30 protein-coding genes (1 of these 30 running past the window's edge) are annotated in these 49,968 nt (G+C 39.6%); 12 read left to right on the top strand and 18 right to left on the bottom strand.

The genetic code is table 11. The annotated features are described in order from the left end of the window. Together BM179_RS11885 and BM179_RS11880 are read left to right on the top strand one after the other, a co-directional pair. Nucleotides 1–795, top strand: a 795-nt coding sequence (locus BM179_RS11885) for a DUF11 domain-containing protein (protein ID WP_143095214.1), incomplete at its 5' end; no start/stop codon positions are given. 496 nt (nucleotides 796–1,291) lie between these two features. Beyond that, nucleotides 1,292–1,621 carry a hypothetical protein gene (locus BM179_RS11880; protein WP_092017033.1) on the top strand — a complete coding sequence of 110 codons (330 nt, stop codon included), beginning with the start codon at nucleotides 1,292–1,294 and terminating at the stop codon, nucleotides 1,619–1,621. Nucleotides 1,622–1,695: 74 nt separating this feature from the next. Here BM179_RS11880 and BM179_RS11875 read toward each other — a convergent pair whose 3' ends face one another. Then, nucleotides 1,696–4,575 carry an outer membrane beta-barrel protein gene (locus BM179_RS11875; protein WP_092017031.1) on the bottom strand — a complete coding sequence of 960 codons (2,880 nt, stop codon included), beginning with the start codon at nucleotides 4,573–4,575 and terminating at the stop codon, nucleotides 1,696–1,698. Between the two features lie 423 nt (nucleotides 4,576–4,998). Between BM179_RS11875 and BM179_RS11870 the strand changes: the two genes are divergently transcribed. From BM179_RS11870 to BM179_RS11850, 5 genes are all read left to right on the top strand, one after another. After that, nucleotides 4,999–7,587: a phosphocholine-specific phospholipase C gene (locus BM179_RS11870; RefSeq protein ID WP_092017030.1), complete on the top strand. Its 2,589-nt coding sequence runs from the start codon at nucleotides 4,999–5,001 to the stop codon at nucleotides 7,585–7,587. A gap of 65 nt (nucleotides 7,588–7,652) precedes the next feature. Further along, entirely contained in the window at nucleotides 7,653–9,308 is a 1,656-nt protein-coding gene (locus BM179_RS11865) for a tetratricopeptide repeat protein (RefSeq protein ID WP_092017028.1), read from the top strand. Between the two features lie 257 nt (nucleotides 9,309–9,565). Next, a complete protein-coding gene (locus tag BM179_RS11860; protein ID WP_092017026.1) occupies nucleotides 9,566–12,322 on the top strand; it encodes a TonB-dependent receptor in 2,757 nt (918 codons plus the stop codon). Nucleotides 12,323–12,349: 27 nt separating this feature from the next. After that, nucleotides 12,350–13,612, top strand: a complete 1,263-nt coding sequence (locus tag BM179_RS11855) for a right-handed parallel beta-helix repeat-containing protein (RefSeq protein ID WP_092017024.1) — start codon at nucleotides 12,350–12,352, stop codon at nucleotides 13,610–13,612. Nucleotides 13,613–13,691: 79 nt separating this feature from the next. Then, nucleotides 13,692–14,780, top strand: a complete 1,089-nt coding sequence (locus tag BM179_RS11850; RefSeq protein WP_092017022.1) for a phytase — start codon at nucleotides 13,692–13,694, stop codon at nucleotides 14,778–14,780. A 20-nt stretch (nucleotides 14,781–14,800) separates the two neighbouring features. Here the strand turns inward: BM179_RS11850 and BM179_RS11845 are convergent, their stop codons facing one another. Continuing rightward, complete coding sequence (locus BM179_RS11845; RefSeq protein WP_092017020.1) at nucleotides 14,801–16,396, bottom strand: ArnT family glycosyltransferase; 1,596 nt, start codon at nucleotides 16,394–16,396, stop codon at nucleotides 14,801–14,803. Between the two features lie 756 nt (nucleotides 16,397–17,152). Between BM179_RS11845 and BM179_RS11840 the strand changes: the two genes are divergently transcribed. Further along, complete coding sequence (locus BM179_RS11840) at nucleotides 17,153–20,200, top strand: SusC/RagA family TonB-linked outer membrane protein (RefSeq protein ID WP_092017018.1); 3,048 nt, start codon at nucleotides 17,153–17,155, stop codon at nucleotides 20,198–20,200. A gap of 17 nt (nucleotides 20,201–20,217) precedes the next feature. After that, complete coding sequence (locus tag BM179_RS11835) at nucleotides 20,218–21,873, top strand: RagB/SusD family nutrient uptake outer membrane protein (RefSeq protein ID WP_092017016.1); 1,656 nt, start codon at nucleotides 20,218–20,220, stop codon at nucleotides 21,871–21,873. Between the two features lie 81 nt (nucleotides 21,874–21,954). Here the strand turns inward: BM179_RS11835 and BM179_RS11830 are convergent, their stop codons facing one another. From BM179_RS11830 to BM179_RS11765, 14 genes are all read right to left on the bottom strand, one after another. Further along, nucleotides 21,955–23,232 carry a M20/M25/M40 family metallo-hydrolase gene (locus BM179_RS11830; protein ID WP_092017014.1) on the bottom strand — a complete coding sequence of 426 codons (1,278 nt, stop codon included), beginning with the start codon at nucleotides 23,230–23,232 and terminating at the stop codon, nucleotides 21,955–21,957. A gap of 249 nt (nucleotides 23,233–23,481) precedes the next feature. Next, entirely contained in the window at nucleotides 23,482–24,852 is a 1,371-nt protein-coding gene (locus BM179_RS11825; protein WP_092017012.1) for an alkaline phosphatase family protein, read from the bottom strand. 42 nt (nucleotides 24,853–24,894) lie between these two features. Continuing rightward, nucleotides 24,895–26,100, bottom strand: a complete 1,206-nt coding sequence (eboE, locus tag BM179_RS11820) for a metabolite traffic protein EboE (RefSeq protein WP_092017010.1) — start codon at nucleotides 26,098–26,100, stop codon at nucleotides 24,895–24,897. 34 nt (nucleotides 26,101–26,134) lie between these two features. After that, nucleotides 26,135–27,277, bottom strand: a complete 1,143-nt coding sequence (locus tag BM179_RS11815) for a 3-dehydroquinate synthase (protein WP_092017008.1) — start codon at nucleotides 27,275–27,277, stop codon at nucleotides 26,135–26,137. A 134-nt stretch (nucleotides 27,278–27,411) separates the two neighbouring features. Further along, on the bottom strand, nucleotides 27,412–28,293 hold the full coding sequence (gene eboC / locus BM179_RS11810; protein ID WP_229632939.1) for a UbiA-like protein EboC: 882 nt from the start codon (nucleotides 28,291–28,293) through the stop codon (nucleotides 27,412–27,414). A gap of 3 nt (nucleotides 28,294–28,296) precedes the next feature. Continuing rightward, nucleotides 28,297–29,316 (bottom strand): TatD family hydrolase, encoded by a 1,020-nt coding sequence (locus tag BM179_RS11805; RefSeq protein WP_092017004.1) that lies wholly within the window; start codon nucleotides 29,314–29,316, stop codon nucleotides 28,297–28,299. An 86-nt stretch (nucleotides 29,317–29,402) separates the two neighbouring features. Next, nucleotides 29,403–30,239 (bottom strand): EboA domain-containing protein, encoded by an 837-nt coding sequence (locus tag BM179_RS11800; protein WP_092017002.1) that lies wholly within the window; start codon nucleotides 30,237–30,239, stop codon nucleotides 29,403–29,405. Nucleotides 30,240–31,279: 1,040 nt separating this feature from the next. After that, nucleotides 31,280–32,761: an arylsulfatase gene (locus BM179_RS11795; protein ID WP_092017000.1), complete on the bottom strand. Its 1,482-nt coding sequence runs from the start codon at nucleotides 32,759–32,761 to the stop codon at nucleotides 31,280–31,282. Nucleotides 32,762–32,979: 218 nt separating this feature from the next. Further along, nucleotides 32,980–34,449 carry a sulfatase family protein gene (locus BM179_RS11790; RefSeq protein WP_092016998.1) on the bottom strand — a complete coding sequence of 490 codons (1,470 nt, stop codon included), beginning with the start codon at nucleotides 34,447–34,449 and terminating at the stop codon, nucleotides 32,980–32,982. A gap of 232 nt (nucleotides 34,450–34,681) precedes the next feature. Further along, nucleotides 34,682–37,207 carry a hypothetical protein gene (locus BM179_RS11785; protein ID WP_092016996.1) on the bottom strand — a complete coding sequence of 842 codons (2,526 nt, stop codon included), beginning with the start codon at nucleotides 37,205–37,207 and terminating at the stop codon, nucleotides 34,682–34,684. A 142-nt stretch (nucleotides 37,208–37,349) separates the two neighbouring features. Continuing rightward, nucleotides 37,350–39,083, bottom strand: a complete 1,734-nt coding sequence (locus BM179_RS11780; RefSeq protein ID WP_092016994.1) for a RagB/SusD family nutrient uptake outer membrane protein — start codon at nucleotides 39,081–39,083, stop codon at nucleotides 37,350–37,352. A gap of 25 nt (nucleotides 39,084–39,108) precedes the next feature. After that, nucleotides 39,109–42,567: a TonB-dependent receptor gene (locus BM179_RS11775; RefSeq protein ID WP_177219372.1), complete on the bottom strand. Its 3,459-nt coding sequence runs from the start codon at nucleotides 42,565–42,567 to the stop codon at nucleotides 39,109–39,111. A gap of 373 nt (nucleotides 42,568–42,940) precedes the next feature. Beyond that, complete coding sequence (locus BM179_RS11770; protein ID WP_092016990.1) at nucleotides 42,941–44,032, bottom strand: FecR family protein; 1,092 nt, start codon at nucleotides 44,030–44,032, stop codon at nucleotides 42,941–42,943. A 75-nt stretch (nucleotides 44,033–44,107) separates the two neighbouring features. Beyond that, on the bottom strand, nucleotides 44,108–44,725 hold the full coding sequence (locus tag BM179_RS11765; RefSeq protein WP_092016988.1) for an RNA polymerase sigma factor: 618 nt from the start codon (nucleotides 44,723–44,725) through the stop codon (nucleotides 44,108–44,110). 573 nt (nucleotides 44,726–45,298) lie between these two features. On the opposite strand from BM179_RS11765, the gene BM179_RS11760 reads away from it, so the two are divergent. Both BM179_RS11760 and BM179_RS11755 read left to right on the top strand, forming a co-directional pair. Continuing rightward, nucleotides 45,299–46,537 carry an alkaline phosphatase family protein gene (locus BM179_RS11760; protein WP_092017065.1) on the top strand — a complete coding sequence of 413 codons (1,239 nt, stop codon included), beginning with the start codon at nucleotides 45,299–45,301 and terminating at the stop codon, nucleotides 46,535–46,537. 52 nt (nucleotides 46,538–46,589) lie between these two features. Further along, entirely contained in the window at nucleotides 46,590–47,426 is an 837-nt protein-coding gene (locus BM179_RS11755) for a metallophosphoesterase family protein (RefSeq protein ID WP_092016986.1), read from the top strand. A gap of 82 nt (nucleotides 47,427–47,508) precedes the next feature. On the opposite strand, the gene BM179_RS11750 is transcribed toward BM179_RS11755, so the two are convergent. Then, the gene (locus BM179_RS11750) at nucleotides 47,509–48,942 is read right to left on the bottom strand and encodes a glycoside hydrolase family 125 protein (RefSeq protein WP_092017063.1); all 1,434 of its coding nucleotides are present in this window, start codon (nucleotides 48,940–48,942) and stop codon (nucleotides 47,509–47,511) included. A gap of 240 nt (nucleotides 48,943–49,182) precedes the next feature. Between BM179_RS11750 and cysC the strand changes: the two genes are divergently transcribed. Beyond that, entirely contained in the window at nucleotides 49,183–49,701 is a 519-nt protein-coding gene (cysC, locus tag BM179_RS11745) for an adenylyl-sulfate kinase (protein ID WP_092016983.1), read from the top strand. Here cysC and BM179_RS11740 read toward each other — a convergent pair. Next, nucleotides 49,691–49,968, bottom strand: the 3' end of a protein-coding gene (locus BM179_RS11740) for a sulfotransferase domain-containing protein (RefSeq protein WP_092016980.1). The gene runs 700 nt beyond the window's last position; only the last 278 of its 978 coding nucleotides appear in the window; its start codon lies off the right edge, out of view; the stop codon is at nucleotides 49,691–49,693. The genes cysC and BM179_RS11740 overlap by 11 nt on opposite strands.

Here is a 49,968-nt window from a genome sequence, read left to right as displayed (position 1 = left end):
AATCTGGATGATATTGACTCAACACCAGATAGCAATCCGAACAATGACGGAACGCCAAAAGATGATGTGATCAACGAAGACCACAAGAATAATCCGACGCAGGATGAGGATGACAGTGATATTGAGGTCATTAACGTTGGTAGCAATACCGTAGATTTGGCTCTTAAAAAGGAGATTAATAAGAAAATTGCCCGCTTGGGTGAAACCGTCACCTATACCCTGAAGGTTTGGAATGAATCGGCTGTATCGGCCACTGGTGTTGTTGCAAGAGACAGTTTACCAGCCGGTGTGGAATATCTGAACAGCAGTGCTTCACGTGGCAGTTATGATCCAAGTTCTGGTCTATGGACTATCGGAAATGTTGGGGCTAATGGTGATACTGTTACCGTGACTATTCAAGTCAAAGTAGTGGCCGAAGGGATATGGTTCAACACAGCCGAAATTTTCAAGTCGGATCAGACAGATAAAGACTCAACCCCTGGTAACGGTGTTGAAGGGGAAGATGATATGGGTCGTCAGTGTTTTACGGTGCCAATCAAACTGTGTCCTCAGGGTAATGTACAAATTATTGTACCAGCAGAAAATAATGTGCAATGGTTTAAGGATGGCGGTAGTACACCTGTTGCCAGTGGCAATACAGTGAGGTTAAATGAGCCAGGCATCTATACCTTCCATAGCTCAGCGGGGAATTGTCCTGCCGAAGGTTGTTGCCCGGTTATAATCGAAGCTGACAACAATTGTTGTAAAGATGAAATCTGTGTACCGTTCACCATTCAAAAAAGGAAGAAAAATTAATAATTGGAATAAATGGTATTCGTTGTCGGGAATTTCTGACAGAATAAGATAATAAATAAGTAAGAGTGGGTTCTGGAAAGGGATTTTTCATGAGCGAAGCTAACCCTAACCTGAAATATGTAAGCCCTCAGTCTTTGATTGAGGGCTTTTTTGTGTAAAATCTACGTTCTTTCGGATTTCTAATCTGAAAGAACTAATGCTCATGCAGTAGGAGTGCTTAATATTTCTATGTGCCTATGCTCCTATGTGGTTGCAATGATTCATACAAGTATTTTACCGGTTGGTTATATTTAAATGACAGATCGTTTGTTTTAGGATTAATCATAGATGCTATTCAGCATTTATGTAAATTTTATTTGATAATTTTATAATAATAGCTAACATTAAATATTGTTTTTCAAATAAAAAATATTGCTTTTGGTGTTTTTTGGTAAGATTTTAAATTGAAATTTATAGCGGTTTTATCTGCGTTAATTAGCTTTGAAATGGTAGAATTATGAGAAAGGGCAGGAGGGCATTTGATATGAATCTGATAGAATTAGGTGCTGAAGTCGAAACAAGAGATGGCAGGATTGCTAAATTTGTGAATAATCTGAATGCAAATAAATCATGGCCAGCTTATCCATATCCTTATGAGTTTGAAATAGAAGGTAAGATTTATACTTTTAACAAACAGGGATCTTTTTCAAAGTGGAAAGATTCTCCCCATGATCTTTTTATAATTACCCGTATAAATAACACCAAAGCCTGGTTGTGGAGGATTGTTTTCGGAATAACACTGCTTCTGATGTTCATACTGATTTTCCTGATAATTCATTGGTTTTAAATATGTCAGATTTCGTTTTCAGTCCCGGAATCTATGAAACATTGGGTACTGAAAACGAAACCCGTTAAAATCCTTTAAAAATTCCCCATTCTTCCCGGGCCCTGGCGGTCAAAACGTCTTTCTCCGCCACCATCCATTGGCGGATTATTTCTGTTTCTTTCGCTATTTCCACCCAATCCGAAAGCCCTCAGGCTGTAGGTGAATGTAAGCATGAAATATCTTCTTAAAACCAGAGATCGTACATCCTCCAGATAGGTTTCTGTCAGATTACGGGTGATACTGCTGTTTTGATTCAGTAAATCAAATACTGATATTTTCAATTCTCCTGCCTGCTTTTTCAGGAACTTTTTGCCAAAAGCGGCATTCCATAACGTAAATTTCTGATTGAATGAGTCAGCCAGTCCGGTATAAGTCTGCTGGTTAAGATCCGTTTGGAAAACAAATCCTTTTCCAAAAATCCAGTTAAATTTAGCACTCGCAGTCTGGTAGTAATAATTGTTGTTCAGCTTAGATTGAATAGTATTCTCAACTTTGTTGTAATTGAAATTATAAGATAAAGTAAAATCCACTTTTTCACTGACATTACTCGCCAGCACAATCCCCTGAGAGAAGGTATAATTATTGGAAAAATTGACCTGATCGTTAATTAAGCCCGGTGAACGACTGTAATTCACACTTGAATTGAGGTTTAAATTGGTCTTTATAAAACTAAGAGGTGTGCCATAAGTGACAAATCCTCTGGCAGTTACTGAATTATCAAAGTTGACCGGACGAATCAATTGCCCTCCCTGACCCAAAACTACGCCGCCGGGCAAGGTAATGGGCTTATCAGCAATGAGTGTTGAATTGCCGATTGGGCTAAGGGTGTAATTGGCACTCAGCAAAGCCACAAAACTTTGCGCTTTGGCAGGAGTTGTAATTGAATACCTCGCAGAAAGGGAATGACTGTATTCCTGCTGCAAATTCGGATTTCCGGTAGTCAGCACCAATGGATTGGAGTTATTGATAACATTCTGTAACTGACTGATAGATGGAGCATTGGTAGAGGCACGGTAAATCAGATGGAATTTTTTGTCATCAGAGATTTTATAATCGAAAATCAACATAGGAATGATATTATTGAAAGTCCTGTTGGTTTCATTATTGATCGGGAAAAGCTGCTGACCCGATAAATCAGCTTTCTGAAAAGAAAGGTTGGTTACCAGACGCAGCTTCTGACCACCCATAATATTGTAACCCACACCGAATCGTTGCGTAACATAATCATTGTCGAATTTATTACTGAGCAGGGAATCTAACTGATCATATTCCTGACTCGCCGAATTGATTTTGTTTACCAGTCTTGACGACTGGTTATTGGAATAGCCTATGTTATAGCTTAACTGCAACATGGATTTGTCTGTAACCGGCTCTGTATAAGTAAGGTTTCCGGTCAATTGATAGCTGTCGGTTTTTCCCGTAGTCCGCTGATTGATAAGCTGTACTGATTGAGTTTTGCCAAAAAACTCGTTTTTCGACATCAGATCGCTTTGGGAATCCTTGTTGTTTATATCTGTACCAAAATTGAAGGCAAGAGTTCTGCCTTTTTTGTCAAATTTATGTCTTAAAAGCAGGTTTTGGCTAAAGCTGTAACCGCTGTTGTTAGATTGCGTCTGGTTATTTGAAGTATTTTGCAAAACCGTTCCGAGCAGGGTCCGGCTTTGGGTTGAGCTGTTTGAATTATTCGTTTGAAAGCTCAATCTTGGGGTAAATAAAATAGAGTTTTTAGGGTCAATGGTGTATTCAAATCTGAAATTAAACCTGTGATTGGTATTCATGCTGGTACTCAAAGTAGAATCCCGGTAAAACTGATTCGTTCCGGTAGAAAGAAAATATTCTCTCTGAGAGGATTTTTCAGTAGTATTAGAGCTGTTATTGAAAAAATAACTTCCTCTGACTGTTAACTTTTTGCCCCAGTTATCCGAATAATTTATCCCGTAAGAATTAGTTTTATTAATCCCACTCTGCTGTCCAACCAGAAAGTTATTGCTGGCATTTCCACCGCCACCCGGTCCACCACCTCCACGACCACCTCCTCCGCCACCACCTCCGGAACTTGAAATACCCAGTAAATCCTGAGATGAAAAGTTTTGCTGGTTAATATTATTGCTCATCCCGACAATTGAAATCCTGCGGTCTTTGTTAAAAAGATTGATATTTCCACCTGCAGAATAGGTATCATTGGTTCCGTATCCACCATAAATTTTCCCGAACTTTCCATTTCTTTTGTCCGCACGGGTAATAATATTAATCGTTTTACTGGTATTTCCATCGTTAAATCCTGTAAACTGAGATTGATCGCTTTGCTTATCGAAAACCTCAATTTTATCAATTACCTCTGCCGGAAGGTTCTTCATAGCAATCGTAGGATCGTCTCCGAAAAAAGGCTTACCGTCAACCAGAATTTCCTTCACGGTTTCGCCATGTGCAGTTACACTTCCGTTGTCAACTGTAATTCCGGGCATCTTTTTTAACAGATCCTCTGCCTGTGCATCTTTATTTACCTTAAAAGCATCAGCATTGTATTGCAGTGTATCACCCTTTTGAATCGCAGCAGCTACCTTGGCTTTTACCTGAACTTCCTGTAAAACATTACTTTTTTCAAACATTTGAATTACTCCCAGATTCTGATCTTCCAGCGTAATTGAGATATCCTGAGTTAAATCATCAAAGCCTACATAAGTTGCCTTAAGTGTATATTTTTCAGGATTGAGTTTGGCGAATTTAAAATTTCCGCTGGTATCTGTTACCGCAAAATGCTTAATTTTGGCATCAGCAACGCTTGTCAGGATAATATTGACTCCGATCAAAGCTTCATTTTTTCCATCAGTAATTTTGCCTGAAAGCTGGTTGCTTTGTGCAAATACTGAGCTGGAAATAAACAGAAACATTAGCAAAAACTGGAGATTTTTCATGAATTTGAGGATTATATTTGGTACTTGAATTACCGCTTAGACATGACCGTTTTAACAGGGTTTAGCAGAGAAATAACCAATTAAGCCAAAAGAAGATGAAACCTTGTAAAGACTATACGAAAACTGATTTTGAGTAGATAAATTCTGAAAAAAGAATCAGTTTTGAAAGAGTAAAATCCCCCCGTTGACAAAATACTGAAATGATTCGGGAGAAGTTTTAAGTTTTACAATAATTTAAAATGCAACACGCCTGAAATTAAGAAGCAATGGGTTCTTTTGCATGTTTGAACCTGAAACAGAAAAAGACATACTTTTCATTATACTATACTCAGAAAAATAAGGAGAATAATAAACCCCTACAGAGATTATCAAAAAGAGATGGAAATTTAGGGTTCAAAATAACTGATTCTTCCTTTTAAATTTATGGAAACAAGAAGAGAATTTATTCAAAAAGCGGCAGTTTTAGCCAGTGGGGCAGGTCTGGCAGGGATGTTACCCGCCTCCATTCAAAAAGCAATGGCTATTAATCCCAAAGAGGGAAGTACCTACATGGATGCAGAACATGTGGTGATACTGATGCAGGAAAACCGGTCTTTTGATCATTGCTTCGGTACCTTGCAGGGGGTAAGAGGGTTTAATGATCCCCGTGCAATAACCCTCCCAAATCGTAATAAAGTCTGGCTTCAGTCTAATAAAGAAGGAGAAACATTTGCACCTTTCCGACTCAATTTAAAAGATTCAAATGCAACATGGATGAGCTCTTTGCCGCATTCATGGGAGAATCAGGTAGATGCCAGAAACAACGGGAAATTTGACAAATGGCTGGATGTAAAAAAATCCGGGAATCGTGAGTACAAAAAAATGCCATTGACCCTCGGCTATTATAACCGGGAAGATATTCCTTTCTATTATGCACTGGCTGATGCTTTTACCGTTTGTGATCAGAATTTTTGTTCTTCTTTAACCGGAACTACTCCTAACCGTCTTTATTTATGGTCAGGTACAATTCGTGAAAAACCGGAAGAAGGCTCCATGGCAAATGTTAAGAACGAAGATGTTGACTATGAAAAATGGGCAAAATGGAAAACATTTCCGGAAAGACTGGAAGAAAATAACGTTTCATGGAAAATATACCAGAATGAAATCAGCCTTCCGACAGGGCTTTCCGGTGATGAGGATGCCTGGCTTAGTAATTTTACAGATAATCCGATTGAATGGTTTGAGAAATATAATGTAAAATTCTCTCCTGAATATCATGCCTACCTGAAAGCTCAGCTGATTGCTTTACCGGAAGAAATTAAGGAATTAAACCTGAAACTGAAAACGCTTCCGGCTGATTCTCCTGAACTGGAGAAGACTAAAAAACTCATTGCAAGAAAAGAACATTACCTGGTAATTGCCAAAGAAGATGTGGTGAAATGGGCTCCGGAAAAGTTTGAAAAACTTTCTGAGTTTGAAAAGAATATTCACCGGAAAGCATTTACAACAAATAAAAAAGACGTTGATTATCACAGCCTTACTTCTTTGTCTTACGATGATAACGGAACAAAAAGAGAAGTGTCTGTTCCGAAAGGGGATGTGCTTTATCAGTTTAGGGAAGATGTCAGTAAAGGTAATCTGCCTACCGTTTCATGGCTGGTTGCTCCTGAAAACTTCTCGGATCACCCGGGAGCGCCATGGTATGGAGCCTGGTATTTGTCAGAAACACTGGATATTCTGACCAAAAACCCTGAAGTATGGAAAAAGACCATCTTCATATTGGCTTATGATGAAAATGACGGTTATTTTGACCATGTGCCTCCGTTTGTCGCACCGCACCCGAATGACAGATATGCCGGAAAAGTTTCCAAAGGAATTGATGCGGCAGCAGAACAGGTTAGTTTGGCACAGGAATTGAAAAGACCTCATGACAATCCTGAAAAAGATGCCAGAAGTGGTCCTATCGGATTAGGATTCCGTGTTCCATTATTGATTGCTTCACCATGGAGCAGGGGAGGAAATGTTTGTTCTGAAGTATTTGATCATACTTCTGTGATTCAGTTTCTGGAAAAGTTTACCAGTAAGAAATCAGGTAAAAAGATTAAGGAAACCAATATTACGGAATGGAGAAGAACGATTTGCGGAGATTTGTCTTCAGTTTTCAAACCATACAACGGTGAGAAGATCAATTTACCGGAATTTGTTCAGAAAAACCCGTTTATTGAATCTGTACACAAAGCAAAATTCAAAGAACTTCCGTCGAATTACAAAAAGCTCAGCGCAGAGGAAATAACATCCGTAAATAAAGATGCTGAATATTCTCCGTTGCTGCCAAAACAAGAGGCAGGAGTAAGACCGGCCTGTGCTTTGCCGTATCAATTGTACGCAGAAGGGAATTTGTTTGAAGATAAAAGTGCTTTCGAAATTTCTTTTACTGCTTCAAATGAGGTATTCGGAACAAAAGCTGAAGGTTCACCTTTCATTGTGTACGCTCCTGAAAAATTTGCTTCAAGAGATAAAGAGGGTAATGTAACCGGTTTTGAAGACGTGAATGTCAGAAACTATGCCGTATCTAAAGGGGATTCACTGAAAGATTCATGGGCATTGAAAGATTTCGGACAGCAGGATTATCATCTTCGGGTATATGGACCGAATGGTTTTTTCAGGGAATTTACCGGAAATGCAGACGAGCCGAACATTGAAGTAAAATGCGAATACCAGCGCTCGGATGTAAATGCAAAGAAACTGACCGGAAATGTCAGCCTGAAGATTACCAATTCCGAAGTCAATCCTGTCACTGTTGAAATCATTGACAATTCGTATAAAACCGGATCACAGGTAAAAGAATTAGGTGGTGCAGGTTCTATGCAGGCCTCAATTGAAGTGAATCTTAATTTGTCGAAAAGCTATAACTGGTATGACCTTAGCGTAAAAGTGAAGGGAAACAGCTCATTTGAAAAACGATATGCCGGACATGTTGAAACCGGGAAACAAGGATTTACAGATCCTTTGATGGGTAGAATTAATCTTTAACATTTCCAGACCACAGGTTTATCCGGTAAAGCTTAAGCCTGTGGTTTTATTTACCCTGCTTTAAAATGCTAAAAATCCCCTTTCTCTTCTTTACGCTCTTTTTCCTGACTTGTTTTTCCGGCCACATTAATTATGTCCTGGCGCAAAGTTCATCAAAAGGATACCTCGAAAATGAGGATTTTCGGGAAATCGGGACTATTAATTATCCGGATTCTGCATTTCTGGCATTGAAATCTTCCTATGCCAAAGCTATTGAACAGAAAGATAATCTGAATGCTGCGGATTGTCTGCAGAAAATGGGGCAGATCTGTTTCCATTTCGGGCATTTCCCGCAGGCGATCGAATTTCATCTGCAAGCCCATAAGCTTTTCTTAAACCTGAATAACAAAGCGAAAATTGCGGAAAATCTGAATGATTTAGGGATATTATATTTCTACAACCGACAACAGCATCTTGCCTGGAAGAATTATAATGAGGCACTGAACATCTTCAAAAACCTGAAAAATGAGGAAGGTGTAGCTGTAACATTAGGCAAAATCGGCCATTTATATGAGAAAGAACAAAAATATGACAGTGCTTTTTATTTTCAGAAATTAGCGCTTAAACAATATAAACAGATTCAGAATCAGCAGGGAATCGCAAAAATTTATGAAAATCTGGGCAGTATTTACGAAGACCTTGAAAAGTATGATTCTGCTTATTATTATTTCAGTAATTCGCTGAAAGTAAATCAGTTGAACAGAAATGTGTTGGCCCAGATTGAAGTTTATAACAATCTCGGGGATGTTCTCCGTAAAACCGGAAAATATGCCGAAGGGTTGAAATATTCCCGCCTGGCACTGAGTTTATCAACAATTCATAACGAACGCTACCAGCAAAGCGGTGCGTATCGTGACCTGGCGAAAACCTATAACCTGATGAACAGAAATGACAGTGCCTATTACTACCTGGAACTGAGCAGGAAAATGGCATTGGAGATTTACTCTGAAAAAAGCAGTAAACAGGTAGCACTTTTACAGGTGATGTATGATATTGCCCGAAAAAATAATCAGATCGAAAGTCTGAACCATGAGAGAAAAATCAATCAGATTATTGGAATCGGTGCTGCGATAGCGGTGATTCTTCTGGGGCTCTCAGGCATGCTTGTAATAAGCAGACAGCGCATGAAAATTGCCAGTGAAAGAACTTTAAGTGAACAGAATAAACACATATTTCAGGCACAGAATGATTTGATTCAGGCCGAATTACTGAATAAAAAATTGCTGGAAGAAAAACTGACTCATGAGCTGGATGTTAAAAGCAGAGAGCTTAGCACACATACACTTCATGTAATCCAGAAAAATCAGTTGCTTGAAAAACTCTATAAAAAGATAGAGGAAATGGTTAAAGATGACAAGCGTGACCAAAAGAAGCAATTGAGACAGATTATGCAGGAGATTAATGAAAGTTTTAACCACGATCAGCATTGGGAAGAGTTCAGAAGTATTTTTGAACAGGTACACCAAACATTCTTCGACAAGCTGAAAAGCCATTCCGAAAATTTGTCTTCAAATGATATGCGGCTGGTTGCTTTATTGAAAATGAACCTTAGCTCAAACGACATTGCTTCCCTGTTAGGCATCTCTTCTGACAGCCTGAGGGTGGCCAGACACCGCCTGAGGAAGAAGCTTAATCTTGAACAAGGTGAGAGTCTGACAACCTTTATTCAGACACTTTCCTGAAGGTAACAATTCGGTAATGTAACGGTAATGATTTGATAATGTATCAAAATTGAATTTGTAATTATTTGAATATGAGTATCTTGTAAAATAAATATTTACTTTGTTGCCTTTCTGTTAACGCCACTTGTAACGGTGTTTCTTTTTTGTAACCCCTCTTAATTTGGACATCAGCGCAAGGTTTCTGCAACTTTGCATCGTCAATGAAATCAGAATCGCCGGAATATTTTTCTCTTCCGCGACTAATTCTCCCAAACGAAATGTGCCAAAGAATTTTACTATTTGTGATTTTAAGTTTCTTCAGTCTCCAGGTTCTTGGGGGTACGCTAAAAGGAACAGTTCTCGATAAACAAACAGGTGAACCTATAACAGGAGCTTCTGTCAGATTATCCAAAAAAGGTTTTTATGATGTGTCAGGTCTGGACGGTACATTTTCCATAAAGAATGTTCCGGCCGGGGTTTATCAGATTCATGTAAGTTTTGTGTCATTTCAGACTTACACCAAAGAAATTGTTGTAGGAAACAAAGACCTTGTCCTGAATATCGCATTGGAAGAAGATGCCAGACAATTGCTTAATGAAGTAGTCGTTTCTGCAAATGTTGATAAATCTACAGAAAATGCAGCCAGACAAACTGAAAGAAAAGCCAATCAGTTAATGAATATTGTTTCCGGAAAAGCGATAGAACTTTCACCGGATCTGACAGTAGCCAATCTTGTACAGCGGGTTTCCGGAATTTCAATCGAAAGAAACAGTAACGGCGACGGGCAGTATGCCATCCTTCGGGGAATGGACAAAAGATATAATTATACTTTAGTGAATGGTATTAAAATTCCGAGTCCTGACAACAAATACAGATACGTTCCCCTGGATATTTTCCCTTCGGAATTATTGGGAAGACTTGAGGTTTTTAAAACCTTAACGCCTGATATGGAAGGAGATGCCGTTGGTGGGGTTATCAATATGGTTATGAAAGATGCTCCGGAAAGACTTGAAGTCAGTGCCAATCTTGCCACCGGTTACAACCAGCTTTTTATGGACAGGGATTTTGTTAATTTTAATACCAAAGACCTTAATTACAAATCTCCTTATGAACAATACGGGAATAATTACAATGCTACTTTAAAGGATTTCCCAAAAGGCGCAGTGCAATATACCTCCAAACGACCAATGCTGAATCTTGTAGGAGGTTTTTCAGTAGGAAACAGATTTTATCACAATAAATTCGGTGTAATTCTGGCCGGAAGTTTCCAGAATACTTACCGGGGAAGCAATAGTTTATTTTATTCTTCGACGGTTTATGATACCGAAAAATCTTCCAGAATTACCAGTTTGGCTGAAAGACAGTATTCAGAACAACAAAGCCGCCTGGGACTGCATGCTAAAATGGATTTCCGTCTGAACGAAAATCATAAGCTTCAATGGTACAATGCATATATGAATCTTGCCAATGAGCAGTTGAGGGATACCAAAACAACTGATTTCTCTTCAGGAGGTTATGATCCGGTTTCAGGTAATGCAGGTCTTACTTATTCCACACGTTCAAGGTTAACCGTTCAGAAGATTTTTAACAGTACTTTACAGGGAACACATAAGCTGACTGATAAATTCAAGATGCAGTGGTCTGCGGTTTATTCATCTGCCACCAATGAAAACCCATATAATACTTCTGTTAGTTTATTGGGAAAAAGAGTCAATTTTAAAGAAACAAAAACCTATCCTCAGGAAAGTACAAGAAGATGGGAACATAATTCCGACCGTGATTTAGCCGGATATGTAAACGGAACATACCTGACCACTTTAAAAAACAATTTGCTTGAAATTTCTTTCGGAGGAATGTACCGTGACAAAAGCAGAGATAACTTTTATAACAATTACGTCCTGAAACCAACTAATCCTTTCGCAGAATACGGAAAAGACTTTACAGATTACGGAGATATTTCGTGGAGTGTGGAGAATCCACGGGGTGCTGTAGCCTCTGCGCTGAATTATACAGCTTCTGAAAAGATCGGAGCAGGATACGGAATGGCAAAATGGCAGAAATCTAATCTGCAGATCATCGGAGGTTTAAGAGTTGAGCATACCGATCAGGGATATTCGATGTTATTTCCACTCGGAGAATTAAGGCCGACCGGAAACCAGGAATATACAGACCTGCTGCCAAGTGCCAATGCGAAATATGCACTGATGCCTAACCAGAATTTACGTGCTTCATACTTTCGCTCTATCAACAGACCAGGTTTCTTTGAGCTGGTTCCGGGAAAAGTTGTCAATGAAGAATACCAGGAAAGAGGTAATCCGGATCTGAAAAGAGCTATTGCCGACAATTTTGATATCCGCTATGAATACTTCCCGACAGCTTCGGATCAGTTTATGGCAGGGGTATTCTATAAAAAGATTCAGAATCCCATTGAATACACGCTGCAATTGGATGAGACCAGAGGACAGGATGTTTTCTATACACCCGGAAACTTTGGAGATGCCACAAACTACGGTTTAGAACTTGATGCGATAAAGTATTTTCAGAAATTCGGAATCAAGGCTAATTATACTTACACCAATTCAGAAATCACCACTAAAAAAATGATTCGTGTCCGGAATCAGAGCGGTAACCTGGAAGCGCAGAATGTAAACCAGACAAGACCAATGTACGGACAGTCGGCACATGTTGGAAATGTGTCTTTATTCTACAAAAATCAGAAAACGGGCTGGGATGCACAAATCGCTGCTTCGTATACAGGAGAGCGTATTAATACCGTTTCACAGTTTTTAGATAATGACCTGTGGCAGGAAGCCTTCATACAGATGGACGCATCTGTTGAACGCAAATTTGGTAAAAACTGGGTCATTTTTGCCAAAGCCAACAACCTGTTAAACACCCCGATGAGAGTGTTTATCAAGAATACCAACCCTGTAAATGCCAATATCCCTCAGGAAAATGCCAGCGGTAACAAAACACTCATTCGTGAGGACTATTACCAGAGAAGTTATCTGATCGGAATTCGCTATAAACTTTAAAAAATATTCAATTAATTCTTAAAAATCATGAAAACGAAAAATCTGTTCGTAAGTGCATTATTATTTGCTTCATTGTTGACTGGCTGCAGTAAAGACGATGGCACTAAAGTTACTCCTGAAGTTAAGCCGGACGAGTTGTCTATTTCCGGAGAAGTTTCGGGAACATGGAAAAAAGGAAGCATTGTTACTGTAAAAGGCGACTTGTTTGTTCCGGCCGGAAAAACATTGAGTATTGAAGAAGGTGTAACTGTATTGATGGATACAACTGTAAAACCTGAATTTATTGTACAGGGCAATCTGTATGTAGTCGGAACCAGCACCAGCCCTGTAAAAATTACAGTACCTGAAAGTGCAAGAATTGCTAAAAACAAATTCGGAAAATTATGGGGAGGAATTTTAGCAGCAAAAACCTGCTCTGAATTGTTACTTGATAACGTAATTCTTGAATACGGTGGTGCAACAGCGACAGAAGCATCATCTTCGGTGAAATTAGGCCTTTATAAGGCACTTAGCGGAGAAAATGTACCGGCTTTGTGGTTCTCAAATGTTGCAGGTAAACTGGTGGTAAGAAATACAACTTTCCGTAATTTTAACGAGGATTGTACATATCTGGAAGGTGGTAATATTATTTTCACAAATAATACTTTCTATACTACCGGAGTAAGCGGTGGAGAAGCACTTAACTTCAAATCGGGTTGTGTGGCTGACGTTTCTTATAACCTGATTTACAGTACAAATACTAACGGATTGAAACTTTCAAATGCAGGTGACCGTACGCCGCAGGCACATATTATTGCCTATAACAATACTTTGCTGAATAACGGATGGAGAAGACCAACTATCAAAGGTGGTTCGGTTTGGGTAGAACAGAGTGTGTATGCAGAATTGTATAACAACCTTTTAGCAAACTGTCGTTTCGGAATTAAGCGTGATACCAAGAAACCTGAAGATCCTCGTTCTGTGTTCCAGAATACACTTTTTTACAGCTATACTCAGCTTGGAGCAGATCAGTTTCAGCCAAATGCTGAAGTGATCGGTGGTAAAAATGACATTATCAGCAAAACTGCCGGAGATAATGATCCGAAATTCGTTAACTATCCTGTTACAACTGCTACTGATAATGCTGATTTCTCTGCCAGCTGGGATTTTCATTTGCAAGCTGGTTCTCCGGCACTTAGCAAAGGAACGACTACTTTTACCAGAAACCACAAAGCCGGAATCGTATTAAACGGTAAGACTTACTCTTCACCTGAACCTGCTAACTATATCGGGGCTTTCGGAACGAAGTAATCAATCCATTCTCTTTTAAAATGCTGTTTCCTGCAAATCTTCAGGAAACAGCATACTCAATCAAATCTTTTGTTTTCCGATGACTTTTAAATTTATATCATTAGGAATACTGGCTGCTTCTTTATTTTCCTGCCAGGATGTTCCTCAGAAAAGCAGTGCCGTTTCCTCAGATTCAATGTTGATTCCTGCTGTTACTACTGAATTTGTAAAACATGATTCTGACGATCCTGCTGTTTGGATTAACCCTGAAAATCCTGCACAAAGTTTAATTTTGGGAACAGACAAAGATCAGGACGGAGCGTTGTTTGTGTATAATCTTGAAGGGAAAATTATTCCTGAAAAAGTAGTGTCAGGTTTGAAGAGACCCAACAACGTTGATGTGGAATACGGTTTGATGCTGGGAAATAAAAAAACGGATTTCGCAGTCGTTACAGAAAGACTGACCCATAAACTTCGCTTTTTTTCATTGCCGGATCTTAAACCGATCGATAATGGCGGAATTGAGGTATATGAAGGTGAAACTGCCCCGGATTTCAGAGATTTAATGGGTGTTTCGGTTTATAAAAACAAAGAAGGGAAAATTTATGTAATTGCCGGAAGAAAGTCGGGCCCTACGAATGGCGGATATCTGTGGCAATACCTTGTGGAGGATGATGGAACAGGCCATGTTAAAGCAACATTGGTTCGGAAATTCGGTAATTACAGTGGTAAAAAAGAAATAGAATCTATTGCAGTAGATGATGAGCTGGGATATATCTACTATTCAGATGAAGGGGTAGGTGTGCGCAAATATTATGCAGAGCCTTCAAAAGGTAATGAAGAACTGGCACTTTTTGCTACCAAAGGATTTACAGAAGACCATGAAGGAATCTCAATTTATCAACTGACTCCATCAACAGGATATATTCTGGTTTCGGATCAGGGAGCTAACCAGTTTCACATTTTTAGTCGTGAAGGAACAGCCCGGAATCCTCATGAACATAGCTTACTGAAAGTTGTTAAAGTAAAAGCTAATCACAGTGATGGTTCTGAAACAGTCTCTGTGCCATTGAACAGCACTTTTCAGAAAGGTTTGTTTATTGCGATGAGTGATAACCGCACTTTTCAGTTTTACAAATGGGAAGATATTGCCGGAAAAGACCTTAAAGTTATTTCTCCGTTAAAATAAAAGACTGAATTACCGGAAATCTATGGGTTTCCGGTAATTACTCTGCTGACTATTATGCTGTCAACCGGATGTTTGCACAAATTCCAGGGTCCTTTATTTGGAGTGGAGTAGTACATGCTTGCTGAATGATTTCCGGAAAAAAATGTCGAAAATCCAGGTTTTAGCCATAATCTTTTAACCTCCTTCAAAACAACCTGTTTGTGCAGCAGCTGCCTTGTTGCAATAGCAGGTTGAATAATATAATCTCCCTTTTGTACCATCGAAGAATCAGTACTGTATTGCTGAATGTTACCATCTGCAATATTCTTTGCATACCATTGCCATCCCCAGTGCCCGGCAACCCATATATTACTTCCTTTTGGTAATGAGATCTGTTTTGAAATCTGCCGGTAAAAATCTGCGTATTCCCAGTCAGAAATACTTAATAATATGCCTAAAACTCCGGAAGAGACCAGAGAAAGGATTTTAATTTTTTGAGATATTTTGTCAATTAAACCTCTGCAAATCAGCAGAATGGAAGGGATTAAAAGCAGAATATGCCTTGTACTGATAAAAGGAGCATATTTTACAATAAAGGCAGTCAGAAAGATAAATGTTGTAATCAGCACAAAATCTCCTTTGTCCGGAAATTTCCAGGTATTGTTTTCTCTGAATTTCGTAATGACTTCTATCCCCAGAATAATCAGTAATGCTGTTCCGTTGATGAAAAAACTGAGGTTGAGTACAGCAGAGGAAATATTTTCCGGAATTACTTCAAAATAGGTCAGTAAGCAGAATAAAACGAATATGATTAAAGTAATAATGCTGGCCTTTTCAATGATTTTATAAGGAAATTTGCCATTATAAATCGCGATGGAAAAAGGAGAAACCGCTCCGATACAAGCTATAAAACTAATGATTTGTTTCGCAAAATCTACCAGGGAAAAGTGATTAATGGGTCTGTTCAGAATATGTATTTTCTGAAATTCGAAAAGATTTGTAACAGACCACAAACCCAGCATTATGACCGGGATGAGCCCCAGAAATAAATATTTGTATTTTCTTTCGTATAAAGCTGTAGCTATGAGTACCCCTAAAAGCGGTAAAATCGAGTATTTAATCAATAAAGCAGTACCTAATGCGAGTGCAGCGAGGGTATAATTGATAACCTTTCTCCGATAATTGATTTTGATCAGAAAGAACAGAAAAGCTAACTCAAGCGACAATAACGGAATGTCCGTCATCAGGTTCTGATTGATCATCAGTGCCGGACAGAATGCAAAAAAGAACAGAGAAATACCAACTTTGGAAGGACTTATGATGGTACAGATTTTATAAAAGAAATAAAGTGCCAGAAAGGTAAAAAGAGACTGAAAAATATGCAGGGATACTTCTGAATACCCAAAAATTTCACCCACCAGTGCAATCCAGTAAAAATATAAAGGAGGTTGATTGAAAGTAGAAATAGAAGCCGGATTATCATACCAGTTGACAATTCCTGACATCGGTTTCCATGGATTTGCAGCAATCCATTTTGCTACTTCCAAATGAAAAGTATCATCAATATGGAATGCCTTATTAAGATTAAAAGCGGTGAGAATGAACCATAAAATCAATAAAAGCCACTTATTATTCATTTGGTCAGATTGTTAAATATTCAATTGAGTGTGCAGTGGTGATGAAATGTTTTAAGATGGAGTAAGATTGAATTTCTCTGCCACCTTTTAGCAAATATAGACTTTTTTGTAATCTTTCATGATGCCGCTATCTGAAAACTCCGGTAATCGGAGGCATATCTTAAGTATTTTCTGTTAACTCTCCGGAGCTGATTTCAAAAAGGCAATTCTCTGAGAGAAAATGCTCAGACCTGAATATTACGGGTTAAAATTCACTTTCTTAAAATTATTGGCTTACAACAGAGTATTTTTTTAGATTCGGTTCTTTTAAAACTTTTTATATACCCGAAAACTGAAGTTTGCACAATCGTTTGTGCAAGCAAGTACAAACGATTGTGCAAACTTTCATGCACTTTTTCTCAGCCAGAGACCTTTGTTTTGTATAAAATCCAATCTAATTTTCCTCAAATTTAACTATTTCAACAAATTATTAGACACATCTTATGCAAGGAAAACTACTTAGGCTGACTACGTTTTTATTACCAGTATGCACAAACATCTCATCTGTGCAAGTTCCTGCAATGCGGACAAATAATGTCCGGTTCAGTCAGGATATTATGTTTATCTGAATCAACGTACAAATTTTCTGACTCAATTCAGTAAAGGCTTTTACAGAAAGCAATCTCAATTACATACCACGAATCTGCTATTTATTACATCCTGCTTAAGCAGGATGCAGGGTTACTTTTTATTCAAACTAAACAACAAACTATTCTTATGAAAAATACCATAATCAAAAAGCCGGAAAGCAAGCGGGTATCGCTGTGCCTGGGAGTTATCCCCTGGGTGGCAACTTTGCTCGTCGCAGCAATCTCTCCGATTGATGCCGCTCCGATCGGATCAGCAGGCAATCTTTCTGAAAGGCTTGCTCCTGCTGAAAAAGTTATATCTGGACGTGTACTTGCCGAAGATACTAAAGAGGGACTTCCCGGAGCCACCGTTTCATTAAAAGGCGTTCCGGGTGTAGGTACCATGACAGATGTACAGGGAAATTTTAAGCTTACGATTCCCGGAAATAAAGGAACGCTTATATTTAGTTTCGTAGGTTACCGTTCAAAAGAAATCAGTATTGGTGATAAAAGTGCAGTAGAAGTAACCCTTGAAACGGATGTTTACTCGCTTTCAGAGGTTGTTGTAACAGGTTATGGAAGTCAGAAAAGAGAGAATCTTACCGGATCCGTCGCTACAATCAGTTCCAAAAAATTAATGGATGTTACCACTCCTAATGTGGCTAACATGATTCAGGGTAAAATTCCCGGAGTGGAGGTTACCTCCAATACCGGACAACCGGGCGGTTTACCGACTATCAGAATCAGAGGACGTGCTTCTATCGTTTCTTCAACAGATCCGATCTGGGTTGTTGACGGGGTAATCTGGCATGGTGTACCTAACCTGAATCCGGGTGATATTGAATCAATGACAGTATTGAAGGATGCGGCTGCCGGAGCGTTATATGGTTCAAGAGGAGCAAACGGCGTTTTGGTTGTAACAACAAAAGGAGGAAAATTCGGCAAAAAAAACCAGTATTGGTTCAAAGCTGAAACCGGTATTTCTCAATTTAATAACGGAAACTTTAAGCTGATGGACTTTCAGCAGTTATATGATTACTGGGGAGGATTTTATGCCGCAGACGGGAAAAACAAGGCCAATCTTCCTGAATATTACAAACCTGCCTTGCTTCAGACAAATACTGACTGGCTGAAACTAGGTACACAGAATGGTAAAATTCAGCAATATACCCTTGCTTTTCAGGGAGGTGGAGAAAAGTCGACCATTTATGCTTCAGGGAACTATTATAAAGAGGAGGGTAGCGTAAAAGGCTATAATTATGAGAGATTTTCAACCCGTGTCAACATGGATTATGAACTCTCTCCAAGGGTAATTTTCAAACCAAAAGTAGCTGCGACTTATACCCAGACGGAAGATCGCCAGCATAGTTTGTACAATATGTATCTTAATTTGCCATGGGATAAACCATACGATGCAAACGGGATTCCACGCAATGCGCAGATCGCCAGTCCTTGGTATGGAAGAGATCAGTCGAATTACCTGTATGATCTGCAATGGAATTATGGCACAAGCAAGACTTTCAATGTGATTGCCAATATGGATTTGCAATGGAATATTACTGATAAACTGGTGTTCCGTTCTACCAACAATACAACCTATTATAATTCTGACGGCTTTTCATATACAGACCCCCGTTCAAACGCTGGATTGGATGCCAATGGTCAGCTGAGTGAAAGTATGGCAAAACGTACTACACGTTTCACCAACCAGATGCTGAACTATACCAATACTTTCGGGAAACATTTTATTGATGCCTTGGCTGCCTATGAATATAACGATTACACTTACAATGACCTGACTGCAACCGGTAAGGGGATTTCCCCGGGTTCTACCGTATTGAATACTGTTGCAACTCCGGTTTCGACAAAAGGTATTACCAATGATTATTCTTTCCAGTCGGTTCTCTTTAATGCTAATTATTCTTACAATGACCGTTTTAATGCACAGATTTCATTCCGTCGTGACGGTTCATCAAGATTTGGTAAGAATAACCGCTATGGAAATTTCTATTCAGTAAGTGCAGGCTGGAATATTCATAAAGAAGCATTCTTCCGCAGCAGAATTATTGATTATTTAAGGGTTAAAGCCGCTCATGGCGGTGTAGGTAATACTCCGGTAGCCTTGTATCCGCAATATGGTGTGTATGCCATTGATCAGCAGTACAACGGTTCTCCGGCGGCAATTATCTCTACACTGGGCAACGATAACCTGACCTGGGAAAAGAGTTTTGATACCAATTTAGGTGTACAGATTGGTTTGTGGAAACACGTGAATTTCGGGGTTGAAATTTATAATAAAAATACTTCAGGATTGCTTCACTATGTACCATTCCCGACCGTTTCGGGTTATACAGGCCGCTACGAAAACATTGGTGCAGTACGAAACCAGGGTATAGAAATGGCATTAGGTGTTGATATTATCAAACACAAGGATTTCACCTGGCATGCTGATCTTACTTTTAGCAGAAACCTGAACAAAATCATAGAATTGTATCAGAACCAAAGACAGATTAATGGTCAGAAAGTAATAGAAGTCGGGGAAAATATCGACACATGGTATTTGCGTAAATGGATGGGAGTTGATCCTGCTAACGGTAAGCCTCTCTGGGAACGTGTAGATCCGTCCACCGGAGCCCGTACTACAACTTCTACGTATTCTCAGGCAACACTTCAGGAAACGGGTGTTTCTACCCCGGATTTCTATGGCGGGTTACAGTCTGAAGTAGCCTATAAAGGTCTTTCATTAAGCGTCAATTTCGGTTACTCAAAAGGTGCAATGGCCTATAATGCTACCCGTCAGCTTTTTGATAGTGACGGAGCTTATCCGACTTATAATCAAATGGTTCTGGCTGATGGCTGGTCACGCTGGACGCCTGAAAATCCTAATAATGCCACACATCCGCAGGCTATTTATGGAGGAAACTCTCAGTCGAACAGACCTTCTTCTCGTTACCTTGAAGATGCAAGCTATATTCGTCTGCGCAATATTACTTTGGCCTACAGATTGCCGAAAAACCTGTGTAATTATTTGAGAATGAGTGGTGTTGGGCTGAATGTTTCGGTTGATAACCTGGCTACCTGGACAAAATATTCAGGTGTGGATCCTGAAGCCGCAATTTATGGAGTGAATGGTGACCTTACCAGTGTTTATCCGGTTTCACGTCGTGTGATGTTCGGACTTAACGTAACGTTTTAATCATTAAAATAACAATTATGAAACCGATATATAAGTATTTAATGGGAACTGCTCTAAGCCTTTCATTCTGGGCTTGTGATATTGAGCGGACTCCATACGACGGGCTTACGCCTGATAAAGTAATCAGTACACCAGACGGAATCAATCTGGCTGTAGCCGGAAATTATTCGTTGCTGAAAGCATGGTCAGAAAACTGGCACCGTATTTTTGAATATCCGGGAGATAATGTGGCACTTAGCGGAACGACAACTGATAACCTGTTCTTTATTTACAATTACCGCCGGATTCCTAACAATTCAAGAGTTGACGCTTTCTGGAGAAGTTCTTATCGTATCATTGTCGGGGTAAATCAGGTTCTTGGAGCGACGAAAGAAGGTACTTCAGCGGATATGGATCAGCAATTGGGGGAATCATATTACCTGCGGGGTTTAATGCACTTTCAAATGGTATGTGCATTTGGTAAACCATATGCTCAGGGGCGTGATAATCCGGGTGTTCCTTTGAAACTTGATGCAGATGCATTGAATTACCCGACCCGCTCCAAAGTAGGGGAAGTATATGATCAGGTAGAAAAAGATTTGCTGAAAGCAGAAAGCCTGATGAAAGTGGAGAAAACTAATGTATATGTTTCAAAAGGGGCCATCTGGGCCTTACTTTCACGCTTATACCTTTATAAAGAAGATAATGCCAAAGCGCTGGAATATGCCAATAAGGTTATTAATTCAGGGAAATATTCCTTATTGAACACAGAGCAATTGCCTGATTATCCAAAATTTGCTCCTGAAAATAATTCAGAGACCATTTTTGCCATCAAATATGTGCTGAATACCGATTATGCCAATTCTGATAATGGTTATTCTACTGTAGGGTCGATGTATGCCACGATCAATGGTTCAGGATGGGGAGAATTATATGCCTCTCGTCCTTACCTTGAACTGATCCGTAAGTTTCCGGAAGACGTAAGAAATAAATTCATATCTCCATTGGCTGACAGCGATTTCCCGGATGTTACCTGGGCTGTTTACACGGTCTTGTCTAAAGGTAGTTATCAGTATAAAGAGACGGAAGTGACTAAGCAGGGAGACGATTATGTGTACCAGGATAACGGGACAAAAATGCTTGAGAAAGTTTCGAACGGAAGAGGAGGCTTTGACTATTTCATTAATACGACTGATGGAAGAAAGACGGTTTTGATTGATAAGAAAATGGCAGTAAGAGGCGGATATCCTAAATATTTCATTCTGAAATGCTCAGGTCAGGAAGGACAGGCTCAGTTATGGTCTCCGGTAATATCGAGACTGGCAGAGATGTATCTTAACCGTGCGGAAGCGAATGCTAAATTGGGTAAGAATACTGATGCTTTGGCAGATGTAAATCTGATCAGAAAAAGAGCAGGTATTCCGGCTTCGGGATGGTTTACTGAAGCAACTTTGCCGGCAGGAATGTCTGTTTTGGATGTTGTTTTACAGGAACGTCGCTTGGAATTGGCTTACGAAGGACATCGTAAAATGGATGTTTTTCGTAATAAATTGCCAATGGATCGTCGTTATCCCGGTACACATCAAACGGGAACGGCTGATGATGTAATAGATTGGAAATCCAATGTAATTGTCGAGTTTTTACCGGAAAGCCAGACTTTGGTACAACCAGGTTTAGTGCAGAATCCCAATTAATTCTTAACAATAACAAACAAAAAGCATTCAAAGGAAATGGTGAGTCTGGCTCCTTTGAATGCTTTTTGTTCAGAACCTCATTTAAGGCCTTGTAAGTCTGTAAATCAGTAAAGCCGTTCTTTGAACCAGTTTGGGAAATTCCTTAATATTCATGGTTTCTCCCGGAGCATGTGCACCTTTTCCTGAAGCGCCTAATCCGTCCAGACAAGCTACGTATTTGGCAATGTATGAAATATCTCCGGCACCTCTCGAACCCGGATCTCCGGCTTTAACTTCTCCAAAACCAAGGTCTAAACTGACTTTGTTGAGTACTTCCAGTAATTTTCCGTTTTCAGGAGTTGGTTCCATCGCAGGAATACCATCCTGAAATGTGATTTCGGCCTTGGTTTTGTTTAAGCTGGCCGAAACGATTTCTTTCATTCTGGCCCTCGCTGATTCTTTTTGTGCTTCTGAAAGAAAACGAAGGTCTCCTGAAACGGTAACGCGCGGAGAGATAATATTATCCTTGCCAATGGCTTCATTATTATTAATCTCAGAACCACCCATAATTAAACCCGGATTGAAAGTAAGGTACTTTTCTCCGCTTAGTTTTTCTCTGAATTCATTCAGAATTCTGGCAGCTTCAAATATCGCACCATATCCTGCCTGCTGGCTGAAAATAGTAGAAGAATGCCCCATTATGCCTTTTACATTCAATCTCCATCCGCTTGCACCTCTCCGGGCTGTTGCCACAGTATTCATGCCCACGGCTGTTTCGAATGCCAGAGCTATCTCACAGGCTTTGGCTCTTTCGATGAAATCTTTACGGCTGACGGAGGCAGGCTTTCCTGAACTTTCCTCATCTCCGGTAAAGTAAACGGTCAGAGAAGTATTATCAAGTAAACCATTGGCTTTGAGGGATTTTAAAGCGGAAATTAATACGACATCGCCACCTTTCATGTCATTTACCCCCTGACCTGTTACGGTAGAATCATTGAGATAGGTATAAGGTGTGAAAGACATGGCTTTTTCAAAAACCGTATCCAGATGCCCGATCAGGAATAACTTTTTACCTGATTTTCCTTTTCTTTCAGCTACAAGGTGTCCGGCACGGTTTAATGAATCAGGTAGAGAAATCCATTCCGTTTGAAAGCCTAAATCGTCAAATTCTTTCCTGAAAACAGCTCCCACTTCTCTGACACCCTCATGATTGAGTGTTCCACTATTGATATTGACAACTTTTTTCAGTAATTCCTCAGATTGAGGCATTTGGGCATTGATATATTGTACAATTTTCTGTTCCGTCGGACTAAGGTTTTGTCCGGCGCTTTTGAAATGAAGAAGGGCAAAAATGCTTAAAGGTAGTATGTATTTTTTCATTAATAGTTAGTTTGTTTCTCTATTTTACAGATTTTCTATCTAAAAATGAAATTTAGGGTTTGATTTTATACAGTGATTCCTGACTTTTCTTCTACCGGGGTTTTGCAGAGGTTTGTGTGTTCACGGACTGCCTTTAAGAATGGGGTAAATTTGTGACTTTGAAATTTATGCTCTGTGGAACAGAGAGCATGGGTTGGTTTTGGTCGTGGGCTGTGTCTCACAGCCCACTCACTTTTCACAGGCAGTTAATTATTTCCCGAAAACCGATTGCCATATAACGTCATAAACCTCCGTGGCCAGAATTTCTTCTTTGCCTGTTGGGGTATCAGAAATAAGTACGGGGTAATAGGATTTGCTGATATTAATACCTCCGTGGGAGCCTTTTACCAGACTTGCATCCAAAGGAATAACGTCCATCAGATACCTGAATCCCAGTAATTTACGGGCTAATTTGTATCCTGCTCTTAGCTTGATAAACGGATTTTTAGGATCCATGAACATTTCTACAGGATCATAACCCGGTTTGCGGTGAATATCTACCAGCCTGGCATAATCAGGGGCTTTGGCATCGTTCAGCCAGTAATAATAGGTAAACCAGCTGTCTGCATCCGCCACTGCTACCAGATCTCCGGCCCGGTCATGATTAATATAGTGCTCTTTTTTCCCCTCTTCGTCTAACACCATGGCAATACCTGTGGTATTTTCAAGTAGCTTTTTCACCTGACTTTTTACAGAAGGATCATTCAGATAAATATGGGCTATCTGATGGTCGGCCGTAGCAAAAGCTTTGGACGCCCCTGCATCCAATAGTTCATAAGTACGTTCAACCCTTACCGAAATCAGTCCGTTTTCCCGTAAAATTCTGTTGATATGTACCGGACGGTTTACATCATTGATACCATATTCAGATAGTAAAATGATATTGGTATCCTTACTGCGGTAATGATTAATCAGATTTTCAACAAGCTGGTCTATTTCCAGTAATTCTTTGCTGATTTTGCTAAAATCCACGCCAAACTTTTGCAGACAATAATCCAGATGTGGTAAGTAAATCAGTGTTAAAGTAGGATCATGTTTTTTATCTACCCATACTGAAGCATCTGCAATCCATTTGGAAGATTTGATATTGGCATTCGGTCCCCAGAAACTGAATAAGGGAAATTGTCCGAGTTCTTCCTGCAACTGGTCTCTCAGCTCTGAAGGATAGGCATAACAGTCAGGTGCTTTTACACCATCTGCATGGTACTGAGGCCGGGGCGTAACTGAAAAATCTGCGGTAGAATACATATTGTACCACCAGAACATTTTAGAACAGGTAAAATCCGGATTAACCTTTCTGGCAGCTTCCCAGATTTTTTCTCCTTTTACAATTTTATTGGATTGTTTCCAGAATTTAACTTCGCTATCCTCCCTGTCATACCATCCGTTACCTACCACACCATGAGAATCAGGGAATTTTCCGGTAAGATAACAGCTTTGTGAGGTGGTGGTTACGGCAGGCAATACCGGTTTGATATGTGTCAGATGATGTTCTGACAGGTATTTTTTCAGGAAAGGAGTATATTCTCCTATTACACTGGTGCTCAGACCAACTATATCAATGACAACTGTTTTTTTCATGAAGAAACAAATTTTGGATAAAGCTACCGTAAATCGCAGAGATTATCCTTTAAGATTATGTTGAACCCATTCAATTTCTCTGGCAATTGACTCATTCAATGGAATCTGTACTTCCGGAGGCAGAACTCCCCAGGTATAAGTTTCAATTTCCAGATGGTTTGAGAAGGGCTGTTCTTTCTGAATTTTCAGGGTTTTTACTATTTCTGACTGTGTTGAAGTCAGCAAGCCATAAGTGTCAATGAATAAAGGGACATGGAAATGTACTCTCCATTCCCGGTGTTTGTTTTCTTCAAAATCCATGATTGCTTCAGTAAGATCCGGATATTCTCTGAAAGTACCATCATTCATCAATGCTACCACCTGATGCAGATAAGATGCCTCATTATATTGAGCAATTGCTTTGATTTTCTCCAATGGATTTTTTGAAAAATCTACCTTAATGGCTGAGCTGATCTGAATTTTACCAACTTTTATGCCAAGTTCATGCAATTGTGCCAGCACTGGTTTAGGTTCCTCAAATGCTACAGCGATATGACAAACGTCGTAACACATTTGGATATGGGTACGAATCGCTTCAAGGGCTTCTTCCTCAGAAATATGATGTTTTTCCTGTAAATAAGCTTTACCAATCGGAATCAGTACATGCTGATACCAGCTGATGAAGTCTGCAGCATTACCCAGAATACCATCCGGTTCCGGTTCAATATCCAAATGAAGGATTTTTCCGGTTTTTTCACGGATATCTATCAGTTTATCAACTACCGACAGCATATTTAATGTAGCCTTCTGGGTAGCTTTTTCCAGAGCCTGAGCCTCATTCCACCAGAAACGATAGGAAAGTGGAGACGTTGAAATACCACCTTCATTCAGGTCTTCCGGAAGAATTTCAGCCAGAATATGGAATAATCTGATGGTATAATCTACTCTTTCCTGATGCGTCCAGTCGGGCGCATGAACCTGATCTTTTACCACTACATTATGAAAACCACCATAAGGAAAGCCATTCATGGTAAAAACATAACAATCAGATTCCTGGAGCCATTTTTTTAAAGCAAGTAAATTGCTTGGATCAGACAAATCTATACTGGCCTGATTAGCAAGCCTTAGTCCGATACCCATTGGGTTCTGGGGACTTACCGATTTTTTTATGGCAGGGATACTTTCCTGAAGTATTCCGAAATGATGCTGCCAGTCTTCTCCGGTATGGATATTACTGCAATATGTTAAATGACCGTAAGGGGTTATCATGTCAGCTTTGTAATTTTGTCAGGCAAGGTTACTATTAAATTTTACTAAGGATATCTACGGATTTTTTCACCAGATCAAAGTCGATTTCATGAACTTCAACACCTTTCCCAAGCTTTTTTAACAGGGTAATAGTTAACTGACCGCCTAAGTGTTCACGGAATTCATTTAATCCTTTCCAAAGGTTAATTTTGTCGTTTTCAGAAAGAGCAGGGTGATAAATTTTAAAACCCAGATTTTGCAGCAACATTAAAATTCGTTCAATATCTGATTCGGAAAGATCTCCTTTGAGGAATGAATACACAGAATCCAATGCTATCCCGATAGCAACAGCTTCTCCGTGACGGATTTCAAAATTGGTAAGATATTCCAGTTTATGAGCTGCCCAATGTCCGAAATCCAGAGGTCTGGCTGACCCGCTTTCGAAAGGATCTCCACTGGCGATATGCTGAACATGTAATTCTGCACATCTGAAAATATGCTCATTCATTACTTTCTCATCTCTGGCTTTTAAGGCCGGGGCATTTTTTTCAAGCCATTCGAAAAAAGCCAGATCTTTGATCAATGCAACCTTTACAGCTTCTGAAACACCTGATCTCCAGTCTCTTTCATGAAGTGTTTTCAGAAATTCAGAATCATTGAACACAGCAACCGGAGGAGCGAAGGTACCCAGGAAATTCTTTTTTCCGACAAAATTAATACCATTTTTCACCCCGACTCCTGAGTCATTCTGAGAAAGTACTGTAGTGGGAATACGGATATGTTTTACACCCCTGTGTGCTACTGCGGAGGCATAACCTACCATATCCAGAAACGCACCGCCGCCAATTGCAGCTACAAATGAGTGACGATCAATGCCGTATGTATCAATTGCTTGAAGCGTTTTTTCAAAATATTCAGGTTGATTTTTAACAATTTCTCCTCCCGGTAAAACCAGAATTTCCGGAGCAAGATCTATGATGTCAATTTGTTTGAAATATGCTTTTATTGAATCCTGAAGATTCGGATGAGTTCCGGCAACCCCTTCGTCAACAATAAACAGTATTTTTTTACGGAAATCCGGATTGCCAAAGTTCTTTAAGAAATCTGCAAAAAGTTGATTTTCAATAGCGAATAAATTTTTCGTAAATAAAATATTATACGAAAATTGTACTTGAAATGATTGCTTTATCGATGACATAAACTGGTCTGAATGAAATTATAAAAACTGCCTTTTTCAAGACAGTTGTGAAATCCTTCCGGGAGATTTTGCAACCAAAGTGGGCAGAATCTCCTGATAATACTTTATGAATACAAGTGCTGAAATCCACGAAATCAGGTAACTGCAAAGATTTTAGCCAGCCACATGGAAAGTGGCAGTAAAGCTAATACAAGCAAAGCGAGAATCCAGTTCCCGGAAGTGCTTACCCAAACAGCATCCATCACAATCAAAGAAAGGACACCTGCTTTTACCGCTTTGCCAATATTCGGGCCTATCGGGTTTTCGATAGCTTTAGCTAATGGTTTAAATATCAATGCAAAGTGTAAAATTACAAAGAAAAGTACATAAGGCGGAGAAACATGCTGTTGTGCGTAAGTCAACTGTGAAAGACTTACCAGAATGTATAAAAAACCTGCAAAATAAAGTATGGTTTTACTTCCTCCGTGTACCTCTCCGCGGCTGATCATTGTGATGGCTGCAATATAAATTACCGGAACAATACCCAGTAACCAATATTGAGAAACGGCAGAAGCAACAATACTCATGCCTAATATCAGGTTTCCACCTCTGCACAATCCCATATTAACCGGACCAAAAAAAGGATGATGTTTCCCGAAGCGGTTATATACCAAAGCCAGAATAGCGACAATCAGGGCTATTACACCACTCTGAGTGCTAAAAAGCCAGGCACTCAGTATTCCGGTTAACAGTAAAATTGTCCCTAAAATAGTTGCTCCTTTAAGGCTTGCTCTTCCGCTTGGAATGGGTCTTTCGGGTCTTTCCACAGCGTCCAGGTTTGCATCAAAAACATCATTGAAAACAATCCCGCCGCCATAAAGACCTTTCGTGGCAATAATCAGTAAAAGAATGGGTTTCCAGGAAGATTCATCCCAGGAAAAGCTGAACCCTGCAATGGAAATCCCGGCCAGAATATCAGCCACTGCCGTAACAATATTGGCAGGCCGCATGAGTTGTAAGTATGCTTTAATATTCAAGGCTTATCTGATTACAATGGCATTTTTATCAATTCTGGGCTGTTGACCGCCTCTTAAAATAGTATTGCCGTTAAAAGTCTGACTTTGGTCTATTTCCTGTGGGTTTTCGAAATCTTCCACTTTAATCTGGCCGCTTTGGGCAAAGGCATCAATGGCATTTTTATAAGTTACCATATGAATATCTTCAGAAGAAATACCCTTAATTTTCATCAAAGCAGCCGTTTTTGGCACAGCAAGCGGATCACTGATGCCCCAATCTGCGGCAGAATTGATCATAATCTGTTTTGAGCCATATTGTTTTACAATTTCTACCATTCTTTCATTTCCCATTTTGGTAAACGGATAAATAGTGAAGGCAGCCCAGAAACCCTGATCAAGCACACTTTTTACAGTTTCTTCGTTATTATGATCTATAATTACCATTCCCGGATCAATACCATGTTCCAGCGCAATGGCCATACTTCTTTCAGTACCCTTTTTCTTATCACGGTGAGGTGTATGGATTTGCACAGGAAGTCCGGCTTCTTTTGCCAGTTCAAGCTGTAAACGGTAATATTTTTCTTCAGCAGCCGTCTGGTCATCGAAACCTATTTCACCTACACCTACTACGCCTTCCTTGTAAAGGTAGAGCGGCAGAATTTCCATCACCTGCTCTGCCAATGCCTCATTATTAGCTTCACGGGAGTTAAGTCCTATCGTACAATAATGTTTGATGCCAAACTGAGAGGAACGGAAACGTTCCCAGCCGATCAGGCTGCTATAATAATCTTTGAACGTTGCGAGTCCTGTACGGGGCTGACCAAGCCAGAAAGCCGGCTCTATGATTGCCACAACTCCTGCATCTGCCAGAGCCTGATAATCATCGGTTGTACGGGAAGTCATGTGAATATGAGGATCAAAAAACTTCAGGTCTTTGATATAATCCATGAAATTTTCCTGAACATTGGTAGCAAGTGCTAATTCTTGCGGACTTCCTTCAAAATGAGAAGGATTCTGCTGTATGTTATCGTGATTAAGACACATTTTATTTAGTAGGGAAAATTGATTTTACTTTTACGCCCGGGTCATGCCTATTCTTCCTGCATCTGTCTGAAACAAAATGAGGAATTTTACAGAATTTCCAGTTCCGTCCAGCTGAACACTTTATTTTGTACACCCTGCTTTAATTCAGGAAACTTATTTAATAACGAATGAGCTGGTTCAAAATTGGTTTCTGAACATACTAATGCCGCAGCCATCCGGTCATATTTATCGTTCGATTCAAAAAGGTGAATAAGATCCTTTAAAATAGTCTCATTGACAAATTTACTGACCAGTCTCCAAACCTGTGCCGGTACTTTTCTGCCCGCAGCCCATCGCTCGTGGGCAAAGTCAGAAAGAGTTTCAGCCAGTTTTAAATTAGCCCTTTCTTCCAGTCCTAAAATTAAATGAACCGGTTTATCATTAAAAATGCATTTTAGCACTAATTGATTCCATGCCGGATTGGAAAAATACCTGGCAGGGTAGGGATTCCCGAATGCGATGGCATCAAATACAAAACCAATGTTAGAACGCACCGCCTCAGTTGCTCTGAAAACCCAGTCTTCTGTAAAGTCAAGAACAGACAATGCCGAGTACAAAGAAACCAGTTCATTGATTTCTCCGGTTTCAAATAATGTTTCTATGTTTTTGAAATAAGAAGTTTTGTCTTCAGACGACAAATGCAGCAATAGATATATCCTGACCAGTCGGTCAAGAGACCAGCCTTTTACAGACCAGCCGGGAACCGGTTCAGCAAGGGAATTATCAGAAGTTTCAATGATTGTTTTCCTGATAAATCTCGGAGTTGCCACAAAAGCGGTTAAGATTGTTTTTGAATCGCTTTTTACTTTATCGTTTAGCCACAGAATTTCCTTTTCAGTGGCATTTTGTTTAATAATTTCGCAGATGAGTGGTTTCGCTGACATTTTGAGCTGTGACAAAACGGGTATTTCTTAATTTTTTGTTAAAGATAAAGACAACTGAGCAGTATGGTATCTTGGTTTTTAGGGAAATTGAGTTAAATATTACCGTTTTCAGGGATGAGACAGTGGTATTTGGTGGCTAATTGATTGAACTACTGATAGTTGTGTGGTGTTTTTAGCTTTTGGTATAAATGATGATTTTTGTCATTAGTTAAGTGAAAATAATTTTGTTACAACTATATCCGGGAATCATAGCATTTTGAAAGAAAAAAGCGAAGGGGAATGGTCTTTTGAAAAGAATAGGTTTTGCCGGGACAGAGAAATTTAAAAATGAATGTCAGGAAGGTTGAAAGGAAAAGAAAATACCTCAATTAATAAGCTGATATGTTTTCAGTAAAACAATCAAGCTTACCAATTGAGGTATTTTAAAAGTATATATATTAACCGTTAAATTTTACGGAGATATTGCTTTTAGTAGGTTTACCCGAATTGCCAGGTAGATTCTTGTTCAGAAAATTAAAAACACTATTATAGCAGCAGGCGAGACTCAGGCAAAAGATAAATACAATTACCAACTCGTACTTAGAAAGTATTTTGTTTAAGCTCATATTTTTAAAGTTTAGCAATGGAAAAAAGTCAGATGTCGTTTTAAGGATTAATAGGTAATACTTTATCCGGTTAATGAAATTATTTCTTGGAAAAGTTTAACTTAATGCAAAATTAATACTTTTACTGAAATGTATGTTATAGACAATTAGGTATTTAACCGTTAAATAGGTTATTTTACACTGGCGAGGAATTATTACTTTTTTTGCGTATAATTTGGCGGTGAATACGCAGAAAAGCTTGAGATGAATGCCAAAAAGAGAGGAAAATCCTTAAAAATTGAGTGATAAAAGATGGGTTTATACTCAGAGGCTTCAGTCGGTTTAGTAGAAAATCGGCAAAGTGCTGAAAATATGTAGTAATATTTCAAGAAAACAGAAGCCTGAAATCCGGAAAACGGGATCAGACTTCCGTTTTAATAAAAGATCGGTGTTCTTTTAAAATTTCGGACTCACAAATTCCCAGTCTTTTATATGACTCGGAGTATGTTCCCTTTTCAGAATCATAGAAAGCTGAGTAATGATTTCAGGATGCTGTTCTGCAATATTGTGGCTTTCTGTAACGTCCTTGTTCAGGTCATAAAGTTCCCATTTAGCCTGTCGGTTTTTAATCATATCTCTTTTAACACCTTTCCAGTTTCCGATCCGGATAGCAACCTGACCGCCGTTTTCCGGATATTCCCAATAGATAAACTCATGTTGTTTCTGTTGCTTTTCCTTATTGAGCAGGGTGGGCAAAAAGGAAGTGCCGTCTGTCTGGATTCCTTTGATTCCAAGTAATTCGTTGATAGTCGCCATGAGATCATATTGTACGGAAGCATGATTGGTTACTTTTCCGGCAGGAATCTTAGCAGGCCATCTTGCAATAAACGGTATCCGGATTCCTCCTTCATATACTTCCATTTTCGCACCTTTTAAATCTCCGAGGCTTTTGAAAAACTCCGTATCAACTCCACCCACTGTGGAAGCTCCGTTGTCACTTGAAAACATGATAATGGTATTGTCATCCAGCCCCAGGTTTTTAACAAGTTCAATCACTTCCCCGATTCTCTTATCCATGGTAGTAATCATGGCAGCATAAGTAGATTTCGGGTAACGGACAGGGCAATACCCTTTTTCTCCTAAATAAGGTTTTTCATCAAACCGGCCAATGTATTCCTGAACGGCTTCTTTAGGTGCCTGTAACGATAAATGCGGAGAGGGGAATGGCAGATAAAGGAAAAAAGGGCCTTTTCTATTGTTTCTAACAAAATTCAGAGCTTTTTCGGCGATTTTATTTACTGCGTATTCTTTGCCGATGTAATAGTCGAAGGTGGCATCGGTAATATTATTCTTATCAACTTTACGATGAACTTCTATCGGCGGATTGTTTAGAGTATCCCATTTTCCATTCTCCCATAAATGAGTAGGATAATGATTATGAGCCTGTTTCTGGTCTAAAAAACCATAAAAATAGTCAAATCCCTGTTTGTTGGGATCTCCGGTAGTATTGCTCATTCCCATACCCCATTTTCCGATACAGGCGGTTTTATAGCCTTCTTTCTGGAGAATCTTCCCGATTGTCAGGGCATTTGGATACAGTGGCATCTGCCCCCCTTCGGTTGAATCGGCAAAACCGCCTAATTCATAATTACCCCGGATGTAAGAATGTCCTCCGTGTTTTCCGGTCATAAGCTGACATCTTGAGGGGGCACATACAGGTGTACTGGCATAGTGCTGTGTAAACCGGATTCCTTCTTTGGCAAGCTTGTCAAGATTAGGTGTTCTGATCTTTTGCTGACCATAACAGCCTAATTCACCATAACCCATGTCGTCTGCATAGATGTAAATGATATTGGGCTTAGCTTTCCGGGTCTGCGCTTTCGCTGAAAAAATGGTTGACAATAAGAGCAGAGCCAGAATAGAAATGTTTCTTTTCATGATTAAACAGGTTGGAATGAAAATTCCTGCATATGAATTTCGGGAAGGAAATAAGCCTCCGACTTTTTCCGGTAAAAACACCCAAAAATAAGGAAGAGCTATAATCAAATGTGATAATTTTCAGAGGAATTGAAGCTAAATGCACATAATCGGTCAAACAGGCCAGTTCAACCGATTGTGCATTTCTTGAAAATTTATTGTAAAATGGTTTGCTGAGCTTACTTCTCTGTATGCATTCCCGACTTTCTGAGATTTGTACCCGGTTTATTTTGCAGATCATCGCCTAAATCCTGTCTGGCTTCCTCAGCGAGTTTTTCAAGTTCTGCCACGATTTCCGGGTATTTTTCCTTAACGTCATAACGTTCTCCCGGATCCCTTCTCAGATCATAAAGTGCTTTTGGAAAGGCGAAGTCTTCAGTATTCGGCCCCGGCCAGCCGTCATCTCCCGGCAAATATCCTGCATAAGTTCTTCCGGGATGGTTAAATACCAGTTTCCAATGATCACGTCTTACACCTTCAAGACTATTTTTCCGATAATAGTAATAAAAGGTTTTACGGGGAGTAATTGATTCATTTCCTTTCAGTAATTCTGTCCAGTCAATGCCGTCGATACGATTTTTAGGTAATCTCGCTCCACAAACTTTGGCAATTGTCGGAAGTAAATCCATGTTGCTAAGCAATTTGTTGCAAACCCTTCCGGCAGGTACCTGACCCGGCCAGCGAATGATACAAGGTTCTCTCTGACCGCCCTCAAAAGACGTTCCTTTTCCTTCACGGAATGCCCCCGCAGATCCTGCATGGTTTCCATAATTAAGCCATGGGCCATTGTCGCTTGTGAAAATTACAAGCGTGTTTCTGTCTAAACCATTATCTTTCAGGGCTTTCAGGACTTGTCCGACGGACCAGTCCACTTCCATCATTACATCTCCATACATTCCGACTCCGCTTTTCCCTTTGAATTTGTCAGAAACGCCCAGCGGAACGTGGGGCATCGGGTGTGGAAAATATAAGAAAAACGGCTTGCTTTTGTTTCGGTTGATAAAAGAAACAGCTTTTTCTGTAAGCGTAGTGGTCAGTTTATTCTGATCTGCATGAGTTCTCACTTCTGCCACCCTGTCATTTCCGCTAATCAGCGGAAGAACAGGAAATCTGGACTTTAATCCGGTTGTAGCAGGTTTTCCGTCCGGTTCCACCGGCCACATATCATTTGAATACGGGATTCCGTAAAACTCATCAAAACCGTTCTGTAAAGGCAAAAACTCAGGATGATGACCCAAATGCCATTTGCCAAAAATTCCGGTGGTATATCCTTTTTCTTTTAGTAATTCAGGAATGGTTTCTTCTTCAGGATTTATACCATTATCTGCCCATGACATCAATGCGCCGGTTATGCCTATTCTGTTGGGATAAGTGCCTGTAAGCAAAGCTGCTCTTGAAGCGGAGCAAACTGCCTGAGCCGCAAGGAAATTTGTAAAACGGGTTCCTTCCAGTGCCAGCTGATCCAGATTAGGTGTTTTATACCCTGTTGCTCCATAACAGGATAGATCACCGTAACCCATATCATCCATAAAAATTAACACAACATTCGGAGGCTTTTGCGGGTTAGGAGAGGGTTTCCAGGAACTGCCGGTAGTGATCAGCAAAACGGCAAGAGTCAGTAAGACAATACAGACCTTTATTTTTTTCATAAGTTCATCAGTTTGGATTTCAGAATAAAAAATCGAACCCGGCAAAGGTATTCAAATAAAATCGTTTCTCTGTTTACCTGTCCCGGGGAAAAACGGATAGGAACCATTTAATAACAGAAAAGAGCAATAGCCGGAATATATACTCTGACTATTACTCTTTTTAATAAACTACCGGAAGATTGCGTTCAGAAGCCGTTGCTGTGTTTCAGACGGAAAGCCCTGATAAAAAAGCTTAAACAGATAACGTCTTGCCAAAGGTACTTACCACTACTTCCAGTTTGATTTCCTTATCCGAAGCCGTATTAATCTGCCATTGCATGATATGCTTGCCGGAAGGAAGAGATGGTAAGGTAACATTTGTAATCTCTTTGAGTTTTTTCCTGTTACGATCTGTCAGATAGAGTCTGCCTTTTTCAGCGATCAGGAATTGCCCTTCACTGATTGTCGTTGGAATATTGTATGTTTTCTGGTTCAGGCTGAAAGAGACTCCCGCTGCCAGGCTGTTTTTGTTTCCGGTTAACCTTATTGAAAATTGCAGGGGTTGATTGTCAAATTCATTGAAAACATTGAATTGTTTGCTGGAATCAGGTGCTGCATATAGCATGAAGCGATTCTCTCTGATGACAGATAATGCGAATTTCCCTTTTTCTTTTTCCTCAAGATGAAATTTATAATTCAGGTCTTTTAACAATTTCTTATGTGCAGGGCTGAAAACATTGGCTGCTCTGGCATTTTCCCAGGTTCGGTAAGCTTTGAAAATGGCTTGTTTTTCTGCACTTTTCTCTACAGTTTCCTGACTTAATCCTAACATGTAAGTGGCATTCCAGCCGATGGACTTGGCTTGTAAATTCTCTGCATCGTATAAGCTCCAGGCAGGACTGAAATTGATAATTCCGAATGTGGCCGGGAAATAGTTGCTCTCAAAAACGTAACGCATATCTTTCCCTTCAATCCCCCATTTATTCAGTACTGGGCTAAACATATGGTCACCTCCTCCGACGTTGCAAACGCTCATATAGTGCCAGTTTCCTTCATAAACACAGCTTCCCATTACTCTGAGGTACTGTCCGCCGTTGTTTTTATAACTGTCGAACAGTTTTCTGAAAAATCTTTTAAAAGAATACTGTCCGTGTCCCTGATAAATACAGCTTTCCAGTCCGTCAAAATCAATATAATCCATTTTGCCATCTGTCAGCAGGCGGCCATAATAGTCAGCATAAACCTCTTGAAGGTTCATATCCGGAGCAAAGCCTCTGTAACAGTTAGGCTGAAGTTTAACGATTGTAGTACCTGCCTGATAAGAACCTGCGGTTGTACCATGAAAACCTCTTTTTACACCCAGAAAAGTATAAGGCTGTGTTTTGGTAATACCTGTGTATTCGATTAGTTCCTTCCCGATTTTTAGTACATTGGTATGATTACCTTCCCAACCGCCGAATTCATGAAAATAGCTGGTGTCGGCTACTGTTATGATGCTGTCATTTTCCAGGAGGTTTCGGGTAATATGCGTTCTCATCATAATAGCCAGACTATCATTTGGTGTCGGCGAGACGTCGCTGGTATGAGGCTGAAGAAACTCGCAAAGTGTATGTAAACCATATCTGATGCCATTTTTTTGCATAATTGCCCCAAATTCCGGAATATCAAGTCCGTAATTATTCAGTTGTATTTTCTTTTTGGCCCAGCGGTTAGCGGGGTTGGGATAATATTCTCCCAAACCTTCATCCTGTACCGCATTAAGTCCGAGTTGACTGGCATAAACACTCAGACTGTCATGCGCACCCCACCAGGCGATATCCGGTTTGTAAGCTTTCGGATCTTTGATCCATTTTCCATCTACTTCAGGATGCGGTAATCCTTCATTTAAGACAATTTTTTCAATAGTGGCAAGTCCAAGTGTGTCCGGACAGGCATAGAGAGCGATAGCTGAGCCGATGAAATCTGCATTGGTCGGCACCACAAGCTGGTGTCTGGCTGAATTAAAGCCACCGTCCACGTTATCCGGCAGGACGGGGAAATTGATCATTTGTTCTTTCCGGCGATTTCTCGAATGCATACAGATTGATGAACCAAACTCAGGTTCCAGTAATGCTCCGTTGCCGTAGCACATTCTGAAATATTCTTCCGGCTGGGAATAGAAAGCAATGTCGCTGATACCATCTCCACCGATTTTGAAGGTTTGCCCTTCTTTCAGATGTGGAGGCAGAGGATATTTTTTAGGATCAGGAGAATGGATATAGTAATACATGAAAGACATATCACCGTCGTTAGGCGGACCGCTGGTAGTATTGTCATTCAAACCCAGCATTCCGATGGCAAAATCATCACTGCGTACTACTGAAATGATATCACCGATAGTTTTGGAAATATTGGTTTTATAAGGTCCCCAAACGATATTATCTATTTGTTCGCGATTTGTCAGTGAAACCAGTTCAAATCGCAGGTAGTGCTTTTTTTGCAGTAATTTAACCTTGGCCACAGACCCGTTGGAATAGTTTAACAGTATTTCTCCTTTTTGGGGATTAAAGGAGGCACTTTGCGGTTCAAGGTATTTATTTTGAGAATGCAGGTTTAATAAGGAAGAAGGACGGCCTTTCGGACAATATTCTTTATGCGTTATTTTATCTTTAATTGATGTAATGAATCCTTTTCCATTAATACTGATGGTAGAATAGTTGGTTTTCAGATTGATTTGCCCTCTGAGCGTAGTACTGAAAAGTATGATAGAGATAAGTACAAAGTTTTGAAAGATTTTCATTACCGAAATGTTGAAATGATTGTAAAATGGCCTGAAAATGAATTAAATATTTAAAATTGATTCGACGAATCCGGGCCGGTTTTATGATACTGACTGAAAAAGAAAAAAATACCGGGGAAATACCCTTTCCCCGGCATCTTTATTAAAGGAATGGATCAAATGTTCCTCCCCAGCCCTTTACTTGTTCCAGTTTTGCATTCCTGTCAAGTCTGGCTTTGGGTATCGGATAAATATAATACTGATCTTTCAGTGCCAGATTTATCGGATCACATGTAATAACCTTGTAGGTAAAATTATCATAATTGGTATTAAGATCTGCCATTGGAGCCATGTCAGGAACACCTGGTTTAAGTGTAATTGCCAATCCATGTCTCTGCGGAAGGGCATTAAGCTGATCAAATAATTTCCAGCGACGGATATCATTCCAGCGTTTTCCTTCGAAGCAAAATTCAACAAACCGTTCTTTCTGGTAAGCTATTCTTATTTCAGTCTGGGTTTTTGCAAGAATCCCAAAATTTCCGTCGGTTCCGGCAGAAATATTAGCTCTGTTTCTGACATCTTTCAATACCTGAAGGGCAGTATTGGTTTCACCAACCTCATTGGCACATTCCCCAAGATTCATCAGTACTTCAGTATATCTGATTTCAGGCCAGTCTACAGCAGCATTGTACACATTACCTTTGTCGATATTTTTGTCAATGGCCTTGATCCGGTAAAATCCTGAAGCTGAAGGTAATGTTCCTTCGTCAGTAACCTGATTATGTTTTCCGATGATTCCTTTTACTCCGTTGTAGTCAGTAATATTATTCCAGTAAGTCCACAGATAACTTTTGCTGTCTCTCATTCCTTTCAGGTACTGATTAGGGGAGCCGTTATAGGCAATGTTTGCATAAAAGCGATCATCCCGGTTCATGAAAAATTTACTGTATCCATCTGTACCCGGATTCCAGGAAGAGCCGTCTTTCATCGGAAAGGCATCAACCAGCTCAAGCGATGGGCGATCATATCCGACATCATCTTTAGACCAGTTCAATGGCATCAATCCGCCCTGGAAATAAGTAGCCTGAGGATAATTGTATCTTCTGACCATTACCACTTCTTTATTTAGCTCTACATCCCAGATATCTTTGTACGGGCTAAAAAGACCTTTCCCTTTGCCATCAAGAAAAGTTTTGGCAGCCAGGTTGGCATCGTAAGCTTTTTTCCAGGTAGCAACGCCTCCTAGTCCGTTAAACAGCGGGCTGGCAAAGAAAAGTAATACCCGACCCTTAAAAGCCATTGCGCTGCCTTTATCTATTCTTCCTGGATCGGAAGTTTCGGGAAGTAAAGCGATGGCATCGTCTAAATCCTTGAGTATTTGCGTCACACATTCGGAAGTTTTGTTCCGGGTTTGCGCTAATACGGTAAGGTCTGTTGTCGGAGCTTGTGCTTTGAGTATAAGAGGAACCCCCCCGTAACTGCTGACTAAAGTATTGTAAGCCCAGGCTCTCCAGAATAAAGCTTCTCCTTTAAACTGATCTTTGCTGTTCTGCGCATAAGTTGCAGCATCCAGATTGTCTAAGAAAATATTAATGCTTCGAATGTTTTCGTATTGCTTAAAATTATCTAAAACCTCTATAGTAGCTGTACCATGTAATATAGCATTGAATTGTTTTTCATAGGGTACTCCTTCGTCTGTACCGTTTCCGTTGCCGGAAGGATTACCCGGCATTATGGTTGCATAAAGGTTGTTAATGTATGCATTGGCCACATTCACATCGCTTGAAACAGTCTGTGGATTTACCCCCGCCAGATTCTGTTTGTCAAGTACGCTTTCACAGCTTATCAGAAAGGCTGACAGTGCGACAGAAAAGATTATTTTTATATTCTTTGTCATGCTTTTATCTTTAATTGCCTGAAGATTAGAAATTGATGCTTAAACCTGCGGAAAATGTTTTCATGACAGGATAACTCATAAATTGATACACCTCCGGATCAAAAAACTTGAATTCTGTGATGTTAAAGAGGTTGGTTCCCGACAGGAATATTCTGATGTCCTTCGCTCTTAATTTTTGACTAAACTGAGACGGAAGTCTGTAATTAAGATTCAGGTATTTCATCCGTAGAAAACTTCCGTTATAAGTATTGTATGAGGAAGTCCACTGATATCCTGCGGCATGGGCATTACCCCAGGGTTGCGGTGCAGGAGCTGTTCCATTCGGGTTTTCAGGACTCCAGGCATTTTCATAGTATTTTGGTACTCTGAAACCTCCGCCAAAATTCCTTCCCCAGGCATCGTTATAAGTAACAGTAAAGCCGGCCAGTCCTGCAAACAAGGTTTCGATACTAAAGTTTTTATAAGATAAATTAACCGAGATTCCGTAAGAGATCGGGGCATTTGAGGCTCCGTTATATTTAGAAAGTACTACCTGGTCATATTGATCTACTTTATTGTCCGGAACGCCATTCGGCCCTGACACATCCTGCAGAAGCATGTCTCCCAACTGTGGCGCCACTCCGTTTATGGTATAGCCTTTAGGTAATTTATCCAGGTCAGCCTGGTTTTTAATCACCCCTATCGCATTATAGCCATAGAGGTAGCCGTAAGGTTTACCGTTAGGATCCTGAAATGGAAGGGCATTGGCTGCAACATCTTGTTTGATTACAGTATTTGTGGCATAATTGAAATTACCTTTGATTTCATATCTGAAATTTTTCCCGACAGAATTTTTGTAACCCAGTTCAATTTCAATTCCGTTGGAATTCATGATTCCATAATTTTCTGCAGGCAGAGAGCCTCCGAATTCTGACGGAACGGCAAGTACCCGACGTCCCAGGATGTCATAGGTATGTCTTTGCCAGTATTCCAGGGTCATGTTGACATTTCTGAAAAGCCCTACATCTAAACCAATATTCAGTGATTGAGATTTTTCCCAGGTCAGATTCGGGTTAGGTATTCCTCCGTAAGTGAGGCGGGGGCCCGAGATACCATTTCCGTAATAATAGGAGTTTTTGTCAATATTGTATTGATCCAGCCATTGCCAGCCGCCTATTACATCATTTCCGGTGGTGGCGTAAGAAGCTCTGAGTTTCATGAAATCAACAGATTTCGATGCCATGGCTTTAAAGAAGTTTTCATTGGAAATCACCCAGCCTGCGGATACAGAAGGAAACCATCCCCACCTTTTATCCGGAGCAAATTTTACTGAGCCGTCTCTTCTGACTGAAGCAGAAAAGAGATAACGCTGATCGTATTCATAGTTTAATCTGCCTATGTAGGATAATCTTCCGTCCTGAACTTCCTTTCCGTCGTTTTTCCAGTCAGCATTGTTTCCGCTTGCTGCAAAAAACTGGTCTGTAGTAAAGGCCGGGAAATTATAGCGGTATGCAGAAAAGAAATTGGATTGATATTCATATTGCTCATAAATTCCCTGAACCCCGAATGTATGTTTTCCGATGGTAGTGTCATAAGCTACCTGCATATCAAACTGATAGGAATTAGCTTTGGTATATTCATTTCCTACATATTCCTGTCCCGGATCACCACTTAATACCGGAGTAGGACTTACCAGTTCATTCGTATAGATCAGGTTGTTGGCACCGGTTGTTTTGAAATTATAAAGCAATTGCTTTTTGGCAAATGTTTTGACAAAACTGTTATTGGTATTTTGGCTGTACCATGATTTAAGCGCGAGTCCTTTGATAAACGGTACTTTATACTCCGCCGTAATCAAAGCATCTATCTGCTGATTTTCATTTCTCCAGTATCCACCATTTTTCATCATTTCAATAACATTCCCCAACCAACCCGGATTAACAGGTTTGCCATCAATGTAGCTCGGAACGTTTGTGCCCATATACAGGAGTTTACCCCATAAATTGTTTAAGTCATCAGAACCGTAATCATAGGTGAAATTGAAACGTTCTCTGGTTCCTGTGCTGGTATTTAAGTTAAGCCCTACTGTAAGGTTTTTTACCAGCTCAGCAGAAATGTTTCCGCGAAGGTTGTATTTCTGGTAATTTACGTTAGGCAAAAAACCAGATTCATTAAAATAGGAAGTTCCCAGAAAATATTTGATTTTATCTGTTCCTCCGGAAGCACTCAGATTGATCTGCTGGTTTTTTGGATTCCTGTAAGCGTCGTTGTAAAAGTTTAATCCCTGCGGGTTGGTAGCTTTTACATAGTTTAGCTCTTCATTTGTGATTGATCCGGCTCCGTTTACTGCACGGTGTAACTTTACACTTTCATCCAGTGACAGAAATTGGGGAAGCACTCCGGTTGTCTGAACGCTGGTAAGTGAACTGAAAGAAATGGATGGCTTTCCGGTGCTTCCGGTTTTTGTTCTTACCAGGATTACCCCATTAGAAGAACGGGATCCGTATATAGCTGCTGAAGCTGCATCTTTCAAAATAGATACATCTGCTACCTCATTCGGGGATAAAGCATCAAAACTGACTTTGTCTCTGACTACTCCGTCAATCACGTAAATCGGAGACGTTGCAATCGCCTCACCGGCAGGATCACCGGGATTATACCCCGGAGGAGTACTGAAAGAAGAACGTCCGCGTATTTTGATTCCTGAAGAAATACCCGGAGTACCTGTTTGTGAGCTGATAAAAGTTCCGGACATACGACCTGCCAGAACGTTGGATAAATTTGATGCCGGAATCAACTGAATTTCTTTAGAATTCATTGTCGAGACAGCCCCGGTCATGTTTATTTTTTTCTGGGTGCCATATCCCAGAACAATTACTTCGTCCATGGCATTGATGTAGGCCTTTAGCGTAATAAGGAGACTCGTCTTATTCCCGACTGAAACCTCTTGTTTTTCATATCCGACGAAGCTGACAATCAGAATGGCCTCTTTGGAGGGGATACTTAATTTAAACTGCCCGTTGCCATCGGAGACAGTCCCTTTTAATGTTCCTTTCAGCAGGATATTGACTCCGGGCATAGCATCGCCTTTTTCATCAACCACTTTTCCGGTGATCAGCTGGTCGGAGGATTCATTTTCCGGATAAGTATTCAGGATGGGTTTTACTTCAAGGACAGAAATAGAAGTTTTTCTGAAAAGTGCAATTTGTTTCCCGCTTACTTCATACGAAATATTTAAAGGGATCAGAATTTTGTCAAGCACTTCGCTGAGCCTTTCATTTTTTATATCAAGTGAAAGAGGCTGTACATTTCTGATATCCTGAGGATTGTAAACAAATTTGACATGGGCATTTCGTTCAATCGTTGTAAGCAATTTTTTAAAGGTCTCGTTCGAACTTTGGAGTGAGATTCTCTGATCTAAAACTTCCTGAGCCCTGGTTATATTCGCCTTAGTAATCCCCATGAAAACCAGTGCGATCAATAACTGCATTATTGAAATCTTCATGATAGTGCGGAGGGGTTTTTTATATAAAAATCCAATCATTTTTTTTCAAGTTAAAATTGAATAAATCTTATAGAGTTTTGAGGAAATATCTCATATGTTGAGGTCTTTCCGATAATGATAAGGAGAGCTTCCCTTTTTATATCATATGTATTCTGTTAAATGTGAATGATAAAAGAAATTGAGCCGGCTTCTTTGAATTCAATTATGAGATGGTGAGAATTGTCTTTTGATACTTGTTTTTATTTAATTTTTTGTAAAAAAAATATCAAATTATTTAAGACAGAGGAATAGGAAATTCACTATACGCAGAATTTTGCGCATTTTGCACTATATCATGAAAAATAGGAGGGCAGAGGGATTCCGGAAAGCGAAATTATTCGCAACCGTTACTGTGTATGATAATCTGTGCGTCGGAAATCTCATAACTGGAGTGCGTGACTTTACAGATGAGATTCAGTTTTTCAAAAAGAGATTCATTTTCAAAATTGGCTGTCAGAAAACAGTCCTTCATATTATTGGAGTCGTAGATAATAGTAAGCCCGTATGTACGTTCGAGCTGATCAAATACTTTGCTGATCCGTGTTTCTGAAAAATGCAGTTCTTCGGCCGGAGCTGAATCCAGTTTATCCGGGTGATCTACAATAGATTTGATCAGGCGATCATCATTTTTGGAATAAGAAGCCTGTTGGTTGGGTGTAAGGATTATTCCGGCCAGTTCAACCTGCTGTTTCTCATGTCTTTCTTCCAGATCTTTCAGGGTATAAACTGAGACTTTTCCGGTTTTTACTTCCACTTTTACATCTTTGGCATTTTCGTTGGCTTTTATCATGAAACTTGTGCCGAGTACCTGTGTAGAAATATGACTGGTATAAACCCAGAAAGGGCGTTTAGGATTTTTGGCAATATTAAAAAAGGCCTGGCCTGCCAGATAAACTTCTCTTTTTTTCAGGGTAAAAACCTTTGGATAACGGATTTTACTTTTTGGATATAAGGTGATATTACTGCCGTCCTCCAGTTTGATTTCCTGGGTTTTATCAGAATTATTGGCCTTTTCAATATAATTTTCAATCAGAACCGGACTGATTTTTTCAAGTGTACTCAAACTTTTGTCAGTCAGGGGTTTGAAGAAATAAAAAGCCGTAACTCCCATACCGGCAATGAGAAGAACGGAAGCAGCCCATCTGAATATACTGCTTTTCAGGAATGGTATCCGCTTAGGTTTATGCTCCAGGATAATTTCATCTGCCACAGCATCGAGTTCTGAATTGCCAAGGCTGGTGTCTTTTTCTTCCAGGGCGTACAGAAATGCCCTTGCCAGATTAATTTTTGACTCAAACCCGGGATTTTCAATCATCCACTCCAACCAGAATGCCTCAGCCTGGCTATCACGATATATTATCCACTGACGAAATGATTCGTCACGGGCGAAGTCTTCAAAATTATATTTATGATAATCAATCTTCATTACCGGTGTCCTTTTCAGGGATTCATATTAAGGATGGCGAAAGTCGGTGCCGGATACTTGTTTTTCTGAAAAAAATTAAAAAAATATTTTACCTGTCGAAATCAGATGCAGGAGAAGCACGAATCCAGTCCAGTTTTCCCGGAAAGTTTTAAAGGCAGCCTGTAAATGATTAGAGACTGATTGAGGATTTAATTCCATAATCTGAGCGATTTCATCTCTTTCAAGATTTTGGTAAAAACGCAGATAAATCACCTCTCTTTGCCGTTTAGGAAGCTGGTTTAGTAATTCAGAGACTTTTTGGGTCATTTCTGAAAGGCTTTCCTGTTCAATAATGGTCCATTCCGGGGAGAATTCAATAAAATTCAGGCTATTTTCAATATCAGTGGCAAATTCATCACGAACGATTTTCTGACGAAAGCTTTCCCGCAAAACCTTTTTTCTTACCGAACTTAATAAATAAGCCTTTACGCTTTCCGGAATTGAAATATTATCCCTGCGATTCCATATTTCTATAAAAACCTCCTGTACACAATCTTTGATAAAATCTTCATCTTTAATGAATTTGAAACCATAATTCTGCAAAAGATTGAAATATTTCCTGATCAGTTTTCCCAAAGCCAGTTCACTCCCGTTCTTCAATTGTTCCCACAATTGAATATCAGAAACAGGGGAAGATAATTGAGATAGTTTCACGGAATATTTTTAATGTATATTTACGGGTTTTACAACAATTTTTACCCCGAAAAGAATAAACCAGTCGAGATTTTTTGAAAACCGGTGGAGAATAGTGGTAAGTTCAAATAATTGATGAAGTTTCGAGGATGTTGTTTTTCGTCTTTGAAAACAACATTACATTCACAGACATGTATGTAATAATTCTAAAAACTTTATAAATCTAATTTGTAATTTTCTAGAATAAAAGTAATTCTTACGGGAATAACGAAATAAAAAATGTGCAATCGGTTGTGTATTTGTGCGCAAACGATTGCACTAACAACCACTTCTGCCAAATACTGAAATGAGGAAGAGAAATTAAGACTTATTCTGTTTCTTTACTTATCCGTAACCTTTTTTCTGACCGCTGAATAATCCATATGAAATAGAGCACAGCATTTATACGTTGTGCAGAAATAATGTAATTCAATGCCATTGAAATAAAGTTTTCCGGCTTTGTTTTAACAAAATGGTAAAATTGAAAATGCGGGATATAACAATTCCTGAATGAATTTTGCAAAAATCCTTTCTTTTAACACAAAAATTAAATTTATGAATTTAGTAAAATTACACTTGATTTTGTGCTTGTTGTTTTCATCTGTTCTGGTAAATGCTCAGAAAAAAAAGGTAGTTTTTATCATCGTTGATGGTATTCCGGCAGATGTGATTGAAAAGGCACCTACTCCAAACCTAAGAAAAATTGCGGGAAAAGAAGGTTATACCCGTGCCTATGTAGGAGGAGGCAGAGATACTTATTCGCAGACGCCAACTATTTCTGCAGTAGGTTATAATAGTTTACTGACCGGCACCTGGGTTAATAAACATAATGTCTGGGGTAATGATATTAAAGCACCAAATTATAATTACTGGAATATTTTCAGACTTCTGAGAACTCAGCAGCCACAAAAAAAATTAGCGGTGTTCTCTACCTGGACTGACAACCGTACCAAATTAATCGGAGAGTCACTTGCAGAAGCCGGGAATCTTAAAATGGATTTTATTGCAGATGGTTATGAACTGGATACCGCTGCTTTCCCGCATGATAAACAAAGTATGTATATCCATCACATCGATGAAAAAGTAGCAGATGAAGCAGCAAAATGTATTCAGAAAGATGCACCGGATTTGTCATGGGTTTATCTGGAATATTCTGATGATATGGGACATAAATTCGGTGATAGCGAACAACAGCAAAAAGCAATAGAATATGTTGATAATCAGGTTGGAAGAGTTTGGGATGCTGTTGAATACCGGAAAGATAAATTCAAAGAAGACTGGTTGATTATTATCACAACTGATCATGGAAGAGATGCAAAAACCGGAAAAAACCATGGAGGACAATCTGATCGTGAAAGAACCACCTGGATGGTTACCAATGCAAAGAAACTGAATAAATATTACCATGATTTTGAGCCCGGTATTGTAGATATTATGCCAACAATTGCTGAATTCATGTCCCTGAAAATCCCAAGGGAGCGTGCTGTAGAACTGGATGGTGTATCATTTCTTAATAAAATCTCAATTATTCAGCCAAAGGCTTTTTTAAAGGATGATAATATAGAAGTAAGCTGGAAAGCCCTGGAAAATAAAGGAGATGTAAAGGTTTGGCTGAGTACTGCCAATCATTTTGCAGAAGGAAGAGCAGACACGTATAAATTGCTGGGTACAGTGGCAGCTTCTGAGCAAAAAGCATCATTTAATATCAAAGTAATGCCTTCAGGTTTTTACAAAGTTGTGCTTGAAGGAGCGAATAATATCCTGAATTACTGGATTATTCCGGAGAAAAAATAAGAAAACAAAAACATCGTCAAGTAATCTCAGTTTTACCTAATCGAATATAACTATGGATTTTTCGAGAAGAGCGTTTTTAGATGTGAGTCTCAAAAGTATTTTTATGATCGGAGCGGGAAATATGCTTCAGTCTTTTTCCTCTGATACTTTTAAAATGCCGGCCAGGGAAGATGTAAGATTGCGTTTTGCAGTTGCCTCCGACGGGCATTTCGGACAACCTGAAACTCAGTTTGAGCAGCGACATCTGGAATTGGTTTCCTGGATTAATGGAGAAAAGGCGCAGAGAGGAATAGATTTTACGGTCATAAACGGTGATATTTTTCATGATAATCCGGTATTTCTGCCGCAGGCAAAAAATGTTTTTGACCAATTGGAAATGCCTTATTTTGTTTCTCATGGAAATCATGATAAAGTTGATGAGCCAACCTGGAAGAAAACCTGGGGAATTTCTCTGCATCATTCCTTTAAGAAAAAAGGAACAGCTTTTATGATTTTGAATACTGCTGATGAAGGAGGAAAATATATCTGCCCGGATCTGGAATGGACAAGAAATGAATTGGCAAAATTCAAAAATGAGAAAGAATTATTTGTTTTCATGCATATTACGCCTGTTTCATGGACAAAGAATGCTATCCCATGTCCTGAATTGGTTGAAATGTTTGATAACCAGGCAAATCTGAAAGGCGTCTTTCACGGGCATGACCACGACCAGGATGGGGTAAAGGAAAATAATGGTAAATACTATTTCTTTGATGCCCATTTCGGAGGAAACTGGGGAACTGATTACAGAGGTTACAGAATCGTGGAGATTTTGAAAAACGGAGAAATTCTGACTTACCAGATGAACCCTTCGTCTCAGAAACAGGTAAACTATAATAAGATCGGCTAAGGGTTAGGAATATTTTTAGGACAAAAGAAGGAAGAGAAAAAAATAAAATTTCTCTTCCTTCTTTTGTCTTGTAGCCCGGCTTCTATAACACTTTGGCCAATAAATGAGGGCGTTCTTTTTCAATTTTCAGAATACACTCTCCAAACAAGGTATTTACCCAGGCAAACCATTTACGGGTGAATTTCTCAGGATTGTCTTTGTCGAACGACTCATGAATGAAACCTGTACTGGCATGAGTAGCTTTCAATAATTTCAATTGAGCCAGAATCTCTGCATCACTGACAGATGTCAGCGCTCTCGACAAAATTCCCATCGGCCAGATCTGATTTACCAGGGTATGTGGACTACCGAGACCTTCTCCTGCTTTTCCTTTAAAGAAATAAGGATTATCTTCACTTAAGGCGAAACGTCTGGTATTCTGATAGACAGGATCTTGTGTTGAGCAACATCCCAAGTAAGGTAAGCCTAATAAACTTGGAATACCGGCGTCATCCATTAATAAGTGATTTCCGAATCCATCTACTTCAAAAGCGTAAATTTTTCCGTATTTCGGATGATTATAAACCGCATATTTTTTCAGGGCATTTTCTACTTCCAATGCCAGTGCTCTGCATTCTCCGGCAAAAGATTTATCCTTAAGAATACTTTCTGACATTTCTGCCAGCTGACGGAACGATGTAACAGCGAAGAAATTGGACGGAATAAATAACGGATAAATTGTGGCATCATCTGAAGGACGGAATGTGCTGTAAATCAGTCCTACAGGTCTGGCAGGATTTCCGTATCCGTTACCCGGAACAGTATCTGTTGACCAGGCTGTTTCTCTGCCGAAATGATATGGACCATTTCCGTTTTTTCTTTGCTGCTCACGGCAGGTTTTGAGAATCAGTTTAGAAGCTTTAGCCCAGTCTTCTCCAAAAGGGCTATTATCGCCGGTTTTTTTCCAGTAATGATAAGCAAGCCTGATCGTATAGCAAAGAGAGTCAAGCTCCCATTTACGCTCATGCAATTCAGGTTTCATATCAGTGATATCCTTATACCATTCGCTATGACCTGGTTTATCATAAAAAGCATTGGCATATGGATCAATCAGAATGCAATGTGTCTGACGATTAATAAGTCCTGCCACCATCTGCTGTAAAGTCTGATCTTCCTTCATCAAAGGTAAATAAGGCCAGACCTGGGCAGTGCTATCCCGAAGCCACATGGCAAAAATATCTCCGGTGATCACAAAGGTATCAGGTTTACCATTGAGGGTACTGAAATTGACAGTGGTATCAATTGTATTCGGAAAACAGTTTTCAAACATCCAGGCAAGTTCCTGGTCTTTGATCACTTTCTTCATCCTTTCAATAGTTGCTTCTACAGCCGGACTTTTGAATTTTCTCTGATCAGCCGGAATACGGACTGTTGGAAATGCAGGGGAGGAATTTACTGCCAGGATGTCAGAAGAGGTAGCGGCCAGTAATCCCAGGCTACTGATAGCGGTATGGCCTAAAAAGGTTCTGCGATTCATTTTATTGGGTTCTGATAACAGAAACGAGGCTTCTGCAATCATTAGTTTTTTAAAAACGGATAAAGTATTAAAATATAAAAAGAATAATTTTGAGGCAAGATACTCCTGACCTCTGAAATTTCAATGATGAATTATCCGCCCGAAGCAATAATCTGAAAAATCAGTACAAATCATTTTTCGAAAGAATGTATCTTTGAAAACTTATTATTAATCCATAAAGTTGAAATTATTCTTAAAATTATGCCATTTATTCAGTTCACGGGTCTTTCAGGAGCAGGAAAAAGTACTTTAGCCAATCAGGTAAAAAAAGCGCTTACCCAAAAAGGGCATCAGGTTGAAGTCATTGACGGAGACGTATTCCGGCAGACTTTATGTAAGGATTTAGGATTTTCTAAAGAAGATCGTCATGAAAATATCAGAAGATTATCATTTGTAGCCAGCCTGCTTTCGAATCACGGAATTATTGTTATTGTTGCTGCAATTAATCCTTATGATAAAGTCCGGGAGGAAATGCGGGAAAAATACCAGGCGAAAACCGTCTGGATAAATTGTGAATTAGAGACTTTGCAGGAAAGAGATACCAAGGGCCTTTACAGACGTGCAGCTTTGCCGGAAGGTCATCCGGAAAAACTGCATAACCTCACAGGAATCGGAGATACTTATGAAATTCCTCCGAACCCTGATCTGATTATTCACTCCCATCTTGAAAATATTGAAGAATCTTCCCAAAAACTGATCAACTTTATACTTAATCTTTAGCGATTTCAAGGTCTTTTTGCTGTTTTTTCAATTCTTCAAACAAATTCATAGTCGTTTGAAGCCATGAAGGAATCTGAGGTGCCGGCATTTTTTCTGAAAAAGGCTGGTCGGGGAATTTGGAATGAAAACTACTTCTTTTTTCCATTTCCTCCAGTTCATTTTCCTCAAATGTCAGGTTGGCAAAAAGAGCTGTTTCCCTGATAATATTCATAATTCCGTCATGATAATTGAGCAGAAGAACATTAGGATCTTTTTCAATAATATCCT

This window comes from Pseudarcicella hirudinis, from assembly GCF_900115665.1.
GTDB lineage: Bacteria > Bacteroidota > Bacteroidia > Cytophagales > Spirosomataceae > Pseudarcicella > Pseudarcicella hirudinis.
This window is presented reverse-complemented; position numbering and strand designations above follow the sequence as displayed.

What these genes read in the sequence shown, in the direction of transcription:
- BM179_RS11815 (WP_092017008.1), bottom strand. Translation starts at nt 27,277, where the DNA reads ATGTCATCGATAAAGCAATCATTTCAAGTACAATTTTCGTATAATATT.
- BM179_RS11750 (WP_092017063.1), bottom strand. Translation starts at nt 48,942, where the DNA reads ATGAATCGCAGAACCTTTTTAGGCCATACCGCTATCAGTAGCCTGGGA.
- BM179_RS11775 (WP_177219372.1), bottom strand. Translation starts at nt 42,567, where the DNA reads ATGAAGATTTCAATAATGCAGTTATTGATCGCACTGGTTTTCATGGGG.
- BM179_RS11755 (WP_092016986.1), top strand. Translation starts at nt 46,590, where the DNA reads ATGGATTTTTCGAGAAGAGCGTTTTTAGATGTGAGTCTCAAAAGTATT.
- BM179_RS11780 (WP_092016994.1), bottom strand. Translation starts at nt 39,083, where the DNA reads ATGACAAAGAATATAAAAATAATCTTTTCTGTCGCACTGTCAGCCTTT.
- BM179_RS11870 (WP_092017030.1), top strand. Translation starts at nt 4,999, where the DNA reads ATGGAAACAAGAAGAGAATTTATTCAAAAAGCGGCAGTTTTAGCCAGT.
- BM179_RS11790 (WP_092016998.1), bottom strand. Translation starts at nt 34,449, where the DNA reads ATGAAAAAAATAAAGGTCTGTATTGTCTTACTGACTCTTGCCGTTTTG.
- BM179_RS11770 (WP_092016990.1), bottom strand. Translation starts at nt 44,032, where the DNA reads ATGAAGATTGATTATCATAAATATAATTTTGAAGACTTCGCCCGTGAC.
- BM179_RS11800 (WP_092017002.1), bottom strand. Translation starts at nt 30,239, where the DNA reads ATGTCAGCGAAACCACTCATCTGCGAAATTATTAAACAAAATGCCACT.
- BM179_RS11855 (WP_092017024.1), top strand. Translation starts at nt 12,350, where the DNA reads ATGAAAACGAAAAATCTGTTCGTAAGTGCATTATTATTTGCTTCATTG.
- BM179_RS11865 (WP_092017028.1), top strand. Translation starts at nt 7,653, where the DNA reads ATGCTAAAAATCCCCTTTCTCTTCTTTACGCTCTTTTTCCTGACTTGT.
- BM179_RS11845 (WP_092017020.1), bottom strand. Translation starts at nt 16,396, where the DNA reads ATGAATAATAAGTGGCTTTTATTGATTTTATGGTTCATTCTCACCGCT.
- BM179_RS11875 (WP_092017031.1), bottom strand. Translation starts at nt 4,575, where the DNA reads ATGAAAAATCTCCAGTTTTTGCTAATGTTTCTGTTTATTTCCAGCTCA.
- BM179_RS11785 (WP_092016996.1), bottom strand. Translation starts at nt 37,207, where the DNA reads ATGAAAATCTTTCAAAACTTTGTACTTATCTCTATCATACTTTTCAGT.
- cysC (WP_092016983.1), top strand. Translation starts at nt 49,183, where the DNA reads ATGCCATTTATTCAGTTCACGGGTCTTTCAGGAGCAGGAAAAAGTACT.
- BM179_RS11830 (WP_092017014.1), bottom strand. Translation starts at nt 23,232, where the DNA reads ATGAAAAAATACATACTACCTTTAAGCATTTTTGCCCTTCTTCATTTC.
- BM179_RS11840 (WP_092017018.1), top strand. Translation starts at nt 17,153, where the DNA reads ATGAAAAATACCATAATCAAAAAGCCGGAAAGCAAGCGGGTATCGCTG.
- BM179_RS11760 (WP_092017065.1), top strand. Translation starts at nt 45,299, where the DNA reads ATGAATTTAGTAAAATTACACTTGATTTTGTGCTTGTTGTTTTCATCT.
- BM179_RS11850 (WP_092017022.1), top strand. Translation starts at nt 13,692, where the DNA reads ATGACTTTTAAATTTATATCATTAGGAATACTGGCTGCTTCTTTATTT.
- BM179_RS11835 (WP_092017016.1), top strand. Translation starts at nt 20,218, where the DNA reads ATGAAACCGATATATAAGTATTTAATGGGAACTGCTCTAAGCCTTTCA.
- BM179_RS11825 (WP_092017012.1), bottom strand. Translation starts at nt 24,852, where the DNA reads ATGAAAAAAACAGTTGTCATTGATATAGTTGGTCTGAGCACCAGTGTA.
- BM179_RS11880 (WP_092017033.1), top strand. Translation starts at nt 1,292, where the DNA reads ATGAGAAAGGGCAGGAGGGCATTTGATATGAATCTGATAGAATTAGGT.
- BM179_RS11795 (WP_092017000.1), bottom strand. Translation starts at nt 32,761, where the DNA reads ATGAAAAGAAACATTTCTATTCTGGCTCTGCTCTTATTGTCAACCATT.
- BM179_RS11805 (WP_092017004.1), bottom strand. Translation starts at nt 29,316, where the DNA reads ATGTGTCTTAATCACGATAACATACAGCAGAATCCTTCTCATTTTGAA.
- BM179_RS11860 (WP_092017026.1), top strand. Translation starts at nt 9,566, where the DNA reads ATGTGCCAAAGAATTTTACTATTTGTGATTTTAAGTTTCTTCAGTCTC.
- eboE (WP_092017010.1), bottom strand. Translation starts at nt 26,100, where the DNA reads ATGATAACCCCTTACGGTCATTTAACATATTGCAGTAATATCCATACC.